Below are 55741 nucleotides of genomic sequence, written 5' to 3'. Positions count from 1 at the left end.
TCGACGTGGCGCAGTCGAGGGGGGTTGTCGGACACGGTCAGACACCGGCCTTGTCCAGCGCGCTCTGCAGGGACTGCTGGTAGCCCTGGCTGGTGAAGGAGGCACCGGAGACGGTGTCGATGGCCGCGCTCTGCGCGGTGACCGCCGCCTGGTTGAGCCGTGGGATCGCGGAGGCGGTCAACTGGTCGCTCATCGGTGTGCCGTTCGGGGCCTGAACGGCGGTCGCCGCGGTGATCCGCCCGCCCTCCACGGTGATGCTGACCTGCACCGGCCCGTAGCTGGTCTGCGCCACGTCCCCGGTGACCGTCCGCTTGGCGGGTGCGGCTGGCGCCGCGGGCCGGGCGGACGCGGCGGGGGAGCCGGCCGGCGTCCGGCGCGCCGGTCCTGACGGCTCCGTCACCGGCACCGTCGGGTCGCCGCCCGCCGCGGAGGGCTCCGCCGACACCGGCGGCCGCTGCGGCGCCCGGACCCCCGCCTGCGAGGCGAAGGGCGCCGTCGTCGGCTTCAGCGCCAGCAGCAGCACGATGGCGGAGACGGTTGTCGCACCGGTCAGGACGATCCGGCGGAGCGGATGCTTCTTCTTCACGGGCACCTCACAGCTCGAAGGACTCGTGGTGGATGCGGCGTTCGGGCACTCCGGCCTCGCGCAGCGCGGAAAAGGACTCCTCGGCGAGCCCGGGCGGCCCGCACAGGAAGACGTCGTGCTCCTCGATGTCCGGCAGCATCCTGCGCAGCGCCTGCGCGGTGATCTCCGGACGGGCCCCGCCCGGGCCGTTGACCGCGTAGACCAGGCGGGCGCCGCGCTCGGCGGCGATCTCCTGCAACTCGGCCCACAGCGCCAGGTCCTGCTTGCTGCGCGCGCGGTAGAGCAGCGTGAGGTCGCCGCGCGCGGCCGGCAGCGTCTCGAACAGTGCCCGCAGCGGGGTGATGCCCGCACCGCCGGCCAGCAGCAGTACTTTGCCGCCGCGGCGCCGCGAGGCGGTCATCGCGCCGTACGGCCCCTCCGCCCACACACGGGTGCCGGGCCGCAGCCCGGCGAGTGCCGAACTGTGCCCGCCGACCGCCTTGACGGTGATGCGCAGCAGGTCGGGCCGCGGCGGCGCGGACAGCGAGTACGGGTGGGAGCTCCACCGCAGCCCCTCGGCCATGAACCGCCAGCGGAAGAACTGGCCGGGCTCCGCGCCCAGCCGGTGCAGTCGCCGCCCCCTGATCAGCACCGACACCACCCCGGGCGCCTCCTCCACGGTCTCCTCGACCCGCATGCGGTGCTTGAGGTTGAGCCGGACGGGGACCAGCACGCGGTACCAGAGCACGAGGCCCGTGACCGTGCCGTAGAGGGCGTACCAGACGCCGCGCGCCGTCGCGTCGCCTGCGAACTCCGCGCCGGTGGCGAGCTGGTGCCAGAACGTCAGGTAGACGGCGGCATAGGTGAGCAGGTGGATGTAGTACCAGGTCTCGTACCGCAATCTGCGGCGCAGCGCGCCCGCCGAGAGGAAGCCGATGAGCAGCAGCAGCCCGGTGCCGATCGTCGCCTTGATCATCTCGGGGTAGTCCAGCACGACGCTCGTCGTCTGCCGGGCGATCGGCAGCCCGGACTGCGCGGAGTAGCCCCAGAGGACGAGCACGACGTGTGCCACGACCAGCGAGATCGCGTAGCGGCCGGTCATCGCGTGCCAGCGGGCGACCCGGTCGGAGCCGACCCGCCGCTCCAGGGCCGGGACCCTGGCCATCTGGAGGACGACGAGGGAGATCGCGTAGCCGCCGAGCAGGCCGGTGATCCGGCCGGCGGCGATCAGCCGGTCGGCCGTGACCGGCCGGACGTAGGGGGTGTTGCCCCACCACAGCCAGACGACCCCGGCGGCACCCGCCCAGGCCAGCAGGAGCAGGGGGACCGCGGGGGAGCGGCGGGGACGGATCCGGCGCATGGCCTGCCGTCTGCCCGCCCTGCTGTTGTGGATCATCGTGCTCGTGGCCGCCATGCGGTGGGGTACGGGCGGGAGTTCGAGGTGACTCAAAGCGGGGCTTCGCCTGACGGCCGGGGCGGGGGTGTGCTACGTGCTGCGCGCGGCGCGCCGTTGTGCCGCGGCGGGCGCTGTGCCGGTGCTCGGGTGCGGGTGCGGGTGCGGGTGCGTGTGCGGGTCGTGCGGTTCCCCGCGTCCCTCCGGGGTGGGTTCCCGTGCCTGCGGCACGGCTGTGACCTGCGGCGACACGGCCGATTGACGAAACATACGGGGGAGTGCATACTTATACCCAACAGCGTATGCACCCTCAGGCCTCGCGCACCAAAGGAGAGACCCGTGACCGAGCGCGTCGTACTCGCCTACTCGGGCGGACTGGACACCTCCGTCGCCATCGGCTGGATCGCCGAGGAGACCGGCGCCGAGGTCATCGCCGTGGCCGTGGACGTCGGCCAGGGCGGCGAGGACCTGGACGTGATCCGCAAGCGGGCGCTGGCCTGCGGCGCGGTCGAGGCCGAGGTCGCGGACGCCAAGGACGAGTTCGCCGACGAGTACTGCCTCCCGGCGATCAAGGCCAACGCCCTCTACATGGACCGCTACCCGCTGGTCTCCGCCCTCTCCCGGCCCACCATCGTCAAGCACCTGGTGGCCGCCGCGAAGAAACACGGCGCCTCCGTCGTCGCCCACGGCTGCACCGGCAAGGGCAACGACCAGGTCCGCTTCGAGGCCGGCATCTCCTCCCTCGCCCCCGAGCTGAAGTGCATCGCCCCGGTCCGCGACTACGCGATGACCCGCGACAAGGCCATCGCCTTCTGCGAGGAGAAGAACCTCCCGATCGCCACCACCAAGAAGTCCCCGTACTCGATCGACCAGAACGTCTTCGGGCGGGCCGTCGAGACCGGCTTCCTGGAGGACATCTGGAACGCCCCGATCGAGGACGTCTACGAGTACACCCAGAACCCGGCCACGCCCCGCGAGGCCGACGAGGTGGTCATCAGCTTCAAGCAGGGCGTCCCGGTCGCCATCGACGGCAAGCCCGTCACCGTCCTGCAGGCGATCCAGCAGCTCAACGAGCGTGCGGGTGCCCAGGGCATCGGCCGGATCGACATGGTCGAGGACCGGCTGGTCGGCATCAAGTCCCGCGAGGTGTACGAGGCGCCGGGCGCGATCGCGCTGATCACCGCCCACCAGGAGCTGGAGAACGTCACCGTCGAGCGCGAGCTCGCCCGCTACAAGCGGCAGGTCGAGCAGCGCTGGGGCGAGCTGGTCTACGACGGCCTGTGGTTCTCCCCGCTCAAGCGCGCCCTGGACGGCTTCATCAACGAGGCCAACCAGCACGTGTCCGGTGACATCCGGATGACCCTGCACGGCGGCCGCGCCGTCGTCACCGGCCGCAAGTCCGCCGAGTCGCTGTACGACTTCAACCTGGCGACGTACGACACCGGTGACACGTTCGACCAGTCCCTCTCCAAGGGCTTCATCGAGATCTTCGGCATGTCGTCGAAGATCGCCGCCAAGCGCGACCTGGCCTAGTCAGTAGCCTCGACCACGGCAGACCGCCTCCCCGCCCGTCCCACGGCGGGGAGGCGGTCGCACATCGACCCACCGACGGAAGCGAGCGAAGAGTTGAGCAGCAACACCGGTGACGTCCGGCTCTGGGGCGGCCGTTTCGCCGACGGTCCCGCGGAGGCGCTGGCCAGGCTGTCGGCGTCCGTGCACTTCGACTGGCGGCTCGCGCCGTACGACATCGCCGGCTCCCGCGCCCACGCGCGCGTGCTCACCGCGGCGGGCCTGCTGACCGAGGACGAGCTCACGCGCATGCTGGCCGGCCTCGACCAGCTGGAGGCCGACGTCGCCGACGGCAGCTTCACCGGCACGATCGCCGACGAGGACGTCCACACCGCCCTGGAGCGCGGCCTGCTGGAGCGGCTCGGCCCCGACCTCGGCGGCAAGCTGCGCGCCGGCCGGTCCCGCAACGACCAGGTCGCCACGCTCTTCCGGATGTACCTGCGCGACCACGCCCGCGTCATCGGCGGCCTGGTCGCCGAGCTCCAGCACGCCCTGGTCGCTCTCGCCGAGGCGCACATCGACGTCGCCATGCCGGGCCGTACCCACCTGCAGCACGCGCAGCCGGTGCTCTTCGCGCACCATGTCCTCGCCCACGTCCAGGCGCTGTCCCGGGACGCGGAGCGGCTGCGGCAGTGGGACGAGCGCACGGCCGTGTCGCCCTACGGCTCCGGCGCGCTGGCGGGGTCCTCGCTCGGCCTGGACCCGCAGGCAGTCGCGCGGGACCTCGGGTTCGAGCACGGCTCGTCGGCCAACTCCATCGACGGCACCGCCTCGCGGGACTTCGCCGCCGAGTTCGCCTTCATCACGGCGATGATCGGCGTCGACCTGTCGCGGATCGCCGAGGAGGTCATCATCTGGAACACGAAGGAGTTCTCCTTCGTCACCCTCCACGACGCCTTCTCGACCGGCTCGTCGATCATGCCGCAGAAGAAGAACCCGGACATCGCCGAGCTGGCGCGCGGCAAGTCCGGCCGCCTCATCGGCAACCTGACCGGACTGATGGCCACCCTCAAGGCCCTTCCGCTCGCGTACAACCGCGACCTCCAGGAGGACAAGGAGCCGGTCTTCGACTCCTGCGACACCCTCGAGGTGCTGCTGCCGGCGTTCACCGGGATGATGGCCACCCTCACCGTCAACCGCAAGCGCATGGAGGAGCTGGCCCCTGCCGGTTTCTCCCTGGCCACCGACATCGCGGAGTGGCTGGTCAAGCAGGGCGTCCCGTTCCGGGTGGCGCACGAGATCGCCGGTGAGTGCGTGAAGGTCTGCGAAGCCGAGGGGATCGAGCTGGACCAGCTGACCGACGAGCAGTTCGCCAAGATCTCCCCGCACCTGACCCCCGAGGTGCGGACCGTGCTCGACGTGCCCGGCGCGCTGGCCGCCCGCAACGGCCGGGGCGGCACGGCGCCCTCGGCGGTCGTCGTCCAGCTCGCCGAGATCAAGCGGGACCTGGCCGTCCAGCTGGCCTGGGCGCAGGCCAAGAGCTGACCGGCCGCCTGTCCGGCGGTTCGGCCCGGCCGGGGTCCCAGACCCCGGCCGGGCTTCTTTGTCGTCACGTATGAGACGTTAATGTCTCATACGGAGTACCCTTGTCTCATGAGTTTCGATCGTGAGCAGGTCCTGCGCGACACGGCCGACCTGCTGTCCCGTCGCGCCACCGCCTCCATGGACGAGATCGCCAAGGCGGCGGGCGTCAGCCGGGCCACCCTGCACCGGCACTTCCCGGGACGGGACGCGCTCGTGCGCGCCCTCGGCACGCTCGGCATCGAGCAGACCGAGGAGTGCCTGGACGCGGCGCGCATCGAGGAGGGCGACCCCGTCGAGGCCGTCCGCCGGCTCATCACCGAGGCCATGCCCGTCTCCGGCTTCCTCGCCTTCCTCTACGGCGAGAACCAGCTCTACGACCTGGACGAGATCAACGACGGCTGGGCGCGCATCGACGCACGCGTCGCCGCGCTCTTCCGCCGCGGCCAGGAAACCGGCGCCTTCCGCCACGACCTGGCGCCCGCCTGGCTCGTCGAGGCCCTGTACGCGCTGATCGCCGCCTCCGCCTGGTCCGTCCTGGACGGCCGGATGGCTCGGCGGGACTCCGCGCGCATGGTCACCGACCTGCTGCTCGGCGGCATGCTGCGCGCCCCCCGCGAGACCGGGAGCACCTGATGGCCACCCTCGCCCGGGTCACCACCCCCCGCCGAGGGGGCCGCGGGCACCCCTCCCGCTGGCTCGCGCTCGGGGTACTGACCCTCGCCCTGCTGCTCGTCGCCGTCGACGCCACCGTCCTGGGCCTGGCCATCCCCTTCCTCACCGAGGACCTGAGGCCCACCTCCACCCAACTGCTCTGGATCGGCGACGTCTACTCCTTCGTCATCGCCGGCCTGCTGGTCTCCATGGGCAGCCTCGGCGACCGCGTCGGCCGCAAGCGGCTGCTGCTCACCGGTACCGCCGCCTTCGGCGCGCTGTCGGTGTTCGCCGCGTACGCCACCACGCCCGGGACGCTCATCACCGCCCGCGCGCTCATGGGTGTCGCCGGCGCCACGCTCATGCCGTCCACCCTCGCCCTGATCCGCACCCTCTTCCCCGACGCGCGCGAGCGCAGCTTCGCCATCGGTGTCTGGGGCGCGGTGTCCACCGCGGGCGCCGCGCTCGGGCCGGTCGTCGGAGGGCTGCTGCTGGAGCACTTCTGGTGGGGCTCGGTCTTCCTCATCAACCTGCCGGTGACGGCCGTACTGCTGGTCGTCGGCGTGCGCCTGCTGCCCGAGTCCCGCGATTTTGGCTGCGGGCCGTGGGACCCGGCGAGCGTCCTGCTGTCGCTGATCGGCATGTTCGGGGTCGTCTACGCCGTCAAGCAGCTCGCCGTCCACGGGCCGGGACCGGCCGCGCTCGGGACCGGACTGCTCGGCGCGGCCTGCCTGTACGGCTTCGTCCGCCGTCAACTCGCGCTGCCCGCACCGCTGCTGGACATGCGGCTGTTCCGGCACCGCGGCTTCTCCGGGGCGGTCCTGGCCGACCTGCTCACGGTGCTCGGGCTCGCCGGGACGGTCTTCTTCCTCTCCCAGTTCCTCCAGGAGGTCCAGGGCCGCTCCCCGCTCCAGGCGGGACTGTGCGAACTGCCCGCCACGCTCGGCGCGGCGGCGACGGGCCTCGTCGCGGGCGCCGCCGCCCGGCGCTGGTCGGTGCGGGGCGCGGTCGCGGGCGGGCTGGGTGCCACCGGGCTCGCGCTGGTCGCCCTGCTGGCCCTGCGGCCCGACTCGGGCTACCTGTTCCTCGGCTCCGCCCTGCTCGTCGTCGGCGCGGGGGCCGGGCTCTCGTACACGGTCACCGCCGACGTCATCCTCTCCAGCGTGCCGCCGGCGCAGGCCGGCGCCGCGTCCGGTGTCTCCGGGACGGCCTACGAACTCGGCGCGGCCCTCGGCGTCGCCCTGCTCGGCTCGATCGTCACCGGCATCTCGGGCGGTCCGGCCTCGGCGGCGCCCGCCGCCTTCACCGACGGCCTTGGGGCGGCTTCCGCTGTGGGCGGCGGCGTCCTGCTCCTCGCGGCCGCGGCGGCGTGGCGCCTTCTGCGCGGCCAGCGGCTCGCGGGTTGCGCCCGGCGCTGAGTGCTCCGCGCGGGTGCGTCATGGTTCGCCGCGCCCCTTGGGGCCCTTCGGCGTACCGGCGAATTCCTTTCGCGGGATTGGGCTGATCGTGGCCCGACCGGGCGATGGTGTGTTCCGTGCGGATACATCGTGGCTCGTCGCGCAGTTCCCCGCCCTTTGGGACGCGACGTCGTTCCGGCGCGAGACCCTCGCGCGGTGGGCTCACGCCCCTGGAAGGTGCCGGAGGTGCGTTGTGCGCAGAGAGCGCCGAAGTCCACTCCTGGCAGTACGTCAGGCACCGCTGCGCCAGCCGATGGTGGCGATCCCCGGGAGCGGGGGGCGCACCCGTTCGCCCGAAGGGGCGCGGGGCACTGCGTGACCGGCCACAGGCGGCGCGGGAGGCGACGGAGGGGCAGACGCCACGCGGCCGTCGCGTGGTCGGCGGCCTTGGTGGCGTGGACGTCGACGTACCTCTGGCCGCCCAGCCGCATCACGTGGCTCATGACCTCGTCGGTGACGGCGCGCAGGGCGTAGCGCACCCGTTCGCCCGAAGGGGCGGGGGGAACTGCGCGACCGGCGGCGACGCATCCGTGCGCGGCCCCAGGCGGCGCGAAGCGGACGCTACGCGGCCGTCGCGTGGTCGGCGGCCTTGGCCGCCTTGGCCTTGGTGGCGTAGACGTCGACGTACTCCTGGCCGCCCAGCCGCATCACGTGGCTCATGACCTCGTCGGTGACGGCGCGCAGCACGTAGCGGTCGCGGTCCATGCCCTCGTAGCGGGAGAACTCCAGGGCCTTGCCGAAGCGGACCGTGAAGCGGTGGACGCGGGGCACGCCGGCGCCGCCCGGCTGGATGCGGTCGGTGCCGACCATGGCGAAGGGGACGACGGGGGCGCCGGTCATGAGGGCCAGGCGGGACACGCCGGTGCGGCCGCGGTAGAGGCGGCCGTCGGGGGAGCGGGTGCCCTCCGGGTAGATGCCGAAGACCTTGCCCTCGTCGAGGATCCGACGTCCGGTCATCAGGGCGGCGACACCGCCGTGGCCGCCGTCGCGGTCCACGGGGATCATGCCCACGGAGGTGAAGAACGCCGCCATGAGGCGGCCCTTGAAGCCGGGGGTCGTGACGTACTCGTCCTTGCCGATGAAGAAGACCTGCCGCTTGACGACGAGTGACAGGAACATCGAGTCGATGAAGGTGACGTGGTTGCCCGCGAGGATGACCGGTCCGTCGCCCGGGATGTGCTCCGCGCCCTCGACCCTGGGGCGGAACAGCACGCGCATCAGTACTCCGAGCAGCGCCTTGAGGATGATGCGGAACAACGGGTCCTCCGGTCGTGGTCGGCAGAGGTCCGGCGGGACTCTGCGCAGGGTCTCGCTCACCAGTGTGCGCCTCCCCCGTCGACGACGATACTTCCGCGGCGCCGCGACACGCACACCGGGTTCACACGACCGGCACGCATTGTTGATCTGCGTTTCCGCCATGTTCCGACGACGGCCGCCCGGCTGAAAGGACCGCCCGCCTACGATGCGCCCGTCGCTTGGCAGGGACCGGACACATGTTCGGCCGATTCGAGGGAGCGCACATGACGCACGAGCAGCAGGGCCAGGACCAGGGCCGGGGTCCCGGTCGCCGGGCACTGATCGGGGCGGCGGCCGCCTTCGGGGCCGCCGCCTCCGTCCTCGGTGCCGCCGGGAGCGCGGCGGCGAACGGGCGCGAATCCTCGCACGGATCGTCGCGCGGCTCCTCGCACGGACCGGTGAGAGCCCTCCCCGTGCCCACCGTCGTCGGCCACCGCGGCGCCAGCGGCTACCGCCCCGAGCACACCCTCGGCTCCTACCAGCTCGCGCTGGACCTCGGCGCCGACGTGATCGAGCAGGACCTCGTCCCCACCAAGGACGGCCACCTGGTCTGCCGCCACGAGCCCGAGATCGGCGGCACCACGGATGTCGCCAAGCACCCGGAGTTCGCCTCCCGCAGGACCACGAAGACCATCGACGGTGTGGCCACCACCGGCTGGTTCACCGAGGACTTCACCCTCGCCGAGCTGAAGACGCTGCGCGCCGTGGAGCGGCTGCCCGCACAGCGCCAGCACAACACCCTCTACGACGGCCACTGGGAGATCCCCACCTTCGAGGAGGTGCTGCGCTGGGCCGACGAGCAGGGCCGCAAGCGCGACAAGGCGGTGTGGCTGCACGTCGAGACCAAGCACCCCACCTACTTCCGCGGCATCGGCCTCGGCCTGGAGGAGCGGGTCGCCGGGCTGCTGCGCCGCTACGACCGCGACGGGCGCAACTCCCCGCTGTTCCTGGAGTCCTTCGAGCCCACCAGCCTCCAGCGGCTCGGCGCGCTGGGCCTGCGCAACCCCAAGGTCTTCCTGCTGGACGCGGCCACCACCCGCCCGTACGACCTCGTGGTGGCGGGCGACCCGCGCACCGTCGCGGACCTGGTCACCCCGGCCGGCCTGAAGTGGATCGCGGGCTTCGCGCAGGGCATCGGCCCCACCGTCAACCTGATCATCCCGCGGGACGCGGCCGGCAACCTCGGCACGCCCACCACGCTGGTGCGCGACGCCCACAAGGCCGGGCTGATCCTGCATCCCTTCACCATGCGCAACGAGAACGCCTTCCTGCCGGCCGACTTCCGCGTCGGCGCCGACCCGAACGCCTACGGCGACGCCTTCGGCGCCTTCCAGGTCTACTTCGAGCAGGGCATCGACGGCATCTTCTCCGACAACTGCGACACCGCGCTGCTCGCCCGCGCGGCCTTCGTCAACAAGGCGTGACTCCGCTGCCGCGCACGGGTGGTTCCCCGGCCAGGGGGCAACCACCCGGCGCGGCACGGGTGTCCCGCCGGACATGACCGCTCACGTACGACACGACGAACTGGCCGGCATCCGGCCGCTGCTCGCCGCCGAGGCCGCGGCCGAATCCGTACCCGGCGCCGTCGAGGCCGCCGACCTCGAGCAGTCCGTGTGGCTGCGCCTGCTGGAGCTCCCCGAACCGCCCGCCGACCCCTCGGCCTGGCTGCGCCGCGCGGTGCGTGCCGAGGCCCGGCTCGCCGGACGGCACGCCCGCCATGAGACGTCGCTGGCTCCGGGTGCGCTGGGGGCGCACGCCGCGGCGCAGGCGCCCACCGCGGAACAGCAGGTGCTCGCCGCCGAGCGGCGCCGCGCCCTGCTGGCCGCCGTGGGCCGGCTGCCGGGGCGCTGCCCTGAGCTGGTATCCGCCCTGATCTCCCGTTCCGACCTCACTTACCGTGAAATCTCCCGGGAGTTGGGAATCTCACAGGGCAGTCTGGGTCCGCTCCGTTCCCGCTGCCTGAGTTGCCTGCGTACGATCCTCGCAACCGGGGTTGCATCTCCCGTACGACGGGGTAATGCACCGTAAACAGTCGGCGACAGGGCGCTTGTGCGCGGCCGCGCCGTGTTTCCGGTTCCAGTCAGGGCAACGTCCTGGGCGCCCCCTCACCCCTTGTGCGCCCGGGCGACTCGAAGGGGAGGCCAGCGCACATGGGCATGAGCGTGACCATCTCTACCGCGATGGGCGAAGACGCCGAAAAGATCCTCAAACTGCAATACCTGTGCTACCAGAGCGAGGCGGAGCTTTACGGCGACTACGGCATCGAACCGTTGACGCAGACCCTCGACGCGCTGCGCGCGGAGCTCACGCAGGGCACGGTCCTGGTGGCCAGGCTCGGCGAGGAGGTGGTCGGCTCGGTCCGCGGCGCGGTCGACGAGGACGGCACCGCCAGCATCGCCAAACTGATCGTCCACCCGCGCATGCAGCGGCACGGCCTCGGCGGCCGGCTGCTGCGGGCCATCGAGGAACGGCTGGCCGACGATCTCCAGGCCAAGCGCTACCGCCTGTTCACCGGTCACCGCAGCGAGTTCAACCTGCGGCTGTACCGCAAGCTCGGCTACGCGCAGGTGGGCACGGCCGAGCCGGTCAGCGGCCGGCTGAGCCTGGTGCACATGGAGAAGCCGGCGGCGCAGACGTACGCCGCCAGCGCCTGAGCACGGATCAGGAGGCCTTCTGTGGCTGCGCCGCCCGGCGCAGCCACAGAAGGCCGCTGACCGGGATCACCACGGGCAGGAACACATAGCCCATGCCGTAGTCCGACCACACCGTCTGGTCGGGGAAGGCCGAGGAGTCCACCAGCGTCAGCGTGCCCACGGTCAGTACGCCGATCAGCTCCAGCGTGCAGCTGACCAGGGCCACCTTCCGGGCGCCCTCGCCGCCGCGCCACAGCGCCACCGTGATCACCGCGTACACGGTCCCGGCGAGCAGGGAGAGCAGGTAGGCCAGCGGCGCCTCGTCGAACTGCAGGACGATCTGCACGATCGCGCGGGACAGCGCGGCGACCGTGAACACCCCGTACAGGGACAGCAGCAGCCGTCCCGGGCCGCGGCCGATCCCCTTGGCGCCGGTGCCGGACACGGCCTCCGGCGCGGTCCCCTCGGCGGTCTCAGGCACTGACGCCTCCCCAGATGTCGTACAGCCGCACTTCCAGCACGGCCAGGATGAGCCCGCCCGCGGCCACGATCGCCGAGCCCCAGCGGGTGCGCTCGGTCAGCGACATGAAGGCCGCCGCCGGCACCGTGCAGGCCGCCCCGATCAGATAGGCGAAGAAGATCGTCGTCCCGTCGACCGGCTTCCCGCCCGTCGAGACCTTGATCACGCCGATCACCAGCTGCGCGAGTGCCAGCACGGCCACCACGGCCATGCCGATGAAGTGCCAGTCCTTGGTCGGCTGGTCCCGGAAGGCAGCGAAACCGCACCAGGCGGCCAGCAGCAGCGCCGTGGCGGAGACCACGATCGTGAGGACGTCGAGCATGGCGCGACTCTATTACGGTCGGGAACGACCGGATCCCACCCCCCGGGCTGTCCGCATCGCGGACAGCAGGACCGGATATTGGTACGCCGTTCGGCGGTCTGCTTTACTGGTGCGCATGACCACGACGAACCGCCGCTGCCGCGCGACCGAGGCGATGACGCCCGGTGTTCGTCGTATGTGTCGAATGTGTGCACGCTGAGGGCCCACGCCATCTGAGTCTCGCGCCCCGAAGTGAGACCCGCCCCTCCTGCCACGGATCGCACACCCCGATGGACCTGGACATGGAACCGCAGCTGTCCCTTTGCCGCTGCCGGCTGACGCACGACCCCCAGCCGCCCGGCACGCGCTGCTGACTCTCCCCACGCCCCCTCCGGGGCGCAGCCATGCCTGCCGATCGTGAATTCGCCCCCGTGCGCGGCTTTTGCGTGCCGCGCACTCGACAGTGACGGAATCCCCAGTGATCACCACAACGGGCCTGACCAAGGTCTACCGTTCCCACGGCCGGGACACGGTGGCCCTCGACGGCGTCGACCTGCATGTCCGCGAAGGCGAGGTGTTCGGCGTCGTCGGCCGCAGCGGCGCGGGCAAGAGCACCCTCATCCGGTGCGTCAACCTGCTGGAACGGCCCACCTCGGGCACCGTCGAGGTCGCCGGGCAGGACCTCACCGCGCTGGCCGGCCGCTCGCCGCGCGCCGGTTCCGCCCTGCGCGCCGCCCGCGGCCGCATCGGCATGGTCTTCCAGCACTTCAACCTGCTGTCCTCGCGCACCGTCCAGGACAACGTCGAACTCCCGCTGGAGATCCTCGGCGTCTCCGGACGGCAGCGTACGGCCAAGGCCCGCGAACTGCTCGACCTCGTGGGGCTCGCCGACAAGGCGCGCGCCTACCCCGCCCAGCTGTCCGGCGGCCAGAAGCAGCGCGTCGGCATCGCCCGCGCCCTGGCCGGAGACCCGAAGGTGCTGCTCTCCGACGAGGCCACCTCCGCCCTGGACCCGGAGACCACCCGCTCGATCCTCCAACTGCTGCGCGACCTCAACCAGCAGCTCGGCCTGACCGTGCTGCTGATCACGCACGAGATGGAGGTCGTCAAGGCGGTCTGCGACTCCGCCGCACTGATGAAGGGAGGCCGGATCGTGGAATCAGGCAAGGTCACCGACCTGCTCGCCACTCCCGGTTCCGAACTCGCCCACGAGCTGTTCCCGGTCGGCGGTGAGCCCTCCGGGCAGGACCGCACCGTCGTCGACCTCACCTTCCACGGGGAGGCCGCGACCGAACCGGTCATCTCGCAGCTCTCGCGCACCTACAACATCGACATCTCGGTGCTCGGCGCCGCGCTCGAGACCATCGCGGGACGCCAGGTCGGCCGGATGCGGATCGAACTGCCCGGAGCCTTCGAGGACAACGTGGTGCCCATCGGCTTCCTGCGCGAGAAGGGCCTGCAGGTCGACATCGCGCCGGCGACCGCCGCCGAGCGGGCCGAGCGGGTCGAGGGGGCCGCGAAGTGACCTGGTCCGAGATGCAGCCCCTGCTGTCGCAGGCCTGCGGGGAAACGCTGGTCATGGTCGGCTGGTCCACGCTGATATCCGTCGCGGGCGGCCTGCCGCTCGGCGTGCTGCTCGTACTGACCGACCGCGGCGGACTGCTCGCCAACGGCGTGTTCTCCAAGGCACTGGGCGCCGTGGTCAACGTGATCCGGTCGCTGCCCTTCGTGATCCTCATGATCTACCTGATGCCGTTCACCAAGTCCCTGGTCGGCACCACGATCGGTCCCGAGGCGATGATCGTCCCGCTGTCGATCGGCGCGATCCCGTTCTTCGCCCGGCTGGTGGAGATCGCCGTCCGCGAAGTGGACTCCGGTCTCGTCGAGGCCGTCCAGGCGATGGGCGGCAGCACCTGGACCGTCGTACGCAAGACCCTCCTGCCGGAGTCGCTGCCCGCGCTGATCTCCGCCGCGACCACCACCGTCATCGCCCTGATCGGCTACTCGGCCATGGCCGGGCTCATCGGTGGCGGCGGCCTCGGCGACCTCGCCGTCCGCTACGGCTACCAGCGCTTCGAGACCGGGCTGATGAACGTGACGCTGGCCGTCCTCGTCGTGATCGTCACCGCCGTCCAGTTGATCGGCGACCTCAGCGCCCGCGGCGTCTCGCACCGCGGCCGCGCCTCCGTCGCCCCCCGGCTGCGCCTGCTGCGCCGGGCCGCCGCCCCCGAGACCTCCTGACACCCGCACCACCGACACCGCTCAGAAAGGCACTTTTCGTGCGTACCCCTGTCAAGATCACCACTGCCGTCCTGGCCGCCACCGGCCTCGCCCTCGGCCTGGCCGCCTGCGGCTCGGACTCCGGCTCCACCAAGGACAGCGCGAGCGACCCGCTCGTCGTCGCCGCGAGCCCGGTCCCGCACGCGGAGATCCTGGACTTCATCAAGAAGAACCTGGCCGCCAAGGCCGGACTCAAGCTGGAGGTCAAGGAGTTCAGCGACTACGTGACGCCGAACACCGCGACCGAGGACGGCGACGTCGACGCCAACTACTTCCAGAACCAGCCCTACCTGGACGACTTCAACAAGAAGAAGGGCACCCACATCGTGCCCGTCGTCACCGTCCACCTGGAGCCGCTGGGCCTGTACTCCAGCAAGCTGAAGTCCGCCGACGCCATCAGGAGCGGTGCGACCATAGCCCTCGCCAACGACGCGGTGAACGAGGCCCGCGGCCTCGAACTGCTCGCGGCCAACGGCCTGATCACCCTCAAGGACGGCGTCGGCAACGAGGCCACCCCCGCCGACGTCACCGGCAACCCGAAGAACCTGAAGTTCAAGGAGCTGGAGGCGGCCCAGCTGCCGCGCTCCCTGGACGACGTCGACGCCGCCGTCATCAACGGCAACTACGCCATCTCCGCAGGCCTCAAGCCCGCCCAGGACGCCCTGGTCCTGGAGTCCGCGAAGAACAACCCCTACGGCAACTTCCTCGCCGTCAAGGAGGGCAACGAGAAGGACCCGCGGGTGCTCAAGCTCAAGAAGCTGCTCACCTCTCCCGAGGTGAAGAAGTTCATCGAGGACACCTACGCCGGCTCCGTGATCCCCTCCTTCTGAGCCCTCGCGCGCCCAGGCGGGGGCGGCACCGTGTCACCGTGTGCCGCCCCCGCGGTCCGGGTCCGCCGTCGCTCCCGCCCAGTCCAGCCGCAGCTGCTCGGCCCGGGGCAGCCGGGACACGATCAGGTCGTACGAGTCCTCGATCATCTCGCGCACCAGGCGGTCGGGCAGCGAGCCGTCCAGAGTGACGGTGTTCCAGTGGCGCTTGTTCAGGTGCCAGCCGGGGGCGATCGCCGCGTGCTCCGCGCGCAGCCGCACCGCCAGTTCGGGATCGCACTTCAGGCTCACCTGGAGCGGTTCACCGCCCAGCGCGCTGATCGCGAAGATCTTCCCGCCGACCTTGAAGACGGTCACCTCCGCGTTGCGCGGGAACGGGTTCTCCTCGCTCACGCCGTTGAAACCGAGGCAGAAGCCCCTGAGCCGGTCCGTGTCCATCCGCCCATTCAACAGGGCGGCACCGACAGCCACGGCCGCGCGGCCTCAGAGCCGGCGCACCCAGTACGCATCGGTCGTGTACGGCATCTCGATGGCGCCCCTGCCCCGCGTCGCGTCGTGACCGGCGAGCACCGCCTCGACCTCCGCGCGCACGCGCTCCTGCTCCGCGGGGTCCATCACCGCGATGTGGCTGGAGGACGTCATGCGCTCCACCACGTCCGACACCGTCGTCGAGTACGGGTTGGGCCAGTGCCGCTCGTACACCTGCGACCAGCCCTCCCGGTCGGCGAAGGCCTTGCGCCAGCCGCCGTCCAGCGGGCTCGGCAGGTCCCGCGGCGCGAGCCGGAAGACGATGTCCTGGTAGTCCCGCACCCACGGCACGGAGGTGTCGTAGGTGTTCCACACCAGCGCCAGCGACCCGCCCGGCCGCAGCAGCCGTTCCACCTCGGCCAGCGCCTCGTCCTCCTGGAACCAGTGCCACGACTGCGCCGCCACCACCACGTCCGCGCACCCGTCGGGCAGCCCGGTCGACTCCGCGGTGCCGGCCGTGACCCGCACCTTCGGCAGCCGCAGCCCCGCGAGCCGGTCCCGCATCTCCGCCACCGGCTCCACCGCGACCACCTCGGCCCCGGTCAGCGCCAGCAGCCGGGTGAACTTGCCGGTGCCGGCACCGAGGTCGATGACGGTGCGCCCGGCCTCGAGGGCCAGCGCCTCCGCCAACTCGGCCAGGGCAGCCATGGGGTACGAGGGCCGCGACCGCTCGTAGACACCCGCCGCCCGCTGATATCCGACTCCTGCTGCGTGGTGCACCGTCACGCGGGCAGACGCTAGCAGGACCGTATGACCACAGGGGGAGCGGACCTGCGGAAAAGCCGAAGAACAGCATGCCAACTGCGCTCGTCGCGGGGGTGGTTGCCCGTACCCTTGACCGACGGCCGCAGGGCCACCGCGGCCACCCGGTCCTGCGGGTGACCCGATGGATGCTGCATGCTGTGCACTTCACACATGTCCTTGCTACGGAGCGTCGAATGACCAGCTTTCCGGAGATCTCCATCAGTACGGAGCGGCTGGTGCTGCGCCCCTACGAGGAGGCGGACATCCCCGCGCAGGCGGAGATGATGAACGACGAGTCCGTGGTCGCGTGGACCTCCGTGCCGCACCCCTACAGCGAGGCCGACTCCCGGGCCTTCCTCACCGAGACCGCCCCCGCCGAGCGGGCCGCCGGCCGCGGGGTCGTCTTCGCCGTGACCGAGTTCCTCACCCAGCGGCTGGTCGGCACCGTCCACCTGCAGCGCGCCGACTGGCGCATCCGCAGCGCCGAGGCGGGCTACGTCATCGCGCCCTGGGCACGCGGCGAGGGATACGCCGCCGAGGCCGTGCTGGCCGCCGCCCAGTGGCTCTTCGACGACCAGAAGTTCGAGCGGCTGGAACTGCGCACCGCCGCCGACAACGCCGCCTCCCAGCAGGTCGCCCAGCGGATCGGCTGCGTCAGCGAGGGCGTGCTGCGCAACGCGGGCCTGGTCCGCGTGCGGCCCGAGGGGGAGGCCGACGGCCGCTGGGAGCAGATCCGCACCGACCTGATCGTCTGGAGCCTGCTCCCCGAGGACCTCGACGGCCTGACCGGACGCGCCTCGGACGGCTCGGACTACGCGGCCTACGCCGACTGGCAGTGAGCACCCCGTAGGGCAAGATCCGGGGCGGGGTACTGTGCACACCCCGGGGAAGACGTGCCCCGGGAAACCACACCGCGACGCGCCCAGAAGGCAGGACGACGATGGCCGACCGTGTCACCGTGATCGGGTGGGACGGCTCACCACCGGGCGAGGCCGCGCGCTCCGCGCTGGCCGCGGCGACCCTGGTGGCCGGAACACGGCACCACCTCGCACTGCCCTTCGTGCCGGAGGAGGCCGAGCGGATCGTGCTCGGCAGCATCGACCTGGCCGCCCGCCGCATCGCCCGGCATCGCGGCACCGCGGTCGTGCTCGCCGACGGCGACCCCGGGTTCTTCGGCGTCGTACGCGCCCTGCGCGCACCCGAGCACGGCCTGGAGGTGGAGGTCGTCCCCGGCGTGACGTCGGTGGCGCAGGCCTTCGCGCGGGCCGGCATGCCGTGGGACGACGCACGGGTCGTCGTCGCGCACGCGCGCACCCTGCGCCGCGCCGTGAACGTCTGCCGCGCCCACCCCAAGGTCGCGGTGCTGACCGCGCCCGGCGCCGGTCCGGCCGAACTCGCCCTGCTGCTCGGCGACGAGCACCGCACCTTCGTGATCTGCGAGGCGCTGGGCACCGAGCAGGAGCAGGTCACCGTCCTCACCTCCGACAAGGTCCCCGACCACACCTGGCGCGACCCCAACGTCGTCCTGGTCGTCGGTGCCGCCCCCAGCGCGCCGCCCGTCGCCTCCGGGCAGGCGAGCTGGCTGGCCGGCGGCGACCCCGCTCCCGCGGACCGGGTCCGCGGCTGGGCCCTTCCCACCGAGCGGTACGCGCCGGTGGACGGCCCGGCGCAACTGCGCGCTCTTCAACTGGCCCGGCTCGGACCGCGCACCGGTGACCTGGTCTGGGACATCGGCGCGGGCGGCGGCGCCGTCGCCGTGGAGGCCGCGCGCTTCGGCGCGGCCGTCATCGCGGTCGACCGGGACGCGGCGGCCTGCGACCGCGTCGAGGCCACGGCACGGGACTTCGGGGTGCAGGTGCGCGTCGTGCACGGCGAGGCGCCGGAGGTCCTCGAGGACCTTCCGGAACCGGACATCGTGCGGATAGGCGGCGGCGGAGCGGAGGTCGTCGAGGCGTGCGCCGCGCGCCGGCCGGAACGGATCGCCGCGAGTGCCGCGAACCGGGACGAGGCAGAAGCCGTCAGAAGCGCTCTGGAAGAGGGCGGATACGCCGTCGAATGCGCGTTGTTGCAGGCTGTGGAGCTGGACTCGGACTGGACGGAGCGGGAGCGCACGGTGGTGTTCGCGCTCCTCGGCCACCGCAGGTAGGCCATGTGTTGCGCCCGTATTGCGACCGGTTTGAGGTGAACCCCCGCTGAGCACGCGCGGGCACACGCACGGTAGGCTGGCGGACCGCTGTGCCGTCGTCGTGCGTTGACGTCGACTGAGGGCTGATCAGTATCGATCAGTATCGGTCACTCCCCGCCGACGTGCCGCTTGCAGCCCACGCTCGTTCTTGCTGTGGGCAGTGTGTGCGGCGCAGCGTTGGAAGGAGCGAACCGATGGGCGAGGGGCACGCATGACTGACACCGGCCAGGTCCCGGGTGAGGGACTGCCGGAGAACGCAGGCGGAGAAGCGGTTCTGCAGCCGCACGCCGACCTTCCCGGCCTTCCCGGCAGCGGTGCGCAGCAGCCGGTCGTCCCGACCTGGGAGACCGACCCGCTGAACGCGCCGGTTCCGCCCGCCGCATACGCCTACCTCGACCAGCCGGCGGGCCCCGCGGTCGCCGACGAGGACGAGGAGATGCTGCTGATGCCCGGACTGCAGGGGTCGTGGGCCGACCCGCAGCCGGTGCCGCCGCCGCCCGTCGCGCCCGCCGGTGTCCCGGTCGCGCCGGCCCCCATGGCCGAACCCGCCCCGGCGGCGGCCCCGATGGCGCACGAGACCCACGTACAGGTCCACGAGCCGCTGCCCGGCGGTCCTCATGAGCACGATGCCCACGAGAGCGGCGGCCGCGACTCGGTCTCCCTCGACTACTCCGCCGTGCGGGCCTCGGCGACACCGCCTGCAGGTGTCCCCATGCCGGGCACGGTGGCGGCCGAGCAGCCGCAGGGCGTCCCGGTGGAGCCGGTCGTCCCGGCCCCCGCGCCCGCGCCCGCTCTCGAGACCCTGACGCCGGAGCCGGTCGTGCCGGAGGCGCCGCAGGCGTTCCAGGAGCAGGTCCCGGCCGCACCGGCACCCGTCCGGCGGCCGCTGCACATGGGCCCGCCCATCCCGGACCCGTCCAACGGCGGGGGTGTCGTACGGTCCCTGGCCGACCGCGGGCCGGCGACGCCCGCGCCGCAGCCCGTGCCGGCCACGCCGCCGCCCGCGGTGGCGGTGCAGCCGGTGCCGGAGACGCCCGTCGCGACGACCCCGCTCGCGCCGGTGCCGCCGTCCGTCGAGACCCCGCTGCGTCAGGCCGGGCCGCCGACGACCGGCCCCGAGTATCTGGACATCCCGCGCGACGAGCCGTCCGCCGCGGTGCCCGCCCCGGGGGCCGCCTGGTCGGCGCCGGAGCCCGTGGAGACGCCGTTCACGCCGCCCGCCCCCACCGCGCCGCAGGCGGAGGAGGAGGTCGTGGTGGTACCCGCTCCGGCGCCGGCTCCCGAGCCCGAGCCGGTCGGGGAGGCGCTGCCCGAGCCGGTCGTGGCGGAGCCCGAGCCGGTGGAATCCCCGGACGAGCCGCTGCCGTTCGGCATGGAGCCCGAGACCGTCGTCCCCGAGGCCGTCGTCCCCGAGCCGGTGGCGGAGGTCGTCGAGGTCGTCGAGGTCGTGGAGATCGCCGAGGTCACGGATGCCGCCCCGGCCGCCGTGATGCCCGAGCCGGTGGAACCCGCCGGGCCCGGCGAGCCGGTCGAGCCCGTCGTGTCCGCCGACGCGGAAACCGTGGAGGCGGTGGAAGCCGCGGACGCCGTCGAGGCCGCCGAATCCCCGGAGCCCCCTGAGGACGAGGACGCCCCGGAGCCGCAGCTCCCCGTGGCCGAGGGCTACGACCCCGCCGTACGGGACGCCGTCCACCGCGTCATCCGCGAACGCCGCGACATCCGCAACGGCTTCCGGAACGACCCCATCCCGCACGAGGTGCTGATCCGTGTCCTGGAGGCGGCCCACACCGCGCCCAGCGTCGGCCACTCCCAGCCCTGGGACTTCGTCGTCATCCGCTCCGCCGAGACCCGGCAGCGCATGCACGAACTCGCCATGCAGCAGCGCGACGCCTACGCCAAGTCCCTCCCCAAGGGGCGCGCCAAGCAGTTCCGCGAGCTGAAGATCGAGGCGATCCTCGACACCCCGGTCAACATCGTCGTCACCGCCGACCCCACCCGCGGCGGCCGCCACACGCTGGGCCGCTACACCCAGCCGCAGATGGCGCCGTACTCGTCGGCACTGGCCGTCGAGAACCTCTGGCTGGCCGCCCGTGCGGAAGGCCTCGGCGTCGGCTGGGTCAGCTTCTTCGACGAGCGCGAGATGGTCCGCGAACTCGGCCTCCCCGAGCACCTGGAGGTCGTCGCCTACCTGTGCGTCGGCTACGTCGACGAGTTCCCCGAGGACCCGGAGCTCGTGCAGTCAGGCTGGTCCAAGCGGCGCCCGCTGGCCTGGGTCGTCCACGAGGAGGAGTACGGCAACCGCGCCCTGCCGGGCGAGGAGCCGCACGACCTCCTGGAGGAGACGCTGCGCGGCATCCGCCCGCTCGACGCCAAGGCGCTCGGCGAGGCGTGGGAGCGGCAGAAGCGGATGACCAAGCCGGCCGGCGCGCTCGGCATGCTGGAGATCATCTCCGCGCAGCTCAGCGGCCTGTCCCGGCAGTGCCCCCCGCCGATCCCCGAGCCTGCCGCGGTCGCCGTCTTCGCCGGCGACCACGGTGTGCACGCGCAGGGCGTCACGGCCTGGCCGCAGGAGGTCACCGCCCAGATGGTCGCCAACTTCCTGGGCGGCGGGGCCGTGTGCAACGCCTTCGCCAACCAGGTGGGCGCCGAGGTCTGCGTCGTCGACGTCGGCGTCGCCTCCGAACTTCCCAGCACGCCCGGGCTGCTGCCGCGCAAGGTGCGTCCGGGCACGGCCGACTTCACCGCCGGCCCCGCGATGTCCCGTGAGGAAGTGCTGCGGGCCATCGAGGTCGGCATCGAGACCGCGCGCGATCTCGTCGCCGCGGGCAACAAGGCGCTGCTGACCGGTGAGATGGGCGTCGCCAACACCACCGTCTCCGCGGCCCTGATCTCCGTCTACACCGGGGTCGACCCGGCGGAGGTCACCGGGCGGGGCACGGGCATCAACGACGAGATGCATGCGCGCAAGGTCGACGTCGTCCGGCGGGCCCTCGAGCTCCACCAGCCCGATCCGTCCGACCCGATCGAGGTTCTCGCGGCCATCGGCGGCCTCGAACACGCCGCGATGGTGGGCCTGTTGCTCGGTGCCGCGTCCCTGCGGACGCCGGTCATCCTCGATGGCGTCAGCGCCGGCGCGGCCGCGCTCGTGGCGCGTGCCATCGCCCCGGAGGTCCTCGCGGCCTGCATCGCGGGACACCGCAGCGCGGAGCCCGGTCACCGGGCCGCCCTCACGAAGCTGGGGCTGCGGCCGCTGGTCGACCTCGACCTGCGGCTGGGGGAGGGGACGGGGGCGTTGCTGGCGCTGCCGTTGGTGCAGAGTGCTGCGCGGGCGATGCATGAGGTGGCGACGTTCGACTCCGCGGGGGTCACGGAGAAGTCCTGACGGCCCTGTCCGGCTAGGTTTTTTCCCCGCCCGCCCTCCCGTGTGCCCGGCAAGGTCTGGGCGCCCCGGCGCGCGTGTGGGGTGGGCCGGGTGCGGGGCCTCCGGGGCTGCACGTCCTGGACTGGGATATTTACGCGCGTTTCCAGCACCTGCTCATCCCGTCCCTGCCCGGATGGTGCGCACAAATATCCCGCAGCGTCCAGAACATCCACCCCTACGACCCCGCCCCCTCCGTAGTTCCATGCGCCTGATCCCCGGAGGGGGGTGTGTGGGCGGTCCGGGGCGGCTGCGGTTGCCTGACTCCACCCCTTCGGCGTGCCGCGCGATGGCTGGCCCCGCGGACTGCGTTGCGCCAACGGGCGACCCCGGGCACGGTGCCGCTATCACCACCCCCCGGGGATCAGGCGCGACAACCTGCGGAGGGGGCGGGGTCGGAGGGGTGGGTGTTCTGGACTGTGGAGCATATTTGGGTGCATGACCCGGGGTGGTCAACGGCAGGTACCGGAGGCACCGAAATGTGCTGTCCAGAATGGCCAGCCCCGGAGGCCCCGCACCCGGCCCCCACGAAACGGGCGCCGGGGTCACTGACTTCCTGGGGCACACGGGAGGGCGGGCGGGGGAGAAACGCCACCCCAGTCACATCGTAGGGTTGAGGGGCGGAACCCCACCCCCCTCGCGCCGCAGGCGCGCACCGCACGACGACAAGGAGCCGCACGACCATGACCGCCGAGCGCAGCGACGCCGTACCCGCATACCCCGTCGGACTGCGCCTCGCAGGTCGCCGCGTGGTCGTGCTGGGCGGCGGACAGGTCGCCCAGCGCCGGCTGCCGACGCTGGTGGCCGCGGGGGCGGACGTCGTCCTGGTGTCGCCGTCGGCGACCCCGTCCGTGGACGCGATGGCCGCCGCCGGCGAACTGCGCTGGGAGCGGCGCCGCTACCGTCCGGGGGACCTGGCGGACGCCTGGTACGCGCTGATCGCCACGGACGACGCGGAGGCGAACGAGGCGGCGTCCGCGGAGGCGGAGTCGCGGCGGGTGTGGTGCGTGCGCAGCGACGACGCCGACGCGGCGACCGCGTGGACGCCCGCGACGGGGCGGACGGACGGGGTGACGGTCGCCGTGCTGACCGGGCGCGATCCGCGCCGGTCCGCGGCGGTGCGGGACGCGATCGTGGAGGGCCTGCGCGACGGTTCGCTGGCCGCGCCCCAGCACCGGGGCCGCACCCCGGGCGTGGCGCTGGTGGGCGGGGGGCCGGGCGACCCGGACCTGATCACGGTGCGCGGTCGCCGGCTGCTCGCGGAGGCGGACGTGGTGATCGCGGACCGTCTGGGCCCGCGTGATCTGCTGGACGAACTGCCGCCGCACGTCGAGGTGATCGACGCCGCGAAGATCCCGTACGGCCGCGCGATGGCGCAGGAGGCGATCAACGCCGCGCTGATCGAGCACGCGAAGGCGGGCAAGGCCGTCGTGCGCCTGAAGGGCGGCGACCCGTTCGTGTTCGGCCGGGGCATGGAGGAGGCGCAGGCGCTGGCGGAGGCCGGGGTCGTCTGCACGGTGGTGCCGGGTATCTCCAGTTCGATCAGCGTGCCGGCCGCCGCGGGCATCCCGGTGACGCACCGGGGCGTGGCGCACGAGTTCACCGTCGTGAGCGGCCACGTGGCCCCGGAGGACCCGCGTTCCCTGGTGGACTGGGCCGCGCTGGCCCGCCTGCGCGGCACGCTGGTGCTGCTGATGGCGGTCGAGCGGATCGCGCCCATCGCCGCGGCGCTCGTGGCGCACGGACGGGGCGCCGACACGCCTGTCGCGGTCGTCCAGGAGGGCACGACGGCCGCGCAGCGGCGCGTGGACGCGACGCTCGCCACGGTGGGCCGGCGGGTCGCCGAGGAGGGCGTACGACCGCCCGCGGTGATCGTGATCGGCGAGGTGGTGGCCGTGGGCGCCGAGTTCCGGACGGGGCGGTAGTACCCCGTGGCTGAGATCGTCACCATCGACGACCCCGACGACCCGCGGCTGCACGACTACACGTCGCTGACCGACGTCGAGCTGCGCCGCCGCAGGGAGCCCGCGGAGGGCCTGTTCATCGCGGAGGGCGAGAAGGTCATCCGGCGCGCCCGGCAGGCCGGCTACGGCATGCGCTCGATGCTGCTGACGGCGAAGTGGGTCGACGTGATGCGGGACGTCATCGACGAGGTCTCCGCGCCGGTGTACGCCGTCGACCCCGGCCTGGCCGAGCAGGTGACCGGCTACCACGTGCACCGTGGTGCCCTGGCGTCGATGCAGCGCAAGCAACTGCCCGATCCGCGGGAGCTGTTGGCCGGCCCTGGCCCGGGGCAGCGCCGTGTCGCGATCTTCGAGGACATCGTCGATCACGCCAATATGGGCGCGGCCTTCCGCAACGCGGCCGCTCTGGGGGTGGACGCCGTGCTCCTCACCCCGCGCTGCGCGGACCCCCTCTACAGGCGGGCGGTGAAGGTGTCCATGGGGGCTGTCCTCGCCGTTCCGTACGCCAGGTTCGCGACATGGCCGCGTGACGCGGATCTCGTCCGGGAGCACGGGTTCGCGCTCGCGGCTCTGTGCCTGTCGGCGAGTTCCATCACACTCGACGAGCTCGCCGACCGCCGGCACGAGCGGCTGGCCCTGATGCTGGGCACGGAGGGGGAGGGCCTGTCGGCCGGGGCGCTGCGGGCCGCCGACGAGCACGTGCGCATCCCGATGGAGGCCGGTGTCGACTCCCTGAACGTGGCCGCCGCCTCGGCTGTCGCCTTCTACGCCACCCGGCGGCCCGGCAGCGGCTGACGTCGCCACCGGGGCGATTAGTTTAAGTCTAAATTACCGGTGTACGGTCTTCTGAGGCGCACTGCGCGGACCCCCGGGCAGCCCTCCGGCCCGGGCGCTCCACCGGCCGGGGGAGGCGCCGGGAGGACCGGGAATCGTTCGCACGCCCCCACGGTTGATGCGAGCGCAGAAAGAAGATGATCACAGTGAACGAAGCAGCAACCGCTCCCGCGGAACCGTTGCGGCGCCTGGCCGCCGCGGGAGTATCGATCTGGCTCGACGACCTCTCGCGCAGACGGATCACCACCGGCGACCTCGCCGAACTCGTGGCATCGGAGCGGGTGGTGGGCGTCACCACGAATCCGTCCATCTTCCAGGCCGCCATCGGCTCGGGAGAGGACTACCGGGAGCAACTCGCCGAGCTGGCCGTGCGCGGGGTCACCCGCGACGAGGCGGTCCGCATGATGACCGCCGCCGACGTCCGGGACGCCGCCGACGTGCTGCGGCCGGTGTACGACGCCACCGGCGGCCGGGACGGCCGGGTGTCGATCGAGGTCGACCCGCGTCTCGCCCACCACACCGCCGCCACCGTCGCCGAGGCCAAGCAGCTGGCCTGGCTGGTGAACCGCCCCAACGTGATGATCAAGATACCGGCGACCGAGGCGGGTCTGCCGGCCATCGCGGAGGTCATCGGCCTCGGCATCAGCGTCAACGTCACGCTGATCTTCTCGCTGGAGCGCTACCGCGAGGTCATGGAGGCCTACCTGACGGGCCTGGAGAGGGCGAAGGCCGCGGGCCTGGACCCGTCCCTGATCCATTCGGTGGCGTCCTTCTTCGTGTCCCGCGTGGACAGCGAGATCGACAAGCGCCTGGAGAAGATCGGCACCGAGGAAGCCAGGGGCCTCAAGGGCAGGGCGGCACTCGCCAACGCCCGGCTGGCGTACGAGGCCTACCAGGAGGTCTTCGCGGGGGAGCGCTGGACCGCGCTCGCCGCCGCCGGCGCCCACGAGCAGCGCCCGCTGTGGGCCTCGACGGGCGTCAAGGACCCCGCGTACAAGGACACGCTCTACGTCGACGAGCTGGTCGCGCCCGGAACGGTCAACACCATGCCCCAGGCGACGCTCGACGCCACCGCCGACCACGGCCGCATCGAGGGCGACACCGTCACCGGCCGCTACGACGGCGCCCGCGCCGACCTCGCGGCGGTCGAGCGGCTGGGGATCTCCTACGGCGAGGTCGTGAAGCAGTTGGAGGACGAGGGCGTGGCGAAGTTCCAGGCCGCCTGGGACGACCTGCTGGCCGCGGTCGGTGCCGCACTGAACGAAGGAGTCGACGCGGAATGAGCACGGCCGAGACCGGACCTGCCGCATCGTGGTCCAACCCCCTGCGGGCCCCCGGCGACCGCCGGCTGCCCCGCATCGCGGGACCGTCGGGCCTGGTGATCTTCGGGGTGACCGGTGACCTGTCCCGCAAGAAGCTGATGCCGGCCGTCTACGACCTCGCCAACCGCGGGCTGCTGCCGCCGGGTTTCTCGCTCCTGGGCTTCGCCCGCCGCGAGTGGGCGGACCAGGACTTCGCCCAGGTCGTGCACGACTCCGTGCGCGAGCACGCCCGCACGCCGTTCCGCGAGGAGGTCTGGCAGCACCTCGCGGAGGGCATGCGCTTCATCCCGGGCGACTTCGACGACGACGTCGCGTTCAAGCAACTGCGCGCCACCGTCGACGAACTGGACGCCTCGCGCGGGACCAGCGGCAACTACGCCTTCTACCTCTCCGTGCCGCCGAAGTTCTTCCCCACGGTCGTACGGCAGCTGAAGAAGCACGGGCTCGCCGACGCGCCCGAGGGGTCGTGGCGCCGGGCGGTCATCGAGAAGCCGTTCGGCCGCGACCTGGACAGCGCCCGGCAGCTCAACGGGCTCGTCCACGAAGTGTTCGCCCCGGAGCAGGTGTTCCGGATCGACCACTACCTGGGCAAGGAGACGGTCCAGAACATCCTGGCGCTGCGCTTCGCCAACACGATGTTCGAGCCCGTGTGGAACCGCTCGTACGTGGACCACGTGCAGATCACCATGGCCGAGGACATCGGCATCGGCGGTCGCGCGGGCTACTACGACGGGATCGGCGCGGCGCGCGACGTCATCCAGAACCACCTGCTGCAACTCCTGGCGCTGACTGCCATGGAGGAGCCCGCGGCCTTCGACGCCGAGTCGCTCCTCACCGAGAAGCTGAAGGTGCTGCGGGCGGTCAAGCTCCCCGCCGACCTCGGCGGTCACACGGTGCGCGGGCAGTACGCGCACGGCTGGCAGGGCGGCGAGGAGGTGCCCGGCTACCTGGAGGAGACCGGCATCGACCCCGCGTCGACCACGGACACCTACGCCGCGATCAAGCTGGAGGTCGACAACCGCCGCTGGGCGGGCGTCCCCTTCTACCTGCGCACCGGCAAGCGGCTCGGCCGGCGGGTCACGGAGATCGCGGTCGTCTTCCAGCGCGCCCCGCACTCCCCGTTCGACCCGAAGGCGACTCAGGAGCTGGGCCAGAACGCGATCGTCATCCGGGTCCAGCCGGACGAGGGCGTGACGGTGCGCTTCGGATCCAAGGTGCCCGGCACCTCGATGGAGATCCGGGACGTGACCATGGACTTCGCCTACGGCGAGTCCTTCACCGAGTCCAGCCCGGAGGCGTACGAGCGGCTCATCCTCGACGTGCTGCTCGGCGACGCGAACCTCTTCCCGCGGCACCAGGAGGTCGAGGAGTCCTGGAAGATCCTCGACCCGGTCGAGAGGCACTGGGACCGGCACGGCAGGCCCGCGCAGTACACCGCGGGCAGCTGGGGCCCCGCGGAAGCCGACGAGATGCTCGCACGAGACGGACGGAGCTGGCGCAGGCCATGAGGATCGATCTGACCGACACCACGGCAAGCCGCATCAACAAGGCCCTCGTGCGCGCCCGCCGCGCGATCGGATCCCCCGCCGTGGGCGTGGTCCTGACCATGGTCATCGTGACCGACGAGGAGAACGCGCACGACTCCCTGAAGGCCGCCGAACAGGCCTCGCAGGAGCACCCCTCGCGCATTCTCGTCGTCGTCAGGCGGCCGAGCCGCGCCCCGCACCGGCGCGTCGCCTCCCGCCTCGACGCGGAGGTCCGCGTCGGCTCGGACGCCGGCTCCGGCGAGGCGGTGCTGCTCAGGCTGTACGGCGAGGTGGCCGAGCACGCCGACTCGGTGGTCCTGCCGCTGCTGCTGCCGGACGCCCCCGTCGTGGTCTGGTGGCCCGTGGACGCGCCCGCGGCCCCGGCGCGGGACCCCCTGGGCGTGCTCGCCCAGCGCCGTATCACCGACGCGTACGCCGTCGAGCAGCCGCTGGAGCAGCTGGCGGCGCGGGCCGCGTCGTACGCGCCCGGCGACACCGATCTGGCGTGGACCCGGCTGACGCCGTGGCGCTCGATGCTCGCCGCCGCCCTCGATCAGGCCCGTGCCCGGGTCACCTCGGCGGTCATCGAGAGCGAGGCCGACAACCCCAGCGCCGAGCTGCTGGCCGGCTGGTTCGCCGACCGCCTGCACGTGCCGGTCGAACGGGTCGTCACCGCCGGGCCCGTCGTCACCGCGGTCCGGCTCCGCACCGGGCAGGGCGACATCGTTGTCGACCGTCCGGAGGGCGCCGTCGCGAGCCTGTCCATCCCCGGGCAGCCCACGCGCGTCCTGGCCCTGAAGGTCCGCACCACGGCGGAACTGGTCGCGGAGGAGCTCCGCCGTCTCGACCCCGACGAGGCGTACGCCGCGGCGCTCCGGGCAGAGGTCAAGGCGCCCCCCGCGGCCGCCGCCCCCGAGGACGGTTCGTCCCACGAACAGCGAAGGAACGCGTGACATGCAACTCGGTCTCATCGGTCTCGGCAAGATGGGCGGGAACATGCGCACCCGCATCCGCCAGGCCGGCCACACGGTCATCGGCTACGACCGCAACCCGGACCTCGCCGATGTCCACAGCCTGCAAGAGCTTGTGGACAAGCTGGAGGCGCCGCGGGTGGTCTGGGTGATGGTGCCGGCCGGCGCCGCGACCCAGTCCACCATCGACGAGCTGGGCGAGCTGCTGTCGCCCGGTGACGTGGTGGTCGACGGCGGCAACTCCCGCTGGACGGACGACGAGAAGCACGCCGAGGAGCTGGCCGCCAGGGGCATCGGTTTCGTCGACTGCGGTGTCTCCGGCGGCGTGTGGGGCCTGCAGAACGGCTACGCGCTGATGTACGGCGGTGACGCCGAGCACGTCGAGAAGGTCCAGCCGGTCTTCGACGCCCTCAAGCCGGTGGGTGACTTCGGGTCGGTGCACGCGGGCAGGGTCGGCGCGGGGCACTTCGCGAAGATGGTCCACAACGGCATCGAGTACGCCATGATGCAGGCCTACGCCGAGGGCTGGGAGCTGCTGGAGAAGGTCGACTCCGTCACCGATGTGCGCGAGGTCTTCCGGTCCTGGCAGGAGGGCACGGTGATCCGTTCCTGGCTGCTGGACCTGGCCGTCAACGCCCTCGACGACGACGAGCACCTGGAAAAGCTCAAGGGGTACGCCGAGGACTCCGGCGAGGGCCGCTGGACGGTCGAGGCCGCCATCGACAACGCCGTGCCGCTGCCCGCGATCACCGCGTCGCTCTTCGCGCGCTTCGCCTCCCGGCAGGACGACTCCCCGCAGATGAAGATGATCGCCGCGCTGCGCAACCAGTTCGGCGGCCACGCCGTCGAGACCGCGGGCGGCGACAAGTAACCCCCGGTTCGGGCCCACGGCGGCGCCGGTCCTCCAGCGGCCGGCGCCGCCGGCGCCCGACCCGTCCCGAAGTACTCCGCACCACCCGCTGATTGCCGAAAGTGGATGAACGATCATGGGCGACCTGCTCCTGCTCCGCCACGGCGAAACCGCTTGGACCCTGTCCCGGCAGCACACCAGCCACACCGACCTTCCCCTCACGGCCCACGGCGAGGAGGAGGCCGCCCGCGTCGCGCCGCTGCTCGCCGCGCACGACATCGGCCTCGTCCTGACCAGCCCGCTGCGAAGGGCCGTGCGCACGGCGGAGCTGGCCGGGGTGGCCGGCGCCGATGTCGACCCGGACCTGCGGGAATGGGACTACGGCGGTTACGAGGGCGTCACCACCGCGGAGATCCACCGCACCCGGCCGACGTGGAACCTGTGGACCGACGGCGTGGCGCCCGGGCCCGCCGGCCACCCGGGGGAGCGCCCCCGGGACGTGGGCCGCCGCGCCGATCGCGTGCTCGCGCGCATCGAGCCGATGCTGCGCGACCCCGCCGCGGGCGACGTGCTCCTGGTGGCTCACGGCCACGTACTGCGCGTGCTCACCGCCCGCCGGCTCGGCCTGCCGCCCTCCGCGGGATCGCTGTTCGCCCTGGACACCGGCACCGTCAGCCGGCTCGGCGTCGAGCACGGCCGCCCCGTGATCAAGGCCTGGAACATGACGAGGAGCCCGGCGGGCCCCGGGCCGGGACGTCCCCGAGCGGCCGCGGCGTAGATCCCACCGGTACGCGAGCACCACATTCCCGCCGAAGTTGGTGTTACCGGCCCAATGCCCCGTCCGCCCGCGGCTTCTAGCCTCGACGGTGCGGACGCGATCCGGTCCCGTGATCCGGTCCCCGCGGGCGGGACGCACGCGGGACAGCCGGTGGTGGGGGCGTCGCGGGTGCGTATCGCCGGCGTGCTCGCCCGTCCCCGGGTGCCGCGCCGGAGAAGGGACCTGCCATGACGGACACGCCCCTGCTGGCGGGACTGCACGTCGTCGACCTCGCGAGCTTCATCGCGGGTCCCGCCGCGGCCACGGTGCTCGGGGACTTCGGCGCCGACGTCGTCAAGGTGGAACCACCGCACGTCGGCGACCGCTACCGGGCGCTCAGCCGCTTCCCGCCGAACCCCCGCGTCGAGGGGGTCAATTACCCCTGGCAGATGGACAACCGCAACAAGCGCGGCATGGCCCTCGACCTGAAGGCGCCCGGGGCCCGCCCGGTGGTCGAGCGGCTGGTGGAGTGGGCGGACGTGCTGGTGACCAACTTCCCGCCGCGCACGCGGGCCGAGCTGGGCCTGGAGTACGACGATCTGGCGCCCCGCAATCGCCGGCTGATCTACGCCGACGTCACCGGCTTCGGGGAGGAGGGCCCGGAGGCGCATCTGCCCGGATTCGACGTGACGGCCTTCTGGGCGCGCACCGGCCTGATGGACGTGACGCGCGGGCGGGGCGCGCCGCCGGTGATGAACGCGTACGGGTCGGGCGACCACCCGACGGCGATCACCCTGTTCGCCGGCATCATGACCGCGCTGTACCGGCGGGAGAGGACCGGCGAGGGCGCCCGTGTCACGGCGTCGCTGATCGCCGAGGGGGCCTGGTCGGTGAGCATGTGGCTGCAGGCCGTACTGGTCGGCGGCAAGGGCCCCCGCCCGTCCGACCGCACCGACCCGCCGAACGCCCTCGCCAACGTGTACCGTACGGCGGACGACCGCTGGCTGCTGCTGGCCTTCGCCGACGAGGACAAGCAGGTCCCCCTGTTCCTCCGGGCCATCGGCCGGCCCGAGGCGGCCCGCGACCCGGACTGCGCCGACACACCGAGCCGCCGCCGCCACGCCGCCGAGATCGCCGCTCTCCTGGACAGGACCTTCGCGACCCGCCCTCTGGCGGAGTGGCGCGAACTGCTCGACGCCGCGGGCCTCACCTACGGGGTCGTGCGGACGCTCGAGGAGTGCGCCCGTGACCCCCAGCTCCTCGCCAACCAAATCCTGGTGCCCATCGAGGACGGCGCCACCGAGCGGCATCTGACGATCGACAGTCCCGTACGGCTGGACCAGGTACGGAAGGTGCCTCCGCGGCCCGCCCCCGATCTGGGCGAACACACCGATTCCGTGCTCCGTGACCTCGGCTACGACGATGCCGCGATCGAGAGCCTCCGCAGGGCGGCGGCGGTCGACTGAGACCGCGCCGGAAAGGACGGAGCAGAGCAGGGGGGACCGCAGAGAAGGGACTTTCCGCCATGAGTGCGACCAATGGCACACCGACCGTGCGCACCGAGGAACGCGACGGCGTCTTCGTGATCACCATCGACCGGCCGAGGGCCCGCAACGCCATCGACGGCGCCACCGCCCACGCACTGGCCGCGGCGGTCGACGAACTCGAGGCCCGTGACGACCTCCTGGTCGGCATCCTCACCGGCGCCGGCGGCGTCTTCAGCGCCGGCATGGACCTCAAGGCGTTCGCGACCGGGCAGACGCCGGTCCTCCCCGGCCGCGGGTTCGCGGGCATCACCCGCATCTCGATCAACACCCCGCTCATCGCCGCGGTCGAGGGCTACGCGCTGGGCGGCGGCACCGAGATGGCGCTCGCCTGCGACATGATCGTGGCCGCCCGCGACGCCACTTTCGGCCAGACCGAGGTGCACTACGGCATCGTGCCCCCCGAGGGCGGCATGGTGCGCCTGCCCGAGCGCATCCCCCGGAACATCGCCCTGGAGCTGCTGCTCACCGGCGACCCGCTGCCCGCCGACCGCGCCGAGCGGCTCGGCCTCGTCAACCACCTCACCGAGCCGGGCGCGGCACTGACCCGGGCCCTCGAACTGGCCCACCGCGTCGCGCACAACGCGCCCCTGGCGATCGCGGCCGTCAAACGCGTCGTCAACGAGCGGACCGCCTTCCGCGACCAGGACGCCTTCCGCGACCAGGACCGGATCGTCGCTCCGGTGCTGGCCTCCCACGACGCCAAGGAGGGCGCCCGCGCCTTCGCCGAGAAGCGGGCGCCCGAGTGGCAGGGCAGCTGACCGCGCGACCTCCCACCGCACCCACCCATCCCAGGCGGCCCCACCATGCGCACCCAGGACGTGACCCACCGGCTCACCACCCCGTTGGACGCCCCGGCCTACCCCCCGGGCCCGTACCGCTTCACCGACCGGGAGTACCTCAACATCACCTACCGCACGGACCGGGAGGCCCTGGAACGCGTCGTCCCCGCACCCCTGCGCGTCGCCGAGCCGACGGTGCGGTTCGAACTCATGAGAATGCCCGACACCACCGGTCTCGGCGACTACGCCGAGTCCGGCCAGGTGCTCTGCGTGGAGTACGAGGGCGAGCGGGGCGAGTACGTCCTGAGCATGTACGTCGACAGCCTGCCGGCCATCGCCAGCGGCCGTGAACTGAGCGCCTACCCGAAGAAGCTCGGCACCCCGCGGCTGGCCGTCGACTCCGACACCCTGGTCGGCACGCTCGACTACGGCTCGCTGCGGGTGGCGACCGCCACCATGGGCTACAAGCACGCCCCGCTCGACGCGGACCAGGCGCGCGACGAGGTCTGCCGCCCCACCTTCATGCTGAAGATCCTCCGCGGCTACACCGGGGAGCCGCGGATCTGCGAGCTGGTCAGGTTCCAGGTCGGGGACATCACCGTCAAGGGCTCCTGGACCGGCCCCGCCCGGCTGCAGTTGTTCCAGCACGCCCTGGCGCCGCTGGCGGACCTCCCCGTGCTGGAAGTCCTCTCCGCCAGTCACGTGCTGACCGACCTCACTCTGCCGCCGGCCGAGGTCGTCCACGACTACCTCGGCGGAAAGGAGTCGTCATGAACGACACCTTGGACGAGTATCGGCACGTCACCGTCATCGGCGCGGGGGTCATCGGTGCGTCGTGGGCCGCCCTGTTCCTCGCCAGGGGCCTGACCGTCACCGTCAACGACCCGGTCCCCGACGTGGACCGGCGCGTGCGCGGTCAACTGAGGGAAGCCGAGCCGGCGCTGGAGGCGCTCGGTCTGCCCACCGCCGGACTCGACCGCGACCTGCGCTTCGAGGCCGACCTCGACCGGGCGGTCGCGGGCGCCGACGTGGTGCAGGAGAACAGCCCCGAGCGGCTGGAGTCCAAGCAGGAACTGCTCCCGCGGGTGGAGCGGGCCGCGCGCCCGGACACCCTGCTGCTCAGCTCGACCTCCGGCATTCCCGCCACCGACATGGCCCGGGGGATGAAGCAGCCGGGACGCCTGGTCATCGGCCATCCCTTCAACCCGCCGCACCTGGTGCCCCTGGTGGAAGTCGTCCCCGGCAAGGAGACCGATCCGGGGACCGTGCGTCGCGCCGTCGCCTTCTACACGGCGCTGGGCAAGCGACCGCAGGTGCTGCGCAAGGAGTTCCCCGGCTTCGTCGCCAACCGCCTGCAGGCCGCGCTCTTCCGCGAAGCGGTCCACCTGGTCGTGCAGGGCGTGGTGACCGAGCGGGAGCTCGACGAGATCGTCACCGCCTCGATCGGCCTGCGCTGGGCCGTCGCCGGGCCCTTCCGCAGCTTCCACCTGGGCGGCGGCCCCGGCGGCCTGCCCGCCTTCCTGCAGCACCTCGGCCCCGGCCTGGAGGCCGCCTGGCGTGGGCTCGGCACCCCGGTACTCGACGAGCGGACCGTCGAAATCCTCTCCGCGCAGGCGGACTTCGGAGCCGGCATCGGGGAACTGGAGACCGCGCGGGACCAGGCGCAGATCAAGGTCATGCGGGCCCTCGGCGAAGCATGAGGTCCGGCGGGTCATGAGGTTCGGCGCTCAACGGGTCACGCGGGCTTCCTCCTGAGTACCACCGATCCCAGGTGCTCCACGGCGAGCAGGGCGACGTCCAGATCGGTGCGCCGTTCCTCGACGGTGTGGCCCATGGCCTCCTCGGCCTTCCGGATCCGGTACTGCACCGTGTTCTTGTGCAGGATCTGACGGCCCGCGGTGGCGGTGTAACTGCAGCCGGTGGCAAGGAAGATCCGCAGGGTCTCGCGCAGGCGCGAGGAGTGCTCGTCGTCGACGGCCAACGGGCCCAGGACACTCCTGACCCAGGTGCCCAGGTCGTCGACGTTCCCGCACATCAGGGCGATCGGCGCCACCCGGGCCCAGGCCGTGAACCGGCGGCCGGGACTCGCCACCGCGGCGAGTTCCTGCGCGCGCAGGGCCTGGCGGTGGGTGCGGCGGAAGCCCCCGATCCCCGGCTCCACGCCTCCCGCGCAGACCCGCACGGAGGGATCGGCGTCCTCCACCACGTCCGCCAGCCGTTCCCAGGGGACCCGGTCGCGCCCGCCCAACGGCAGCCACGCCCAGGCCAGCGTCTCGTCCTGGGGGACGAACAGGGGCCGGCCGGGGCAGTCCAGCGCCCCGGCGAGCCCGGCCGTGAAGCGGTCGAGCCGGGCCGGCGCGGCACTGCCGTGACCGGGGGAGGGGAGCCGGGCCACCAGCCCGAGGTGATGCTGGGAGAACCGGTAGCCGAGGGCCGACTCGGCCCGGCCGGGGTCGGCGTCCTGCTCCGCGAGCACGTCACGGACGCGTGCGGCCAGTCCGGCGGTCCCGTTCAGCAGCCACCGCTCCCGCTCCCGCCGGTAGACCTCGACCGCGTGCTCGGTGACGCGGTCGACGTGGTCGAAGCTCACCGCCAGCATGCGCGAGGTGGTCGCGGCGGAGAGCTCCTCGTCGACGTACTGGCGGTGGAGTTCGTCGAGACACCGTTGCAGGAAGCACCCGTGGGCGATCCGGAGGACCCTGATCAGCGCGACGACGGGAACGTCCCGCTGGGCCAGCCGCCGCGCGTACTCCCCGGCCGCCGCGGGCTCCCCGACGGCGTCCGGCGGGATGTCGTTCTCGAAGACGTCCAGCAAGGTCCTGACGTTCTCCGCGACGCTCGCGCGCAGCAGGCGCAGGACGGTGTCGTCGCCCCCGAGGGGTGCCATCGCGGACATCACGTGCTGCTGGACGTCGCGGCTGACATCCGGGAGGTGCGGCCTCATGTGCGCTGCCGCCAGGGACAGTTGCTTCGCGGCCTCGGGAGTGTTGCCGGCCATGTCCGTGCGCCTCCGCCGTCGTCGCCCTATCGCCTGCCCGCTTCGGCCGGAGGGACGATCGCCTGCTTGAGGGTCTTGCCGGTGGGTCCCTTCGGCAGCGAGTCCACCAGCCAGACCCTCCGCGGGTACTTGTACGCGGCGACCCGGTCCTTGACGTACTGGCGCAGCTCCTCGGCCGTCGTGTCGGCGCCCGGTGCGAGGACGACCGCCGCGCCGACCTCCTCGCCGAGATCGGGATCGGGCATGCCGACGACCGCGGCCTCGGCGATCGCGGGATGCCCGTACAGCACGGCCTCGACCTCACGCGGGTACACGTTGTACCCGCCGCGGATGATCACGTCCTTCTTCCGCCCGACGATCCAGAAGTATCCGTCCTCGTCGACCCGGCCGAGATCGCCGGTGTGGAACCAGCCGTCCCGCATGGCGGCCGCGGTCTCGTCGGGCCGCCGCCAGTACCCCTTCATCACGTTGTGACCACGGATCACGATCTCGCCGGTCTCTCCGTGCGGCACTTCGTCGCCGCCGGCGTCGACCACCCGCATCTCGACGCCCGGGACCGGGGTGCCGACCGAACCGGGTTTGCGTTCGCCCTCCAGGGTGTTGAACGAGGCGACGGGCGAGGTCTCCGACAGCCCGTACCCTTCGAGCACCACGCATCCGAACGCGGCCTCGAAGTCGCGCACCAACCGGGCCGGCACCGCCGCGCCGCCGCAGACCGACAGCCGCAGCCGGGAGACGTCGTAGCTGTCCCTGTCGGGCGGCTTCAACAGCCTCCCCAGGATCGTCGGCACCCCGGCCAGGACGGTCACCCCGTGCTCGGCGAGGAGGGCCAGAGCCGCTTCGGCGCGGAAGTGCGGCAGCAGGGTGAGGCACGCGCCAGCGGTGACGGAGGCGTTGAGCGTGCAGGTCTGCCCGAACGCGTGGAACAGCGGCAGCCCGCCGAACACCACGTCGTCGGGGGAGAGCCGGATCAGACCGGCGGCCACGTCGCGGTTGCGGACGAGGTTGGCGTGGGTCAGTTCGGCCCCCTTCGGATGCCCGGTCGTCCCGGAGGTGTAGAGGATCACCGCGGTGTCGTCCGCGCGGCGGTCGGTCAGGTCCCCGGCGGTCGGGGCGTCGGCGAGCAGCCCGTCGAACCCGCCGGGCCCGACGACGAGCACCTCGGCCTCCGCCTGCCGCGCACCGGCCCGCGCCTCGTCGGCGGAGGTGTGCCAGGCGACCAGCAGGCGGGCACCTGAGTCGTCGAGGTAGTAGGCGATCTCCCGTGACCTGAGCAGGGGGTTCATCGGGACGACCATGGATCCCGCGCGGAGCGCGCCGTAGTAGGCGATGGCGAACTCCGGGGTGTTGGGGAGCATGACGGCCACGCGGTCGCCCGGGGCGACCCCGCGGTCGCGGAGCAGCCGGGCCATGCCCGCGCTGCCCCCGTCGAGGGAGCGGTAGGAGACGGTCCCGTCGCCCAGGCGCAGCGCCGCGCGGTCCGGGTGGGCGCGGGCGCGGTCCACCAGGTCAGAAGCGAGGTTCATGGGAGAACCGCCCTCCAGCATCGTGGTGCGGTGCCGGCGCCGCCTGGTGCCGCTCTCCTCAGAACGCTACGCCCCGGCCAAGCCGCCACGCCACCGCACCGGGGGCGGGCACGGCGTGCGGCCCCGCGCAGCGGAGGTACGTCACGAAGCCGGCGCGACGGGACCGCGGCGCAGGACCGCCGCCAGGGTGTCGACGGCGTTGACCACGTCGTCCGTGAGGGGCGTCAGATGGACATCGGGTGGGACCGGCTGGTCGCGGAACTCCTCCTGGAGCCGTCGGAGTGGGGGGAGCGCGCCCGGCGGCCGCATGGATCTGAGCGCTCCGGCCAGGTCGGCCATCGTGACGTCCAGGGCGGCGCCGAGGGCGTCGAGGCGCCCGGCGCCGTCATCGGCCAGGTCCGTGCTGCCGCCTTCCCGGCCGACCGGCGGGCAGGGGCAGGGCGAGGCGATGAGGGCGTGCAGCGACAATTCGGCGTGCGCCAGTCTGGTCACCGCGGCGACCAGGGCCCTGGCGACGGCCGGGGTCAGCGGGGGGTGCGCGGGTTCGTCGGCGAGCCGGGCCGTGGAGGCCTCGGCGTCGGTGCGGGCCCGGCGGGCGGCCGCCTGGAGGGTGCGCAGTCGCTCCGCCCTCACCTGCCCCGGATACGCGAGTTCGTGGAGCAGGGCCTTCGCGTACCGTCCGTTGGCCCGCATGAGGCGGGCGAACTTCTCCTGCGCGGTGAGGCCCTCCCAGGTCGGCCACAGGGAGAAGGCGACGAGCGCGAGCGTGGCTCCGATCGCCGTGTCGACCAGACGGGCCGTGGCGGTGGTCCCCGCCGCGAACCCGAGGATGTCGAGGAGGACCACGATGTACACGGTGAGGAAGCAGCTGTAGAGCGCGTAGTTCACGTCGAACAGGGCGTAGGCGGCCGCCACGGTGATACCGGCCGCCACGACCAGACCACCGGGGCCCGGGTGCGCCAGTTCGGCCACGGCGGCGCCGAGCCCGGCTCCGACAGCCGTGCCGATGGCCCGGTGGACGCTGCGGTACACCGTCGAGTTGTAGTCGGGCTTGAGCACCAGGAAGATCGTCAGCACCACCCAGCGGCCCTCGAAGAGACCGGTGGCCTGGACCATCAGTTCGGCGAGGCCCGCGACCACGGCGAGCCGCACCGCGTGACGGCCGGCCTCCCCCGCGGGGGTGAGGTTGGCCCGCAGGGTGAGGACCGTCCATCCGAGGCCGCCCGCCGGGGCCGGTACCGGAAAACCGCTCGGCACATCGCCGGAAGGCGTGCGCCCGCGTGCCGCGTCGAGGCGGCCCAGGATGCGGCTGCAGGCCCGCAGTTGGCCGAGCAGGGACTCGGCGGCCCAGTGCGCACCGGCGCCGGAGGGAGCCTTCAGCTCCGCCAGGTACCGGTCCAGCTCCCGGAGGCGCCCGGGCCGCTCGGCCCGGCCGGAGCTCAGCGCGTCCGCGGTGAGGCCGAGGGCCCGGCCGGCGCCGGCGGTGAAACGGCCGGCGGACCCGGAGGGATCGCCCGCCACGTGCACGCTCAGTGCGGAGAGCGCGGCGCGGATGCGTTCGGCCTGCTCCAGCAGGTCGATGCCGGCCAGCCGGACGGCTTCGGGCAGCAGGGGGTTGGGGTCGGCGAGACGGGCCCTGCCCGGGAGGGCGGCGGACGGCGGCGCTCCGGCCCGCCCGGTGGTCACCTCGGCGGCGTACGCGGCCAGGCTCCGGAAGGACGCCGACAGCGCCGCGCGCTCCGGATCACCCTTCTGCAGCGCCCAGGAGAGGGCGACCAGGGCGCCCTGGAACAGACCGCCGGCGAGCACGAGACAGGCCCGCAGAGCGGCCTCGGCCGGCCCGAGCGGCAGGCCGATCGAGATCAGCAGCGCGACGGGCCACTGAACGGCCGCCACGCTCAGCCGCGGCCCCAGGCAGACGGCCAGCCCGACGAGGTATCCCCAGAGGCTGACGACGACGACCAGCAGCCAGGGAACGGCAGCCGCGGTCGTGGCCCCGACGAACGTGGACACGGCCATCCCGACGCTGGCCGCGGACACCGCGGCCACCCGGGTGCGGGTGACGCCCTGGAAGGACGCGAACCCGGCGGGCAGCGCGCCCAACGACGCGAAGGCCCCGTACTCCAGATGCCCGGCGGCCGATCCCACCGCGAGCGGCACGACCACCCCCACCGCCACCCGGGCCGCGCGCCAAGGCGCGGCGGCGCGCCACCGGAACGGCCCCAGCCGCAGCCGCCGCCGCCACCGGAACCGGCCCAGATAGCTGCGAGCCGACCTCAGATCACTGCGCTCCCGGGACGCTCCCCCGGGTCCGGTGCTCACGGGCGGATGACCACGGCCCCTTTGACGTGGCCGGCCACCGCGCGGTACGCGTCCTGGGCGTTCTCCAGGCTGAAGCGCTCGGCGATCGGCAGCGGACGGAACTGCCCGGAGTCGAAGTACGGCGTGAGCCGGCCGAGGAGCGCACTGCTCTCGACGACGCCGAGGTCGGCGCTGTTGCAGCCGATGATGAGGGTCTCGTTGTGGTACAGGTCGACGAGGTCGATCTCCACGGTCCGGGTGCCGACCGAGCTGATGACCACGAGCCGGCCGCCGTGGGCGAGCGAGGCGAGCGCCGCCGCGGTGGTGACGCCGCCGACGGCGTCGAACACCACGCTCACGCCTTGGCCCGCGGTGCCCTGCTTGATGCGGGAGCCGATGGCCTGAGGGGCGCCGTCCAGGGCCACGAACGCGTCGATGACCGAGGCGGCCGGGGTGTGGGCGGCGGGGTGCACGCGGTCGACGCCGATGACATGGGCGCCCATCACATGGGCGATCTGGGCCACGGCGCCACCGACGCCGCCCGAGACGCCGAACACCGCGATGGCCTCACCCGGAGCCAGTTGGGCCTTCACCACGGTGCCGAGCCAGCCGGTGACGAAGTGCACGCCCGAGGAGGACGCCTCCTCGAAGCCGAGCCGTTCGGGCTTGCGCACGAGCGCCGCCTCGGGGACGGCCAGGAACTCCGCGTGGGAGCCGTCGCGCCGGAAGCCGATGTCGCCACCCGTGCCCCACACCTCGGCGCCGACCCAGTCCGACGGTCCCTCGACCACGACGCCGGCGAAGTTGCGCCCGGGAATGCGGGGAAGGACCGTTCCCTCCATCTGGCCGGCGACGGTCTTCACGTCGGACGGGTTCACGGACGCCGCCCTGACGGCGATCAGCGCTTCGCCGGCCTTCTTCGAGGGATCGGGCCGGGTGGTGATGCCGAGGACATCGGGACCGCCGAAATGATCGAGACGCACAGCGCGCATCGCAAGGCCTCCAGCCTGGTGCGTGTCGCAGTTCCCGCGGCTCTCCATTCTCCCGGGTCGCGGAGGAGGGCGCACTTCTGTGCGGATCGCCGGCGCTCGGAGGGGCGGCCGGCGTCAGGCCCGGCCGCCCCACCGAGCGGGAATCAGCCCGCCGGCGCCAGGTCCACCAGTGCGGCCAGGGCGGCGCGGTGGCGGCCGGGCGTGCCCAGCGCGATCTCGTCGGCCTTGGCGCGCTTCAGGTAGAGGTGGGCGGGGTGCTCCCAGGTCATGCCGATGCCGCCGTGCAGCTGGACGCACTCCTCGGCGGCATGTACCGCCACGGGCGCGCAGAACGCCTGCGCCACGGCGACCGCGACGGCCGCCTCCCGGTCCCCGCGCGCGAGCGCGTCGGCGGCGTTGCGGGCGGCGGCACGCGCCTGCACGAGTTCGAGCCACAGGTCCGCGAGGCGGTGCTTGAGCGACTGGAACGAGCCGACCGCGCGGCCGAACTGGTGCCGCTCCTTCAGGTACCGCACGGTCTCGTCCAGGCACCACTGGGCCACGCCCAGCTGCTCGGACGCCAGCAGGCCCGCCCCGGTCAGCAGCGCCGAGCGCAGTGCCGCGGCGGCGCTCCCCGGCCCGGCGAGGCGGCGGCCCGCCGCGCCCGCGAACGTGATGTCGGCGATGGGCCGGGTCAGGTCCAGCGGCACGGGCACGGAGACCTCGACACCGGCGGCGTCCGCCCGCACCTCGTACAGCTCGGGCCCGTCCGGGCCGAGCGCGGGCACGAGCAGCACACCGGCGGCGGACCCGTCCGCCACGCTGGTCACCCCGCCGGTCAGCAGCCCCTCCGCGTCGGCGCGCACCGTCGTGGGGAAGTCCGCGCCGGGCGCGGTGGGCAGCGGCACCGCGAGCGCCGCCGGCTCCGTGCCCTCGGCGAGCCGGGCCGCCACCGCGTCCGCCTCCTCCGTGCCCGCCGCGAGCAGGACGGACGTCGCCAGCACGGCGCTGCCCAGGAACGGAACCGGTGCGACGAAGCCGCCCAGTTCCTCCAGCACCACCGCGGCCTCCCGCGCCGAGGCGCCCTGGCCGCCCAGCTTCTCGGGCACCAGCAGCCCCGCGAGCCCGACCTCCTGCGCGAGCGTGCGCCACAGCGCCCCGTCGTAGGGCGCGCCCGTGCCGACCTGGGCCAGCACGCCGGCGGGCGCGCACCGGTCGGTGAGCAGCCCGCGCACCGCGGCGCGCAGATCGTCCTCGACGTCGGAGTACAGCAGATCGGAACTCATCGCGGCAGGTCCTTCCACGGGACGTCCTTGTCGGTACGGGGCTCGGAGGGCAGGCCCAGGACCCGCTCGGAGATGATGTTGCGCAGGATCTCGGACGTGCCGCCCTCGATCGAGTTGCCCTTCGCCCGCAGATAGCGGTAGCCCGCGTCGCGGCCGTAGAAGTCGACGATCTCCGGGCGGCTCATCGTCCAGTCGCCGTACCGCAGTCCGTCCTCGCCCAGCAGCTCGACCTCCAGGCCGCTGATGCGCTGGTTGAGCGTGGCGAACGCCAGCTTCATGCCCGAGCCCTCGGGTCCGGGCGCGCCCACCGCGAGCTGCTGGCGCAGCCGTTCGCCGGTGAGGCGGGTGACCTCGGCGTCCACCCAGAGCCGCAGCAGGCGGTCGTGCAGGTCCGGCGTGCGCAGCTCCGGCCGTTCCCGCCAGGTCGCGGCGACCGTGCCGATCATGCCGCCCTCGCGGGGCAGGGCCGTGCCGCCGATCGCGACCCGCTCGTTCATCAGCGTCGTCTGTGCCACCCGCCAGCCGTCGCCCACGGCGCCGAGGCGGTGCGCGTCCGGGATCCGGACGTCGGTGAGGAAGACCTCGTTGAACTCGGCCTCGCCGGTGATCTGGCGCAGCGGCCGGACCTCGACGCCGGGGTCGGTCATGTCGCACACGAAGTACGTGATGCCCTGGTGCTTGGGGAGGTCCGGGTCGGTGCGGGCGATCAGGATCGCCCAGCGCGCGTTGTGCGCGTTGGACGTCCACACCTTCTGCCCGGTCACCAGCCAGTCGTCGCCGTCCCTGACCGCACGGGTGCGCAGCCCCGCCAGGTCCGATCCGGCACCGGGCTCACTGAACAGCTGGCACCAGACCTCCTCGCCGGTCCACAAGGGGCGCAGGAAGCGGGACTTCTGGTCGTCGGTGCCGTAGCGGAGGACGGTCGGGGCCGCCATCCCGAGGCCGATGCCGATGCGGCGCGGTTCGTTGTCCGGTGCCCCGGCGGCGGCCAGCTCCGCGTCCACCACGGCCTGCAGGGCGCGGGGGGCGCCGAGGCCGCCGAGGCCCTCCGGGTAGTGCACCCACGCCAGCCCGGCGTCGAACCGGGCCCGCAGGAAGTCCTGGCGGCCGGTCGCCGCGGGGTCGTACGAGGCGAGCAGCGCGTGTGCGCGTTCGCGCAGTTCCTCGGGGGTGAGCGTCATGCGGTCCTCCGCGGTTGCGGGTCTCTAAGCAAGCGCTTGGAAAGTAACTCACCCCGCCCCGTGTGTCACCCCCCGAGGGCGGTTCCCCCGTTTTTCCCCCGCCCGCCCCCCGAGTGCCCGGCGCGGTCAGTCACCCCGGCGCGCGTGCGGGGTGGGCCGGGTGCGGGGCCTCCGGGGCCGGCCATTCTGGACAGCACATTTCGGTGCCTCGGGTACCTGCCGTTGACCACCCCGGGTCATGCACCCACATATGCTCCACAGTCCAGAACGCCCACCCCTACGACCCCGCCCCCTCCGTTTCGTATCGCGCCTGATCCCCGGTGGGGGGTAGAAGCGGCACCGTGCTTGGGCCACCGTTGGCGCAACGCTGTCCAAGGGCGCAGCCGTCACCCCCACCGGCCGTCAGTCGCCCGACTGGCCCGGGAGGGGGTGTGGCGGGACGGCCCCCGCTGGGGGCGTACCCCGGCGCGGGCACCGACCCCCCAACGCACGCAGCGCAGGGCGATCACTTACCTCGCCGGGTTGGGGGAGGGCGGGCGGAGGGAAAAGCTATCCGGACAGCTGGCGCGCGCCCGTTACCGGGTGAAGACCCCGCGACGGCCCCTGACACCCCTGCGCGGCGGCGATCCCGAGCGCCACAAGCAGCGTGACGGTCACGAAGACGATGAGCCGCTGCCGCAGCAGCCTCCGGTCCGCACCGCCGGGACGGCGCTTCGTGGGCGTACGCGGCGCCGGGGTCCGCCCGGACGGCGTGCGGGCGGGGGTGCGCGCCGGCGTACGCGCCGGGGTACGGGAGGAAGGCGGAGGCGTGCCCGGCGCCGTGCGGCGCTCCGTCTGCTGCTCGGCGTACGCCTGCGCCCGCGGCCCCGTGGGCCGCTCGGGCCGCGGTCCGGCGGCCTTGGGCACGATGTCCCGGCGGCCCGGCCCCAGTCCGCGCGCCTCGCGGGCGGCGATCTCGGCCAGCCGCTCGGAGAGTTGCACCGTGCTGGGCCGCGCCTCCGGATCCTTCGTCAGGCAGGCGTACACCAGGGGGGCGAGCGAGTCCGGGACGCCCGCGAGGTCCGGCTCCTCGTGCACGACGCGGTAGAGCATGACCTCGGAACTGCCCTGCCCGAAGGGCGAGTCGCCCATCGCGGCGTACGCCAGCGTCGCCCCGAAGGCGAAGACGTCCGTCGCGGGCGTGACCGCGGCTCCGCGGACCTGCTCCGGTGCGAGGAAGCCCGGCGAGCCGACCGCCGTGCCGACGTGGGTGAGGGTGCTCGCGCCGGTCGCCCAGGCGATGCCGAAGTCGATGATGCGCGGACCCTTGGGCGACAGCAGGATGTTGGAGGGCTTCAGGTCGCGGTGGACGACCCCGGCCTCGTGCACGGCGACCAGGCCCTCGGCCAGGGCCGCGCCCACCGAGGCGACCTCGGCGGCCGGCAGGATGCCGTCGCGGGCGACCTTGTCGTGGAGGGAGGGCCCGGGCACGTACTGGGTGGCGAACCAGGGGCGTTCGGCCTCCAGGTCCGCGGCCACGAGTCGCGCCGTGCAACCGCCGCGGATGCGCCGGGCGGCGGAGACCTCGCGGGCGAAGCGGGAGCGGAACTCCTGGTCCTCGGCGAGCTCGGGGCGGATCACCTTGAGCGCGACGCGCTGGCCGCGCTTGTCGGCGCCCAGGTACACCACCCCCATGCCGCCCGCGCCGAGTCTCCGGTGCAGCCGGAACGAGCCGACGACACGCGGGTCCTCGCGCCGGAGCCGCATCATCGTCATGTCGTCCATCCCCGCTGCCTGCCCGGCCAGTCTGACGTCGACAGCTTACGGACTGACCGACCGTCGTGCCGCGAGGCCGCGCCCGCGCCGGACGGGGGATTGTCAGTGCCGGGTGGGATCCTTGAAGGGTGGGGAACGGTCCGGCGGATTCGGGGCCGGATTTTCTTCATGCCGTCAACAATCCATCGTGCAAGGGGGATTGACGCCATGAAAGGTGATCGTGTGGAGATCGTCGTGGATGCGGGGGACACGACCAGGACGTACGAAGTAGTGGCCACCAGGGCGGGGCGCAGGGTCGAGACGGCAGTGCGCCGCGGGGTGGTGGAAGTGAGCGAAGTCACCCGATCCGGCTCGGTGGTGCGCACCGCGCGCTTCATGGCGACGCGGGTCCTCGCGCTGGTGGAGCAGCCCATACCCAGGGACGACACCGAGGAGGGCGACGGGGACTGACCACCCCGCCGCGCCCGTCCCCGGGACATCCCCTCGGGGATGTCCCGGGGCCTTCGGCCGCCACCTCCACCCACGGGAGTACGCGACGCGTCGCGGAGTCATCCTGGGGGAGGCCGGAGAAGGGGTACGAAGGCATGACGACCCGTCCCGGCCCGGCGCCTAGTGTTGAGGTCAAGCGGCGGGCGGAGCACTCGTCCCCCGAGGTCAAACGCCCGCCGCCCTGAACATCAACAGAAGGATGCACGACCACGGGACCCAGGAGAGGGCCATGGCGAACACGGTGAGCGGTCCGGCGCGGCCCGGACGCGGCAGCAGGATCGTCGCCTTCGGCATACGCCCGTCCGGCACCCGGCATCCCCTGGTGGCGGTGGCCATGGCCCTGCCGCTGGCGGTGCTGCTCGCGGTGGTCTTCGGGGGCTGGGACGCGGTCGTCACACAGGCGTCGTCCGTAGCCGGTCTGATGGGGCGCTGACAGATCGCTCCGAGGGTCCGGAAGAGCGGTCCGGGCCAGCGACAGCCGGTGAAGTAACCCCGTGGGGACGGGGGTCCGGCGGACGGCATGAGTGCCCGGGTACCTGTGGCGGTACCCGGGCATCTTCTTCGGCATTGCCACCGCGCGGCGCGCTGCCGCACAGTGGGCCGGTGAGACCAGCAGTGGGGGAGCCCTTGACCAGCAGTGCACCGCCGCTGACGCGCGCCCTGGGGGCGGTCGCGGCAGCGGCCTCGGGGATTCCCGGCCCGGCCCGGCCGCCGGAGCCCGCGGTGCTGGCCGAGCGCGCCGAGTCCACGGTCGTGCGCAGCGGCGGCCTGGTCGCCAAGGCCCACGCCGGTGACACCGACTCCGCGGCGCTCTCCGTACGCCTGCGGGTGGCCGCCCATCCGCTGCTCGACGGCATCCTGCTGCCCCCCGCCGCGCTGCCCGGCACCGACGGCGCCCTGAGCGCGCCCGTGCACGGCCGCACGGTGACAGTGTGGCCGTTCGGTCAGCCCGTCGATCCGGACGCCCCGGACGCCGCGCCCTGGGAGGACGCGGGCAGGCTGCTCGCCCGGCTGCACTCGGTGCCGGTCGCCGCGCTGCCCGGCCCGCTGCCGCCGATGCGCGGCCCCGCCAAGGCGGCCCGGGGGGTGGCCCGGATGCTCGCGGCGGGCGCGGCCGAGCCGGCCGTCCTCGCCGCCTGGCACGGGCTGCCCGCCTGGGCGCGCGACGAGGCGCCGCAGCCGCACGACGGCGCCGGGCTCTGCCACGGCGACCTCCACCTCGGCCAACTGGTGCGCCATCCGGCGCCGCTGGGCCCGTGGCGGCTGATCGACGTGGACGACCTCGGGCTCGGCCGGCCCGCCTGGGATCTGGCCCGGCCGGCGATGTGGTTCGCCGCCGGGCTGCTGGACCCCGCCGACTGGGGCCGTTTCCTCGGCGCCTACCGCGCCGCCGGCGGCCCCGCCGTTCCCGCGGACGGCGACCCGTGGCCGCATCTGGACGTGGCGGCACGGGCGTTGGCGGTGCAGACGGCGGCCATCGCGGTCGCCAAGGCCACGCAGGAAGGCCGCGTACTCGACGGAACGGAACAGGCCGTCCTCGATACATGCCGCCGAATCGCGCAAGTAATGTTCAGTTCGACGCCGGGGGAGGACCCCCGGCCGGTGCGAGCGAGGAGATGAGCCGACGATGCTCTGTCCCAAGTGTCATGGCCAAATGCAGACGTTCAACCGCAGCGGCGTCCAGATCGAGCAGTGCTCCAACTGCCGGGGGATCTTCCTGGACTACGGGGAGCTCGAGGCGCTGACCCGCGTGGAGTCGCAGTACGCCCAGCCCGCTCCGCCGCCGCCCGGCTACCCGCAGGCCTACCCCCAGCAGCACGCCGCCCCTGCCTGGGGCGCGCCGCACCACGGCGGTCACCACGGGGGGCACCACGGCCACCACAAGCAGAGCTGGGCGCACATGCTCTTCTCGTCCTGACACGGCAGAGGGCCGGAGCGAAACGCTCCGGCCCTCTGAGGTGGTGGACGATACTGGGATTGAACCAGTGACCTCTTCCGTGTCAGGGAAGCGCTCTCCCGCTGAGCTAATCGTCCTCGTGAACCATCGGTACCTCTGATACCGCGTGCGCGATACTGGGATTGAACCAGTGACCTCTTCCGTGTCAGGGAAGCGCTCTCCCGCTGAGCTAATCGCGCGTGAGGGAAGACCCTCGAGGGCCGGAGCCCCAGTGGACGATACTGGGATTGAACCAGTGACCTCTTCCGTGTCAGGGAAGCGCTCTCCCGCTGAGCTAATCGTCCGAAGAGGTGGAGACGGGATTTGAACCCGTGTAGACGGCTTTGCAGGCCGTTGCCTCGCCTCTCGGCCACTCCACCAGCGCGGGGGCGGGAACCCCCACTTCGAGCGGACGACGAGATTCGAACTCGCGACCCTCACCTTGGCAAGGTGATGCTCTACCAACTGAGCCACGTCCGCAGCGTCTCCCCCGGAGCTCGCACCCGGGCGGGACCTCGGCCGGGGCGCTTCCGCGTCCCGGCGACGAGTTGAACTCTAGCGGAAGACCGCCCCGCCTCCAAAACGCGTTTCCGCAGCGTGCCGGGTCGGTGACCAGCGCATCTGGCCCGCCGATGCCGACTTACACTCGCATTCACCCCTACGGACCGACCTGGGAAGCCCCGTGCCCGACCTCGCCCCCCTCGCCAGAATCGGCGGCTTTCTCGCCTCCGACCTGCGGGATGTCACCAGCGACCCCGCCGCGCTGGACTCGTCCGGCTTCTGGGCGGTCGTCGCCGGCTTCGAGGGCGGGACGGTCTGCGCGCGCTTCGGCACGGTCGTCCCCGATCCCGGTCCCGCTCCCCGGCGCGCCGCCGCCGACTGGCGCGGCCCGGCCACCGACGCCTGGACGTCCTCCCTGGACCGCGCGGCCTACACCGCCGGAGTGCGCCGCGTGCGCGAGTACATCGCGGCCGGCGAGGTCTACCAGGCCAACCTGTGCCGCGTGCTGTCGGCGCCGCTGCCCGACCCGGGCGCCGACATCGACGCCCTCGGCGCCGCGCTGGCGCACGGCAACCCGGCCCCGTACGCGGGCACCGTCCGGCTGCCCGGGCACGGCATAGAGGTCGCCACCGCGTCCCCGGAACTGTTCCTGCGCCGCAGCGGCGGCGTGATCGAGTCCGGCCCCATCAAGGGCACCGGCCGCACCGAGGCCGATCTGCTGCCCAAGGACCACGCCGAGAACGTCATGATCGTCGACCTGGTCCGCAACGACCTCGGCCGGGTCTGCGCCACCGGCTCGGTCACCGTCCCCGACCTGTGCGTCGTGGAGAAGCACCCCGGACTGGTCCATCTGGTCTCCACCGTCCGCGGCGAGCTGCGCAAGGATGCCGGCTGGGCCGACCTGCTGGCCGCCGCCTTCCCGCCCGGCTCCGTCACCGGTGCCCCCAAGTCCAGCGCCCTGCGGATCATCGAGGAGCTGGAGACGGCCCCCCGCGGCCCCTACTGCGGCGGCATCGGCTGGGTCGACGCCGACCGCCGCACCGGCGAGCTCGCGGTCGGCATCCGCACCTTCTGGATCGACCGCGCCGCTCCCGGAGCGCCGCTGCTGCGCTTCGGCACCGGCGCCGGCATCACCTGGGGCTCGGACCCCGAGCGGGAGTGGGAGGAGACCGAGCTCAAGGCGTCCCGGCTGCTGGCGGTAGCGTCGGGTACGTACGACTGCGACGACGAGGCGGAGTGACACGGTGAGCACGACGATCTGGGTCAACGGCGCGCTGCGCGAGGCCGACGAAGCCCTGGTGTCCGTGATGGACCACGGACTGACCGTGGGCGACGGCGTCTTCGAGACGCTCAAGGCCTCGCACGGCACGGCCTTCGCCATGGACCGGCACCTGCGGCGCCTGGCCCGCTCCGCGGAGGGCCTGGGCCTTGCCGAGCCCGACCTCGACGCGGTGCGGCACGCCTGTGAGGCGGTCCTGGCCGCGAACCCGGTGCCGCTCGGCCGGCTGCGGGTGACGTACACCGGCGGCACCTCCCCGCTCGGCTCCGAGCGGGGGACCACCGGCCCGACCCTCGTGGTCGCGCTCGGCTCCGCGAACCCGCGCCCGGACAGCACCGCCGTCATCACGGTGCCCTGGACCCGCAACGAGAAGGGCGCGCTGGCCGGGCTGAAGACCACGTCCTACGGCGAGAACGTCGTCGCCCTCGCGCGGGCCCACCACGCCGGCGCCTCGGAGGCGCTGTTCGCCAACACGCAGGGGGCGCTCTGCGAGGGCACCGGCTCCAACGTCTTCGTCGTCGTGGGCGGCACACTCCTCACCCCGCCGCTCGCCTCCGGCTGCCTGGCCGGGATCACCCGTGAACTCGTGGCCGACTGGGCCGGCGCCGAGGAAGCGGACCTGCCCCTGGACGTGCTCGACGAGGCCGACGAGATCTTCCTGACCTCCACCCTGCGCGACGTCCAGGCCGTCCACCGCACCGACGCCCGCGAACTGCCCGGCACACCGGGCCCGGTGACCGCCAAGGCGATGCGCGTCTTCGCCGAGCGCGCGGCGGAGAACGCCAACCCGTGACGTACGGGCGTCGACCTAGTAGAACCCCACCATGACCACCACGCTGCGACCCGCGGAGCCCGAACAGACGTGGCGCGGCGGCGTCCGCGCCCGCCGCTACGCCATCTGCGTCAACGGTCGCCCCGTGGGGGAGACCACGCTGTGCACCGACGCCCGGTTCGGCCCCGGGACCGGTCGCATCGCCGCCCTGCGGATCGATCACGACCAGCAGCGCAGGGGCCGCGGCACGGTCGCCGCCCTCGCGGCCGAGGAGGTGCTGCGGGACTGGGGCTGCCGCCGGATCGAGGTCAGCGTCCGGTCCGGCGAGACGGCCGCGTTCCGCCTCGCCAGGACGCTCGGCTACACGGAGCGGAACCGCAACATGCTCAAGGCGCTCCCGGACGCGCCGCCCGCCCTGCCGGAGGGCAGCGAGCCGCGGGCGATGACCGAGGCGGAGTTCCCCGCGTGGCTGGCCCGGATGCAGGACGAGTACGTGCGCAGCTGGACCCTGCGCGGCGTCCCCGAGGCCCAGGCCCGCGCCAAGGCCGAGGCCGACCACCGGTCGGCGCTGCCCGGGGGGCTCGCGACCCCCGGCACCGTCCTGCGGGTCCTGCGGGCCGGCGGCGAGGACGTCGGCGACCTGTGGGTGGGCCGCCGCGCCACGGACGACGGCGAGCCCTCCGGCTACGTCTACAACGTCCAGGTCGAGGCCGCCCACCGCGGCCGGGGCCACGGCCGCACCCTGATGCTCGTCGCCGAACGCGCCTGCGTCGCCGACGGGCTGCACTGGCTCGGCCTCAACGTCTTCGCCGGCAACGATCCTGCGCTGCGGCTCTACGAGTCGCTGGGCTACCGCACGACACAGGTCCACTTCGCCAAACCGCTGCTCTGAGCGGCGCGGCGCCGTGGCATCGGCGTTCCTACCGCCCGAGCAGCCGGTCGGCGACCGCCTCGACGCGCTCGCGCAGCCCTTCCTGGCTCTTGCCGCCGTCGAAGCGCTCCCCGTCGATGACGTACGTGGGGGTCCCCGTCACGCCGATCGCCTTGCCCTCCGCGTGGTCCGCGTCGACGATCAGCAGATGGCGCCCGTCGATCAGCGCCGTGTCGAACTCCTCCGCGTCCAGTCCCAGCTCCGCCGCGATGTCCACGAGCAGCGGCTCCCCCCGGCTGCCGAGCTCCTCCGTGCGGGCGAGGACGGCTTCCGCGTACTCCCATCCCCGGCCCTGAGCGAAGGCCTCCTCGGCGGCCTGCGCGGCGGCGTAGGAGTGCTTGTGCTTCTCCAGGGGGAAGTGCCGGAGCTGGATCTCCAGGGCGTCGCCGTACGTGTCCCGCAGCGTGCGGAGGTCGGTCAGCGCTGTCGCGCAGTCGGGGCACTGGAGTTCGCACCAGAACTCGAGGACGGCGGTGCCGGGGGTCGCTTCGTTCATGGGGTCAGTCTCCCACCGGGGGAGGAGGCGTCCCGGAGATCACCCTGACCTTGGCGCCGGAGCATGGCCCGGCAGGGCGGGACAGGTGCACGATGGACCCAGGAGTCGCCTTCGGAGGAGCTGCGCATGCTGACCTCGACCGTGTGTGTGGCGCTGTCCGCGGCGGGCCTCGCCATCGCCGTGCTCACCGCGTACCGCCGCAGGTTCGCGCGGGCGGTGCGGATCGCCGCCGTGGCGTTGCTGCCCGTGGGGTTCTGGATGACGGGCCTGGCGACCCTGGCCGGCAAGGTGGTCGCCGCCGTGGGGGACTGGACGGCCGGCCTGGCCTTCAAGCCCTCGGTGTGGGCGGGATTCGCCGTCCTGGCGCTGGCCGTCGTGCTCTATGCGGCGGGCCGGATCGCCGGACGCCGCGGGCGCGCACCGGAGCGCCGCGGGACGCCCGCGGCGGTGCCCGGGGCGAGCGCTCCGGCACTCGGCGCGGCGCGTCGGCCGGAGGTGCGGCCGGAGTCCAAGAAGGCCAAGGAGAAGATCAGAACCGATCCCGACCTGGCCGAATTCGGTGAGATCGAGGAGATCCTCAAGCGCCGGGGCATCTGAGCGGCGTGTTGGTCGCCGGGGTCGGCGCGGCTACGCCATCATCACGGTGGCAGCAAACCTCAACTACCGTCCCCGGGGCGTCAGTTGGCGTGCCCTGGGGCGTACGGTTGTGCGAGTTCGTGCCCCTGCCGAACGTCCCACGACCTTGTAAGGCCATGGAACTCGAAAACGACGAGCCCCGCGGTTGCCTCTTCGCGCTCTCCCAGCCGCCGCTGATGCTGTTCCTGACCGTCATCGGCGGCCTGCTCGGCCTCGGCGGGCTCTACGACCTCTGGCCGTTCTGAGCCGGTACCGCCACCGCCTCGCGGCGCCGCGCCCGGTAGGCCGCCACGTGCAGCCGGTTGCCGCAGGTGCGGCTGTCGCAGTAGCGGCGGGAACGGTTGCGCGACAGGTCCACGAAGGCACGGCGGCAGTCGGGCGCGTCGCAGTGGCGCAGCCGCTCGCGCTCGCCGGCGACCAGGAGGAACGCCAGGGCCATGCCGCAGTCCGCCGCCAGGTGGTTCGCCAGCGACGCCCCGGGGGCGAAGTAGTGCACGTGCCAGTCGTAGCCGTCGTGGTCCGTCAGGCGCGGGGTGGTGCCCGCCTCCGCCACCAGCGCGTTGACCAGGGCGGCCGCCGCGGGTGTGCTCGGGGCGGCGAACGCCTGCGCGAAACGGCCGCGAATCCTCCGCACGGCCAGCAGGTCCTGCTCGTCGAGCGTGTTCACGTCGCTGATCTGATTGCGTTCCACGAAGGCCTGCAGGGCCGTGAGATCGGGGAGACCCTCCCGGCCGTCGCTCTCCGGCGTGGTGTTGATCAGGTCCACCACGCAGTCGAGCGCGCACCTGGTGTCATGGTTGATCAGCACGGAATCGCTCTCTCCCTGGCCTTGTGGGGCGGGCGTTCCGGTGACTGTAGCGCGAGAGCCGCCGTCGTGGAGCGGCACGGCTCCGCGGCGGCGGCTTCGGCGGGTCAGGTCCGCGCCGTACCCCCGAGATGCGTACGGCAGCGGACGGTCGGCGGACTCAGCTCTCGGCGAGGATGTGCGAGAGCTCGGTGTCCAGATCGAAGTGTCGATGCTCGGTACCGGGCGGCACCGCGGCGTCGGTCCGCTTGAGGAACGACTCCAGGGCGCGTGCCGGGGCTTCCAGCAGCGCCTCCCCCTCGGGAGAGCTGAGGGCGATGCACACGACGCCCTGACCGTGACTGCGGGACGGCCAGACCCGGACGTCGCCGGTACCGGTGGGCCGGTGCAGGCCTTCGGCGAGCAGGTCGCGGGCGAAGACCCATTCGACCGTCTCCTCGGCACCGGTGTGGAAAGTGGCGTGCACGGCGTAGGGATCGGCCGTGTCGTACCGCAAGCCCGCGGGCACGGGCAGTGACGATTCGCTCGACACAACGAGGCGCAGGTGCAGCTCGCAGCTGACCGTGGTGTTCATAAGCGCCAGGGCCTTTCGCTCAGTGTGCGCTCGGGGATTCGCACGTCGGCGAAATCGACATGCCACCTGCGGGGACGTTGTAAACCCCTCTGACGGGTTTGTGAGGGTTCCGGTACCTCGTCCGGCCGAGTTCTTTTCCTCCCCGGCGAGCCATTCCGGTGAGGAGGCGGGGTCGGGTAGGTTTGAGAACATGACTGCGGAGAGTGACGAGCGGACGGCGGCCGTGGCCACGGATCCCGCCGCCGGCGACAACGACGGCACGGCGGGCGACGCGCCTGGACCGGGCGGTCCGGAACGCCCGCTGGGCTCCCGGGCGCCGCTCTTCATCCGGCGGTCCCGCGCGCTCCACGTGAGCTGGCAGGTGGGCGTCTTCGTCCTCGGCCTCGCCATCGTCGGCGGCGGCATCGTCCTGCTCCCGCTGCCCGGTCCCGGCTGGGTGATCATCTTCGCCGGTATGGCCGTATGGGCGACCGAGTTCGTCTGGGCCCAGCTCGTGCTGCGCTGGACCAAGCGCAAGGTCACCGAGGCCACGCAGAAGGCGCTGGACCCGGCTGTGCGGCGTCGCAATCTCATCCTCACCGCCATCGGTCTGGTGATCGTCGGCGCCCTGCTCGGCTACTACCTGTGGCGCTTCGGCTTCGTCATGCCGTGGAGGGCGGGCATGGGCTGAGCGGGCGGCCGGGGGTGCGTCGGGGGCACGGGCTGACATGCGGTAATGTTGTTCCCGCGACGGGCGATTAGCTCAGCGGGAGAGCACTTCGTTCACACCGAAGGGGTCACTGGTTCGATCCCAGTATCGCCCACCGTCACCGAGGCCCGCAGGCGTCCCGCCTGCGGGCCTCGGCTTTTTTCCCCGCCCGCCCTCCCGTGTGCCCCAGGAAGTCTGGGCGCCCCGGCGCGCGTTTCGTGGGGGCCGGGTGCGGGGCCTCCGGGGCCGGCCATTCTGGACAGCACATTTCGGTGCCTCGGGCACCCTCAACTGATCACCCCGGGTCATGCACCCAAATATGCTCCACAGTCCAGAACGCCCACCCCTACGACCCCGCCCCCTCCGTAGTTGCGAGCGCCTGATCCCCGGAGGGTGGTGGAGACGGCACCGTGCTCGGGCCACCGTTGGCGCAGCGCCGTCCAAGGGCGCAGCCGTCACCGCCGACAGCACCCCCACCGGCCGTCAGACGCCCAGCCGGCCCGGGAGGGGGGCGTGGCGGGGTGCCCCCGCTGGGGGAGCGACAAGCGGAGACTGCGGGGTCCGATGCCGGACGATGTGGGGCCAAACCGCGAGCGCCGAGGTGGGGGTACCTCCCAGCGGTAGCTGGGGGCGTACCCCGGCGCGGCACCGACCCCACACGAACAGAGCGCAGGCGGTCACTTACCGCGCCGGGTTGGGGGCACCCCCGGCCGAAGGCTGCGGGAGGGCGGGAAAAAACCTACCCGCACAGCCGGCGCAGCGGGGGGCTCAGTGGAGGCGGAGGAGGCGGCGGCGCAGCTGCCGCACTTCCCGAAGCCGGCGCTCGTACGTCGCGCCCAGCGCGATCAGCAGCACCCCCGCCACCGCAAGCGGAACCCAGCGCGGCACCGCCCCCAGCGCCTGCGCGATGAAGGGCGCGAGCTCGTGAACCGCGTCGAGGGCGAGTACGGCTCCGCCGAGAAGCAGGGGGGCGGCGAGCCGCCGTGCCGCGCCGAGGAGCGTGACGGCCAGGGCGGCGGCGCCGAGCAGGAGGGGCCGGGGCCACGCCGGGTCGCCCCAGGCGGTGACGAGCGAGGGCAGGAGCGTGACCGCGAGGGCGGGGCCGTAGGCGAGCCAGGAGGAGACCGTGGCGTCGCGGCGCCGCGCGAGGAGGCCGAGGGCGATCGCGACCGCGCTGACCGGCGCGGTGTAGGCCTCGGGGGTCGTGACGCCGGACGCCGCGAGGCGCACCCAGAGCGCCGCGACGCACAGCGCGGTCGCGACGTGGTGGAGGCGGCGGCGGTCGGCCCGGAGCGCGGCGACCGCCGCGACGGCCGCCCCGGCGCAGGCGAGAGCCAGGGCGAGGGCCGCGGGCTCACCGGCCGTGAGGCAGACCGCCAGGGCGGCGGCCGCGTACCCGGGGTACTCGAAGGCGCGTGCGGTCCGGGTCAGGGCGAGTGCCTGGGCGGCCGCGGCGACGCCCAGGACGACGAAGGCGGCGTCGTGCCGCGGCCAGCCCGCGACGAGCGGCCCGTCCCACGCGAGGCCCGCCGCGCAGGCGACCGCGCAGGCGGCGCTGACCGCCCGTGTGCGGGCCGCGGCGGCGAAGAGGGCGCCGTACGCCACGAACAGCAGCGCGAGCACGGTGAGCGTCATCGGGCCGTCCTCGTGCACCCACCCGATGGTGGTCAGCGCCAGGACGCCCGCCGTGGCGAGCGCGGCCGGCGCGAGGGCGACGGCCGACAGTGCCAGGAGGGCCGCGACGACGGCGACGCGGGCCAGGGGCAGGTCGATCGCGCCGAGGGCGGCCGCGGCCGCCACGAGTGCGCCGGAGGCCGCGGTGCGGGAGTGCAGGCGGCGGGCGGTCGCCGCGAGCGTCGCGGCGGTGAGCCCGGCGACCGCGGCCGCCGCGGCCGGCCCGTGGAAGTCGTCGGGCGTGAGGAGGGCGACCGTCAGCGGTGGCAGTGCCCACAGCACGGTCAGCGCGCCGGCGGCCGCCGCCCCGGAGGCGAGGCCGACGGCCGTCACGGCCCGCCGCGGGGGCAGGGCCGCCGCTGCGGCCAGGGCCGCCATCGCGCACAGCAGGTACCCCACAGCGGTCCAGTCGGCGGTCACCAGGACGCGCACCACCCCGCCGGCCGCCGCGACCGCGGACACCGCGGCGACCCCGGCGAGGATGCCGGCGACGGGCGGGGC

Annotated in this window: 52 protein-coding genes, 6 tRNA genes and 1 pseudogene; 35 read left to right on the top strand and 24 right to left on the bottom strand. The window is 73.1% G+C overall.

Going from position 1 to position 55741, the window contains the following annotated elements:
* Window positions 1-37 precede the first annotated feature (37 nt).
* Together PV364_RS37925 and PV364_RS37920 are read right to left on the bottom strand one after the other, a co-directional pair.
* Entirely contained in the window at window positions 38-586 is a 549-nt protein-coding gene (locus PV364_RS37925) for an FMN-binding protein (RefSeq protein WP_319665481.1), read from the bottom strand.
* Window positions 587-593: 7 nt separating this feature from the next.
* Complete coding sequence (locus PV364_RS37920; protein WP_319665480.1) at window positions 594-1979, bottom strand: ferredoxin reductase family protein; 1386 nt, start codon at window positions 1977-1979, stop codon at window positions 594-596.
* A gap of 318 nt (window positions 1980-2297) precedes the next feature.
* Here PV364_RS37920 and PV364_RS37915 point away from each other — a divergent pair, with 318 nt between their 5' ends.
* The 4 genes from PV364_RS37915 to PV364_RS37900 all read left to right on the top strand — a co-directional run bounded on the left by PV364_RS37915 (window position 2298) and on the right by PV364_RS37900 (window position 7120).
* Window positions 2298-3491 (top strand): argininosuccinate synthase, encoded by a 1194-nt coding sequence (locus PV364_RS37915; RefSeq protein WP_319665479.1) that lies wholly within the window; start codon window positions 2298-2300, stop codon window positions 3489-3491.
* Between the two features lie 93 nt (window positions 3492-3584).
* Entirely contained in the window at window positions 3585-5012 is a 1428-nt protein-coding gene (gene argH, locus PV364_RS37910) for an argininosuccinate lyase (RefSeq protein ID WP_319665478.1), read from the top strand.
* Between the two features lie 108 nt (window positions 5013-5120).
* Window positions 5121-5684, top strand: a complete 564-nt coding sequence (locus PV364_RS37905) for a TetR/AcrR family transcriptional regulator (RefSeq protein ID WP_319665477.1) — start codon at window positions 5121-5123, stop codon at window positions 5682-5684.
* Window positions 5684-7120, top strand: a complete 1437-nt coding sequence (locus PV364_RS37900; protein ID WP_319665476.1) for an MFS transporter — start codon at window positions 5684-5686, stop codon at window positions 7118-7120. Before PV364_RS37905 ends, PV364_RS37900 begins: the two co-directional genes overlap by 1 nt.
* 422 nt (window positions 7121-7542) lie before the next feature.
* On the opposite strand, the pseudogene PV364_RS37895 reads toward PV364_RS37900, so the two are convergent.
* Both PV364_RS37895 and PV364_RS37890 read right to left on the bottom strand, forming a co-directional pair.
* Window positions 7543-7644, bottom strand: a pseudogene (locus PV364_RS37895) (1-acyl-sn-glycerol-3-phosphate acyltransferase); the annotation flags it as partial.
* A 76-nt stretch (window positions 7645-7720) separates the two neighbouring features.
* Window positions 7721-8377: a lysophospholipid acyltransferase family protein gene (locus PV364_RS37890; RefSeq protein ID WP_319665492.1), complete on the bottom strand. Its 657-nt coding sequence runs from the start codon at window positions 8375-8377 to the stop codon at window positions 7721-7723.
* A gap of 302 nt (window positions 8378-8679) precedes the next feature.
* Here PV364_RS37890 and PV364_RS37885 point away from each other — a divergent pair, with 302 nt between their 5' ends.
* From PV364_RS37885 to PV364_RS37875, 3 genes are all read left to right on the top strand, one after another.
* A complete protein-coding gene (locus tag PV364_RS37885; RefSeq protein ID WP_319665475.1) occupies window positions 8680-9879 on the top strand; it encodes a glycerophosphodiester phosphodiesterase in 1200 nt (399 codons plus the stop codon).
* A 73-nt stretch (window positions 9880-9952) separates the two neighbouring features.
* The gene (locus PV364_RS37880; RefSeq protein ID WP_319665474.1) at window positions 9953-10483 is read left to right on the top strand and encodes a sigma-70 family RNA polymerase sigma factor; all 531 of its coding nucleotides are present in this window, start codon (window positions 9953-9955) and stop codon (window positions 10481-10483) included.
* Window positions 10484-10605: 122 nt separating this feature from the next.
* The gene (locus tag PV364_RS37875; RefSeq protein ID WP_319665473.1) at window positions 10606-11109 is read left to right on the top strand and encodes a GNAT family N-acetyltransferase; all 504 of its coding nucleotides are present in this window, start codon (window positions 10606-10608) and stop codon (window positions 11107-11109) included.
* A 7-nt stretch (window positions 11110-11116) separates the two neighbouring features.
* Here PV364_RS37875 and PV364_RS37870 read toward each other — a convergent pair whose 3' ends face one another.
* Both PV364_RS37870 and PV364_RS37865 read right to left on the bottom strand, forming a co-directional pair.
* On the bottom strand, window positions 11117-11569 hold the full coding sequence (locus PV364_RS37870; RefSeq protein ID WP_319665472.1) for a hypothetical protein: 453 nt from the start codon (window positions 11567-11569) through the stop codon (window positions 11117-11119).
* On the bottom strand, window positions 11562-11930 hold the full coding sequence (locus PV364_RS37865; RefSeq protein WP_319665471.1) for a hypothetical protein: 369 nt from the start codon (window positions 11928-11930) through the stop codon (window positions 11562-11564). The genes PV364_RS37870 and PV364_RS37865 overlap by 8 nt, the downstream gene beginning before the upstream one ends.
* A gap of 457 nt (window positions 11931-12387) precedes the next feature.
* On the opposite strand from PV364_RS37865, the gene PV364_RS37860 reads away from it, so the two are divergent.
* Genes PV364_RS37860 through PV364_RS37850 form a run of 3 tightly spaced genes read left to right on the top strand, consistent with a single transcriptional unit; the run spans window position 12388 to window position 15019 of the window.
* Window positions 12388-13434, top strand: coding sequence for a methionine ABC transporter ATP-binding protein (locus PV364_RS37860; protein WP_319665470.1), 1047 nt, complete (start codon window positions 12388-12390; stop codon window positions 13432-13434).
* A complete protein-coding gene (locus PV364_RS37855) occupies window positions 13431-14150 on the top strand; it encodes a methionine ABC transporter permease (RefSeq protein ID WP_319665469.1) in 720 nt (239 codons plus the stop codon). Before PV364_RS37860 ends, PV364_RS37855 begins: the two co-directional genes overlap by 4 nt.
* 38 nt (window positions 14151-14188) lie before the next feature.
* Complete coding sequence (locus PV364_RS37850) at window positions 14189-15019, top strand: MetQ/NlpA family ABC transporter substrate-binding protein (protein WP_319665468.1); 831 nt, start codon at window positions 14189-14191, stop codon at window positions 15017-15019.
* Window positions 15020-15052: 33 nt separating this feature from the next.
* On the opposite strand, the gene PV364_RS37845 is transcribed toward PV364_RS37850, so the two are convergent.
* Both PV364_RS37845 and PV364_RS37840 read right to left on the bottom strand, forming a co-directional pair.
* A complete protein-coding gene (locus tag PV364_RS37845; protein WP_319665467.1) occupies window positions 15053-15454 on the bottom strand; it encodes an MmcQ/YjbR family DNA-binding protein in 402 nt (133 codons plus the stop codon).
* 45 nt (window positions 15455-15499) lie between these two features.
* On the bottom strand, window positions 15500-16270 hold the full coding sequence (locus PV364_RS37840) for a class I SAM-dependent methyltransferase (RefSeq protein ID WP_319665466.1): 771 nt from the start codon (window positions 16268-16270) through the stop codon (window positions 15500-15502).
* 212 nt (window positions 16271-16482) lie between these two features.
* Here PV364_RS37840 and PV364_RS37835 point away from each other — a divergent pair, with 212 nt between their 5' ends.
* From PV364_RS37835 to PV364_RS37770, 14 genes are all read left to right on the top strand, one after another.
* Window positions 16483-17127, top strand: coding sequence for a GNAT family N-acetyltransferase (locus PV364_RS37835; protein ID WP_319665465.1), 645 nt, complete (start codon window positions 16483-16485; stop codon window positions 17125-17127).
* Between the two features lie 101 nt (window positions 17128-17228).
* Window positions 17229-18434 carry a precorrin-6y C5,15-methyltransferase (decarboxylating) subunit CbiE gene (gene cbiE, locus PV364_RS37830; protein WP_319665464.1) on the top strand — a complete coding sequence of 402 codons (1206 nt, stop codon included), beginning with the start codon at window positions 17229-17231 and terminating at the stop codon, window positions 18432-18434.
* A 250-nt stretch (window positions 18435-18684) separates the two neighbouring features.
* Window positions 18685-21855 (top strand): nicotinate-nucleotide--dimethylbenzimidazole phosphoribosyltransferase, encoded by a 3171-nt coding sequence (cobT, locus tag PV364_RS37825; RefSeq protein WP_319665463.1) that lies wholly within the window; start codon window positions 18685-18687, stop codon window positions 21853-21855.
* Between the two features lie 719 nt (window positions 21856-22574).
* Window positions 22575-23816, top strand: coding sequence for a uroporphyrinogen-III C-methyltransferase (gene cobA / locus PV364_RS37820; protein ID WP_319665462.1), 1242 nt, complete (start codon window positions 22575-22577; stop codon window positions 23814-23816).
* 6 nt (window positions 23817-23822) lie between these two features.
* Window positions 23823-24650 carry an RNA methyltransferase gene (locus tag PV364_RS37815; RefSeq protein WP_319665461.1) on the top strand — a complete coding sequence of 276 codons (828 nt, stop codon included), beginning with the start codon at window positions 23823-23825 and terminating at the stop codon, window positions 24648-24650.
* A gap of 176 nt (window positions 24651-24826) precedes the next feature.
* On the top strand, window positions 24827-25972 hold the full coding sequence (gene tal, locus PV364_RS37810; RefSeq protein ID WP_319665460.1) for a transaldolase: 1146 nt from the start codon (window positions 24827-24829) through the stop codon (window positions 25970-25972).
* Window positions 25969-27519 (top strand): glucose-6-phosphate dehydrogenase, encoded by a 1551-nt coding sequence (gene zwf / locus PV364_RS37805; RefSeq protein ID WP_319665459.1) that lies wholly within the window; start codon window positions 25969-25971, stop codon window positions 27517-27519. The genes tal and zwf overlap by 4 nt, the downstream gene beginning before the upstream one ends.
* Window positions 27516-28490 carry a glucose-6-phosphate dehydrogenase assembly protein OpcA gene (gene opcA / locus PV364_RS37800; RefSeq protein ID WP_319665458.1) on the top strand — a complete coding sequence of 325 codons (975 nt, stop codon included), beginning with the start codon at window positions 27516-27518 and terminating at the stop codon, window positions 28488-28490. Before zwf ends, opcA begins: the two co-directional genes overlap by 4 nt.
* Window position 28491: 1 nt before the next feature.
* Entirely contained in the window at window positions 28492-29379 is an 888-nt protein-coding gene (gene gnd, locus PV364_RS37795; protein WP_319665457.1) for a phosphogluconate dehydrogenase (NAD(+)-dependent, decarboxylating), read from the top strand.
* Between the two features lie 115 nt (window positions 29380-29494).
* Window positions 29495-30136, top strand: coding sequence for a histidine phosphatase family protein (locus PV364_RS37790; protein WP_319665456.1), 642 nt, complete (start codon window positions 29495-29497; stop codon window positions 30134-30136).
* 227 nt (window positions 30137-30363) lie between these two features.
* Entirely contained in the window at window positions 30364-31581 is a 1218-nt protein-coding gene (locus PV364_RS37785; RefSeq protein WP_319665455.1) for a CoA transferase, read from the top strand.
* 59 nt (window positions 31582-31640) lie between these two features.
* Entirely contained in the window at window positions 31641-32420 is a 780-nt protein-coding gene (locus PV364_RS37780) for a crotonase/enoyl-CoA hydratase family protein (RefSeq protein WP_319665454.1), read from the top strand.
* Between the two features lie 45 nt (window positions 32421-32465).
* Window positions 32466-33215, top strand: coding sequence for an acetoacetate decarboxylase (locus PV364_RS37775; protein WP_319665453.1), 750 nt, complete (start codon window positions 32466-32468; stop codon window positions 33213-33215).
* Window positions 33212-34141 (top strand): 3-hydroxyacyl-CoA dehydrogenase NAD-binding domain-containing protein, encoded by a 930-nt coding sequence (locus tag PV364_RS37770; RefSeq protein WP_319665452.1) that lies wholly within the window; start codon window positions 33212-33214, stop codon window positions 34139-34141. Before PV364_RS37775 ends, PV364_RS37770 begins: the two co-directional genes overlap by 4 nt.
* A 35-nt stretch (window positions 34142-34176) precedes the next feature.
* Here the strand turns inward: PV364_RS37770 and PV364_RS37765 are convergent, their stop codons facing one another.
* From PV364_RS37765 to PV364_RS37735, 7 genes are all read right to left on the bottom strand, one after another.
* Window positions 34177-35439, bottom strand: coding sequence for a PucR family transcriptional regulator (locus PV364_RS37765; RefSeq protein WP_319665451.1), 1263 nt, complete (start codon window positions 35437-35439; stop codon window positions 34177-34179).
* 26 nt (window positions 35440-35465) lie between these two features.
* Window positions 35466-36965, bottom strand: a complete 1500-nt coding sequence (locus PV364_RS37760) for a long-chain fatty acid--CoA ligase (RefSeq protein ID WP_319665450.1) — start codon at window positions 36963-36965, stop codon at window positions 35466-35468.
* 141 nt (window positions 36966-37106) lie between these two features.
* Complete coding sequence (locus PV364_RS37755) at window positions 37107-39287, bottom strand: FUSC family protein (protein ID WP_319665449.1); 2181 nt, start codon at window positions 39285-39287, stop codon at window positions 37107-37109.
* Entirely contained in the window at window positions 39284-40258 is a 975-nt protein-coding gene (locus PV364_RS37750; protein ID WP_319665448.1) for a zinc-binding alcohol dehydrogenase family protein, read from the bottom strand. Before PV364_RS37750 ends, PV364_RS37755 begins: the two co-directional genes overlap by 4 nt.
* A 143-nt stretch (window positions 40259-40401) precedes the next feature.
* Entirely contained in the window at window positions 40402-41523 is a 1122-nt protein-coding gene (locus tag PV364_RS37745; RefSeq protein ID WP_319665447.1) for an acyl-CoA dehydrogenase family protein, read from the bottom strand.
* A complete protein-coding gene (locus PV364_RS37740; protein ID WP_319665446.1) occupies window positions 41520-42704 on the bottom strand; it encodes an acyl-CoA dehydrogenase family protein in 1185 nt (394 codons plus the stop codon). Before PV364_RS37740 ends, PV364_RS37745 begins: the two co-directional genes overlap by 4 nt.
* A gap of 549 nt (window positions 42705-43253) precedes the next feature.
* Window positions 43254-44459 carry a serine/threonine-protein kinase gene (locus tag PV364_RS37735; protein ID WP_319665491.1) on the bottom strand — a complete coding sequence of 402 codons (1206 nt, stop codon included), beginning with the start codon at window positions 44457-44459 and terminating at the stop codon, window positions 43254-43256.
* A gap of 207 nt (window positions 44460-44666) precedes the next feature.
* Between PV364_RS37735 and PV364_RS37730 the strand changes: the two genes are divergently transcribed.
* From PV364_RS37730 to PV364_RS37715, 4 genes are all read left to right on the top strand, one after another.
* Window positions 44667-44909, top strand: a complete 243-nt coding sequence (locus PV364_RS37730) for a hypothetical protein (RefSeq protein WP_319665445.1) — start codon at window positions 44667-44669, stop codon at window positions 44907-44909.
* Window positions 44910-45177: 268 nt separating this feature from the next.
* Window positions 45178-45381 (top strand): hypothetical protein, encoded by a 204-nt coding sequence (locus tag PV364_RS37725; protein WP_319665444.1) that lies wholly within the window; start codon window positions 45178-45180, stop codon window positions 45379-45381.
* A 194-nt stretch (window positions 45382-45575) separates the two neighbouring features.
* Window positions 45576-46568: an aminoglycoside phosphotransferase family protein gene (locus tag PV364_RS37720; protein WP_319665443.1), complete on the top strand. Its 993-nt coding sequence runs from the start codon at window positions 45576-45578 to the stop codon at window positions 46566-46568.
* A 7-nt stretch (window positions 46569-46575) separates the two neighbouring features.
* Complete coding sequence (locus PV364_RS37715) at window positions 46576-46866, top strand: zf-TFIIB domain-containing protein (protein WP_319665442.1); 291 nt, start codon at window positions 46576-46578, stop codon at window positions 46864-46866.
* A gap of 41 nt (window positions 46867-46907) precedes the next feature.
* Here PV364_RS37715 and PV364_RS37710 read toward each other — a convergent pair.
* The 5 genes from PV364_RS37710 to PV364_RS37690 form a co-directional block, all read right to left on the bottom strand.
* Window positions 46908-46982 (bottom strand) — tRNA-Val (locus tag PV364_RS37710).
* A 30-nt stretch (window positions 46983-47012) separates the two neighbouring features.
* Window positions 47013-47084: transfer RNA gene (locus PV364_RS37705), tRNA-Val, on the bottom strand.
* A 33-nt stretch (window positions 47085-47117) separates the two neighbouring features.
* Window positions 47118-47189, bottom strand: a tRNA-Val gene (locus PV364_RS37700).
* A gap of 4 nt (window positions 47190-47193) precedes the next feature.
* Window positions 47194-47264: transfer RNA gene (locus PV364_RS37695), tRNA-Cys, on the bottom strand.
* Window positions 47265-47291: 27 nt separating this feature from the next.
* Window positions 47292-47364: transfer RNA gene (locus PV364_RS37690), tRNA-Gly, on the bottom strand.
* A gap of 202 nt (window positions 47365-47566) precedes the next feature.
* Here PV364_RS37690 and PV364_RS37685 point away from each other — a divergent pair.
* The 3 genes from PV364_RS37685 to PV364_RS37675 all read left to right on the top strand — a co-directional run bounded on the left by PV364_RS37685 (window position 47567) and on the right by PV364_RS37675 (window position 50328).
* Window positions 47567-48625 (top strand): chorismate-binding protein, encoded by a 1059-nt coding sequence (locus tag PV364_RS37685; RefSeq protein WP_319665441.1) that lies wholly within the window; start codon window positions 47567-47569, stop codon window positions 48623-48625.
* Between the two features lie 67 nt (window positions 48626-48692).
* Window positions 48693-49457, top strand: coding sequence for an aminodeoxychorismate lyase (locus PV364_RS37680; protein WP_319665490.1), 765 nt, complete (start codon window positions 48693-48695; stop codon window positions 49455-49457).
* Window positions 49458-49488: 31 nt separating this feature from the next.
* Entirely contained in the window at window positions 49489-50328 is an 840-nt protein-coding gene (locus PV364_RS37675; protein ID WP_319665440.1) for a GNAT family N-acetyltransferase, read from the top strand.
* A gap of 28 nt (window positions 50329-50356) precedes the next feature.
* Here the strand turns inward: PV364_RS37675 and PV364_RS37670 are convergent, their stop codons facing one another.
* Window positions 50357-50863 (bottom strand): DsbA family protein, encoded by a 507-nt coding sequence (locus PV364_RS37670; protein ID WP_319665439.1) that lies wholly within the window; start codon window positions 50861-50863, stop codon window positions 50357-50359.
* A 126-nt stretch (window positions 50864-50989) separates the two neighbouring features.
* Here PV364_RS37670 and PV364_RS37665 point away from each other — a divergent pair, with 126 nt between their 5' ends.
* Entirely contained in the window at window positions 50990-51460 is a 471-nt protein-coding gene (locus PV364_RS37665) for a hypothetical protein (protein ID WP_319665438.1), read from the top strand.
* Window positions 51461-51615: 155 nt separating this feature from the next.
* Window positions 51616-51744: a hypothetical protein gene (locus PV364_RS37660; RefSeq protein ID WP_319665437.1), complete on the top strand. Its 129-nt coding sequence runs from the start codon at window positions 51616-51618 to the stop codon at window positions 51742-51744.
* Here the strand turns inward: PV364_RS37660 and PV364_RS37655 are convergent.
* Together PV364_RS37655 and PV364_RS37650 are read right to left on the bottom strand one after the other, a co-directional pair.
* Window positions 51723-52307: a CGNR zinc finger domain-containing protein gene (locus PV364_RS37655; RefSeq protein WP_319665436.1), complete on the bottom strand. Its 585-nt coding sequence runs from the start codon at window positions 52305-52307 to the stop codon at window positions 51723-51725. The genes PV364_RS37660 and PV364_RS37655 overlap by 22 nt on opposite strands.
* A gap of 157 nt (window positions 52308-52464) precedes the next feature.
* The gene (locus tag PV364_RS37650; RefSeq protein ID WP_003959770.1) at window positions 52465-52878 is read right to left on the bottom strand and encodes an SsgA family sporulation/cell division regulator; all 414 of its coding nucleotides are present in this window, start codon (window positions 52876-52878) and stop codon (window positions 52465-52467) included.
* 190 nt (window positions 52879-53068) lie between these two features.
* Here PV364_RS37650 and PV364_RS37645 point away from each other — a divergent pair, with 190 nt between their 5' ends.
* Complete coding sequence (locus PV364_RS37645; RefSeq protein ID WP_319665435.1) at window positions 53069-53548, top strand: TIGR02611 family protein; 480 nt, start codon at window positions 53069-53071, stop codon at window positions 53546-53548.
* A 61-nt stretch (window positions 53549-53609) separates the two neighbouring features.
* Window positions 53610-53681, top strand: a tRNA-Val gene (locus tag PV364_RS37640).
* 653 nt (window positions 53682-54334) lie between these two features.
* On the opposite strand, the gene PV364_RS37635 is transcribed toward PV364_RS37640, so the two are convergent.
* The coding region (locus PV364_RS37635) for an SCO7613 C-terminal domain-containing membrane protein (protein ID WP_415924666.1) at window positions 54335-55741 on the bottom strand (1407 nt) is incomplete at its 5' end.

Source organism: Streptomyces sp. MI02-7b (genome assembly GCF_033793585.1).
GTDB lineage: Bacteria > Actinomycetota > Actinomycetes > Streptomycetales > Streptomycetaceae > Actinacidiphila.
This window is presented reverse-complemented; position numbering and strand designations above follow the sequence as displayed.

Bases quoted from the DNA above. Each gene is read 5' to 3' on its own strand.
- PV364_RS37650 (WP_003959770.1), bottom strand. From the start codon at position 52,878: ATGAACACCACGGTCAGCTGCGAGCTGCACCTGCGCCTCGTTGTGTCG.
- PV364_RS37670 (WP_319665439.1), bottom strand. From the start codon at position 50,863: ATGAACGAAGCGACCCCCGGCACCGCCGTCCTCGAGTTCTGGTGCGAA.
- PV364_RS37665 (WP_319665438.1), top strand. From the start codon at position 50,990: ATGCTGACCTCGACCGTGTGTGTGGCGCTGTCCGCGGCGGGCCTCGCC.
- PV364_RS37845 (WP_319665467.1), bottom strand. From the start codon at position 15,454: ATGGACACGGACCGGCTCAGGGGCTTCTGCCTCGGTTTCAACGGCGTG.
- PV364_RS37735 (WP_319665491.1), bottom strand. From the start codon at position 44,459: ATGACGATGATGCGGCTCCGGCGCGAGGACCCGCGTGTCGTCGGCTCG.
- PV364_RS37880 (WP_319665474.1), top strand. From the start codon at position 9,953: ATGACCGCTCACGTACGACACGACGAACTGGCCGGCATCCGGCCGCTG.
- PV364_RS37765 (WP_319665451.1), bottom strand. From the start codon at position 35,439: ATGGCCGGCAACACTCCCGAGGCCGCGAAGCAACTGTCCCTGGCGGCA.
- PV364_RS37715 (WP_319665442.1), top strand. From the start codon at position 46,576: ATGCTCTGTCCCAAGTGTCATGGCCAAATGCAGACGTTCAACCGCAGC.
- PV364_RS37775 (WP_319665453.1), top strand. From the start codon at position 32,466: ATGCGCACCCAGGACGTGACCCACCGGCTCACCACCCCGTTGGACGCC.
- tal (WP_319665460.1), top strand. From the start codon at position 24,827: ATGATCACAGTGAACGAAGCAGCAACCGCTCCCGCGGAACCGTTGCGG.
- PV364_RS37875 (WP_319665473.1), top strand. From the start codon at position 10,606: ATGGGCATGAGCGTGACCATCTCTACCGCGATGGGCGAAGACGCCGAA.
- PV364_RS37920 (WP_319665480.1), bottom strand. From the start codon at position 1,979: ATGGCGGCCACGAGCACGATGATCCACAACAGCAGGGCGGGCAGACGG.
- cobA (WP_319665462.1), top strand. From the start codon at position 22,575: ATGACCGCCGAGCGCAGCGACGCCGTACCCGCATACCCCGTCGGACTG.
- PV364_RS37645 (WP_319665435.1), top strand. From the start codon at position 53,069: ATGACTGCGGAGAGTGACGAGCGGACGGCGGCCGTGGCCACGGATCCC.
- PV364_RS37900 (WP_319665476.1), top strand. From the start codon at position 5,684: ATGGCCACCCTCGCCCGGGTCACCACCCCCCGCCGAGGGGGCCGCGGG.
- PV364_RS37730 (WP_319665445.1), top strand. From the start codon at position 44,667: ATGAAAGGTGATCGTGTGGAGATCGTCGTGGATGCGGGGGACACGACC.
- PV364_RS37680 (WP_319665490.1), top strand. From the start codon at position 48,693: ATGGACCACGGACTGACCGTGGGCGACGGCGTCTTCGAGACGCTCAAG.
- PV364_RS37780 (WP_319665454.1), top strand. From the start codon at position 31,641: ATGAGTGCGACCAATGGCACACCGACCGTGCGCACCGAGGAACGCGAC.
- PV364_RS37865 (WP_319665471.1), bottom strand. From the start codon at position 11,930: ATGCTCGACGTCCTCACGATCGTGGTCTCCGCCACGGCGCTGCTGCTG.
- PV364_RS37885 (WP_319665475.1), top strand. From the start codon at position 8,680: ATGACGCACGAGCAGCAGGGCCAGGACCAGGGCCGGGGTCCCGGTCGC.
- PV364_RS37675 (WP_319665440.1), top strand. From the start codon at position 49,489: ATGACCACCACGCTGCGACCCGCGGAGCCCGAACAGACGTGGCGCGGC.
- PV364_RS37770 (WP_319665452.1), top strand. From the start codon at position 33,212: ATGAACGACACCTTGGACGAGTATCGGCACGTCACCGTCATCGGCGCG.
- zwf (WP_319665459.1), top strand. From the start codon at position 25,969: ATGAGCACGGCCGAGACCGGACCTGCCGCATCGTGGTCCAACCCCCTG.
- PV364_RS37660 (WP_319665437.1), top strand. From the start codon at position 51,616: ATGGAACTCGAAAACGACGAGCCCCGCGGTTGCCTCTTCGCGCTCTCC.
- PV364_RS37785 (WP_319665455.1), top strand. From the start codon at position 30,364: ATGACGGACACGCCCCTGCTGGCGGGACTGCACGTCGTCGACCTCGCG.
- PV364_RS37890 (WP_319665492.1), bottom strand. From the start codon at position 8,377: ATGCGCGTGCTGTTCCGCCCCAGGGTCGAGGGCGCGGAGCACATCCCG.
- PV364_RS37835 (WP_319665465.1), top strand. From the start codon at position 16,483: ATGACCAGCTTTCCGGAGATCTCCATCAGTACGGAGCGGCTGGTGCTG.
- PV364_RS37750 (WP_319665448.1), bottom strand. From the start codon at position 40,258: ATGCGCGCTGTGCGTCTCGATCATTTCGGCGGTCCCGATGTCCTCGGC.
- PV364_RS37725 (WP_319665444.1), top strand. From the start codon at position 45,178: ATGGCGAACACGGTGAGCGGTCCGGCGCGGCCCGGACGCGGCAGCAGG.
- PV364_RS37740 (WP_319665446.1), bottom strand. From the start codon at position 42,704: ATGACGCTCACCCCCGAGGAACTGCGCGAACGCGCACACGCGCTGCTC.
- gnd (WP_319665457.1), top strand. From the start codon at position 28,492: ATGCAACTCGGTCTCATCGGTCTCGGCAAGATGGGCGGGAACATGCGC.
- opcA (WP_319665458.1), top strand. From the start codon at position 27,516: ATGAGGATCGATCTGACCGACACCACGGCAAGCCGCATCAACAAGGCC.
- PV364_RS37760 (WP_319665450.1), bottom strand. From the start codon at position 36,965: ATGAACCTCGCTTCTGACCTGGTGGACCGCGCCCGCGCCCACCCGGAC.
- PV364_RS37905 (WP_319665477.1), top strand. From the start codon at position 5,121: ATGAGTTTCGATCGTGAGCAGGTCCTGCGCGACACGGCCGACCTGCTG.
- cbiE (WP_319665464.1), top strand. From the start codon at position 17,229: ATGGCCGACCGTGTCACCGTGATCGGGTGGGACGGCTCACCACCGGGC.
- cobT (WP_319665463.1), top strand. From the start codon at position 18,685: ATGACTGACACCGGCCAGGTCCCGGGTGAGGGACTGCCGGAGAACGCA.
- PV364_RS37790 (WP_319665456.1), top strand. From the start codon at position 29,495: ATGGGCGACCTGCTCCTGCTCCGCCACGGCGAAACCGCTTGGACCCTG.
- PV364_RS37745 (WP_319665447.1), bottom strand. From the start codon at position 41,523: ATGAGTTCCGATCTGCTGTACTCCGACGTCGAGGACGATCTGCGCGCC.